Below are 57,671 nucleotides of genomic sequence, written 5' to 3'. Positions count from 1 at the left end.
AAATCACTTAATCGTGCGCTTTCTAATTGATTTAGTAGGTAATTGCTATGGTTTTTTCCATTACTCGGTAACAGTTTTTGTGCTTGCGCCATATTATTAGAGTTAACTGCGTGGCGCACAGGAGCCATTTGATGAGCGTAATGGCTAAAGAGATCATTAAAACCAATGCTACTGCATCCTCCTAAAATGAAACAAAAGCTAAATAAAATACTGCGCTGCACATTGCACTCCTTTTATTAATTCAATATAGATTAGCATAATCTTTTGATTGGTTAATGATAAACAATGTAAGAAATCGTAGTAACTATTTTACATTTACTGCACTAAGCTGAAATAGATCAGCGATGTGAGCGGTCTTGCTGTTTGAACAATTAAATAATCAGAGGAATAAAAAATGAAAAAATTTACTGGAGCAGCAATGGCCGTGATGGTTGCAGGTTTAGTTGGCTGTAATAGCACAGAAGCAGACACCTCAGCAGCATCGGTTGCAAATATGAATTCAACAACAGACTTAGTGCATTGTTACGATGTAAATGTGTGTGGCGGTCACAATGACTGTAAAACGGCAGATAATGCCTGTTCTGGTCAAGCATCGTGCAAAGGCACTGGCTTTGTGGCAATGCCATCGAAAGCCTGTGGTGATGTTGGTGGTGCAATTAAAGATAAATGGGTTGGGACTGTTGCTCAAACGGATTTAGTGCATTGTAATGACGTCAATGTGTGTGGCGGTCATAATGACTGTAAAACAGCTGATAATGCGTGTGCAGGTCAAGCATCATGTAAAGGAACTGGCTTTGTTTCAATGCCCGCTAAATCATGTGGTGATATTGGTGGCTCTGTCGATTCATAAATGGGTTGTAATAATCTAGGTGGTATTACCGCCTAGATATGAAAGGATGTGTATGAAAGAGCAATTTTTAGGTTTTGGTTTGGGTTTGCGGGCACCCCATTTAGAACAAATAATTACAGAGAAACCAGCGGTAGATTGGTTTGAAGTTATTTCTGAAAACTATTTTGTAGCGGGTGGTAAGCCTTGGTATTACTTAAATAAAATTCGTGAAAATTACCCCGTAGTTATGCATGGTGTTTCGATGTCGATAGGCTCAACAAATGCGTTGAACATTGATTACTTGAAATCATTAAAAGAAACAATTGCCCGTGTTGAGCCACAGTGGGTATCTGACCATTTATGTTTTACCCAAGTGGGAGATATTAATAGCCATGACTTATTACCTATGCCCTATACACAAGAATCGCTTGAGCATTTAGCATCGCGGATCCATCAAGTACAAGCGTATTTAGGAACTGAGATGATTTTTGAAAATGTCTCAAGTTATCTTACTTATAAAGAATCTCAAATGACTGAGTGGGATTTTTTAGCAGCTTTACATCATAAAACAGGTTGCCGCTACTTAATGGATGTAAATAATGTTTATGTCAGTGCACGTAATCATCAATTTGATGCGATGACGTATTTAAATGCAATACCAAAAAAAGCGATTGCACAAATCCACTTAGCAGGACACCAAGATTTTGGTAGCCACATTATAGATACGCACGATGAAGATGTGTCACCGCCGGTGTGGGATTTATTTACTCGCTATGCCCAGCAGTTAGGGCCAGTTAGCACCATGATTGAGCGCGATGATAATATCGGCACATTAGAGGCGTTGATTAAAGAGTTGGATCAGGCACGCGAATTAGTGCAGCCTTTTTGGCAAGGTATGGCTAAAAATGAGTGATTTAGCACAATTACAGCAACACTTTATGGCGTTACTTCAAGGGACGAGTGATAAGCTTGCAGATCATATAACCGAGCAAGGTGAATTAAATACCAATCAACGTTTATCTATTTATCAAAATGCTTATAAAATTCGTTTACGTGCAGTGATAGAGCAAGATCATGAACAGTTAGGACGTTATTTAGGAGATGATCTATTTGAATTGATGGTACAAGGCTACCTGCAAACTTTTCCATCTAAATTTACGTCATTAAGAAATTTTTGCGATCAATTACCGCAATTTTTAAGTACCACGGAGCCGTTTATACAGCATCCTATATTGGCTGAAATAGCGACTTTTGAACGAATGCTATTAACTGCATTTGATGCAATGGATGCTGCGCATTTACGTGTTGAAGCACTTGAAAGCATTGCACCTGAAAACTGGCCTAGTTTGCAGTTAGTATTACAGCCTAGTGTACAATTAGTGTGTTTTAATACCAATGCGGTTGAATCATGGCAGGCACTTAAAGAGCAACAGTCACCGCCTGAACCTCAGCATCAATCATCAAAATGTTGGGTTATAGCGCGGGATTTACAGCGCCGTACACAATATGTTTATGTTGATCAACAAGAGTTCCGTTTATTATCGCTGATAAAAAATCAGACACCTTTTGCGCAATTATGCCAATCCTGTTTAAATGAACTAGAGCCATCGCTGATCGCGGGTTTCTTAATTGGAAAAATTAACAGCTGGCTTGAAAGAGGTTGGTTAAAACAATTCTAAAGGGTAATTTTTGAAAGCAATACTTTACACACTGCTAGCTTTAATCGCTTTTGCTGCCAACTCATTGTTGTGCCGAATTGCACTTGCCAATGGGTATATAGATGCGTGGAATTTTACAGCGCTGCGCTTATTAAGTGGTGCGTTGTGTTTGGGAGTCATTCTTTTGTGGCAATCAAAATCATCCTTGCGTTTAGTAAACACTGAATACGCACCAGATAATGGCAGTTGGCGCAGTAGCATTAGTTTAGTTGTGTATGCATTGTGTTTTTCGCTTGCTTATATTGAGTTAGATACAGGTAGTGGGGCGTTAATATTATTCAGTGCTGTCCAATTAACGATGATTGGGTGGGGGATCATAAATAAAGAGCGCTTAAGTGCGATTCAATGGGCTGCATTTATGTGTGCGTTGATGGGATTTATTTATCTCATGCTCCCTTCAGCAACAGTGCCTTCAGTTTTACCTGCTGTTCTTATGTGTACAAGTGGTATTGCATGGGGGGTTTACAGTATTAGAGGTAAAGCATGCAAGTCACCACTGCGTGCTACATCGTATAATTTTTTTAGAAGCGTGTTGATACTGCCCGTATTTTTTATTGTTGGTTTCGCTAGTGTGGCACAATTGAATTGGCAGGGAATTGCGCTTGCATGCGCGTCGGGGGCATTAGCATCTGGCATCGGGTACAGTATTTGGTATATTGCATTGCCACTTTTAAAAAGCACACAAGCTGCAGTTGTACAATTATGTGTGCCAGTGATTGCAGCTATTGCAGGGGCAATATTTTTAGACGAGGTATTATCAGCGCGTTTTATTATTGCCAGCGCCTTTATATTAGGCGCTGTGATGGTATTTTTACTTGCTAAGCAACCGCAGAGCTTACATTCAACACATAGCGCTGATAAAGCATTGGCAGATGAGTCAAAATAGCGTCTTTTCCTAGTAACTCACTGTTATTTATCACATCTCTTAGTGCGGTGATATTTAAATGTTGCATTAGCGTTGTCGAATGTTTTACATGGCTGATGTGCCAAGGCTCAGGCGCAACGCCGCCTAAATCAGATTGATATGGGCGGTAAAAACCATACAGAGCGAGGTTTTTATCAAGCCAACGAGTGAGCGCTGAAAAAGGCCCACCATCTTGATACTCGTGCGCTTCTAGTTGTAATCGGTAATCAACGGGAACGGCTGCTTTATCAAAAATATCGAGATCAGTCCCGAAATGATGCCTACTTGTACCCGGTAGCGCAGAGTAAAGCATAATAGCGTGGCATTTTTCAATGTCGGTTAGACTCGTTAGATCAACGACTTGTTGCTGTTTATTTAATACTGGGCGCTGGCCACTAAATTTTGCATTCCAAATGTGTGCTTGGCGCTCAAAACTTCGAAAACTAGAGACTATCGCAAGCTCAAAGCCAGCTTGCGCAGCGGCTGCTTGTAGTTGGTTAAAATCGACAATAATCTCTTTATGCAGTTTATGAGCGTTATGTTCACTGAGTAACAACTCGCTTTGACCGCAAGCGCAATCGCTGAGCTGCTGAGATGAGAGTTGTTGATAAATCATGTTAATAATTGCTCTAAAATTTGTTCGTAAATATCGGCCAAGGCAATAAGATCGTCAGTGCTTACACACTCGTTTACTTTATGGATAGTGTCATTTCGAGGCCCAAGTTCAATCACTTTTGCGCCCGTTTGCGCTATAAAGCGCCCATCCGATGTACCACCAGTAGTCTCAAGAGCTGTATCTACACCAGTCACTGATTTAATCGCCGCAACTGTGGCATCAATTAGTGGGCCACCTTCAGTGATGAAAGGCTGGCCATTCACAATCCAGTTTAACTCATAGACAAAATCATATTCGTCAAGAATATCAATGACGCGTTGCTGTAATTGTTGATGGGTGACTTCAGTGCTAAAACGAAAATTAAACTGAATCTCTAATTCGCCAGGAATAACATTTCCAGCCCCAGTGCCGCCATTAATATTTGAAATTTGAAAACTAGTGGCAGGGAAAAACTCATTCCCAGTATCCCATACAGTTTGGCTTAACTGAGTAAGTACAGGAGCTGCAATATGGATAGGATTTAACGCCAGTTGCGGGTAGGCCACATGGCCTTGTATTCCTTTTACGGTTAAAAAGCCTGTAAGTGAACCTCGACGGCCATTTTTAACGACATCACCAAGTACATCACGTGATGAAGGTTCACCAACCAAGCACATGTCGATTTTTTCACCACGGGCTTCTAATGTGTCTATAACGCGGGTTGTGCCATTAATAAAAGGGCCTTCTTCATCAGAGGTAATCAAAAATGAAATAGAGCCTTTGTGATCTGGGTGTTTAGTTACAAATCGCTCTGTTGCAACAATCATGGCCGCTAATGAACCTTTCATATCGGCTGCACCACGCCCATGTAACATACCCTCTGTTATCAGGCCTGAAAAGGGAGGGTGCTGCCAGTTTTTTTCCGGGCCCGTGGGGACAACATCAGTGTGGCCAGCAAAGCAAAAATGCGGAGAGCGATCTCCTTTGCGCGCCCAAGTATTAAGGGTGTCTGTAAAAAACAGTGATTCAATATTAAAACCTAGCTTTGCCAGACGTTCATTCATCATCGCTTGGCAATTAGCGTCTTCAGGGGTGACTGAGCGCTTTTGTATAAGATCTTGAGCAAGTTTAATTACGGGATCATTCATAACGCAAAAATCTCATCATATTGAGCCGCTTTATAGCCTAAGTGGTAGTTACTGTTATGGATAAGTACAGGGCGTTTGATCATAGCAGGCTGCTCAACTAAAATAGCCAAAGCGCTTTGCTTATCTAAATTTTCTTTTTGCTCATCAGATAATTGGCGATAAGTCGTGCCGCGCTTATTTACCAGATCTTGCCAATCAATATGTTGTGCAAATTCGCTCACCATTTCATGAGATATTCCGTCTTTACGGTAATCATGGAACTTAAAATCAATGTTGTGATCGGCTAAATGTTTTTTGGCTTTTTTGATGGTGTCGCAGTTGCTAATACCGTAAAGAGTGGTCATATAAATTACTTCTTAGTTATTGTTAATAAAGAGTCTACCCCAGCTGTGACATGAGATAAACCATAGTGTACAGCTCCCAACCTATTACCATTGAGTAAAATCATTGTCGCAAGTAGAGGCGTTTTGAGCTCGCGTAAGTCAAAATAAGCAAGCCGTTCACCTTTGATAATTTTACTGCCGCCTAATTGGGCAATATGGGTATGGGCAATATGGTGTTGATGTGTATCTAAATGCAGTGTTAGTAATACTTTTAAGCCATTATTTGCTTTCAAGATAAATTCACTGCCTGCATTTTTAACTTGTAATAACGTGCCGTTAAATGGTGCTAATATTTTGTGACTTGTAAGTTCAACAATGATGCCCCGCCCAAGAGTGCCGTAACTAAAAAAAGGCTCAGGATGCTCACTTAATGGGCGAACTTTACCACTGAAAGGGCTGCATATTGATATGCTGTTGGGATCTAATTGACGTTGTGGTAAATAGCTAATATCAGAGTATTTCATAGTGCTTAAAGGGATTCGTTGAGTACGTGATAGCCATCTTTTTTTAGTGCTGCAATCGCGTTTTGTATACGCTGTCGTTTAACTAAAACATAATCGGTATCGTAGGTCGATAAAGCAAAAATTGAAATGCTCGCTTTGGCTAAAACACCTGAGATATCAGCCATGATCCCTGTTAATGAAAACCCAAGTGGACCTACGACCTCTAATGCTAACCAATCGTTTTCTGCATCAAGGCTCTCAATCTCAAATGTAGTGGGGCATACGATGGATAATTCGTCGACTGTTTTAGAGATAAAATACATTGATTCTTTAAATAGCGCAGCAGGAATATCACTATTAACATCAAGGCTATGAATCGTAAAGGCTGTACTATGAAGCTGCAATGTTTGCTTTGACATTTTTAAACCCTTTGGCAGTAAGTCACTTATTAATAGTATATACCCAAGCCACCTCAAGATGCGAGCGTCGTTGGAGTTAAAAGCGATAGAGGTAAGTGACAGACTGCGATTCCGAGGTATTCTAGGACTAAAATAACTCATTAACTGCGTTAAAATTAGTTACTGCAAAAAGTAAAGCACCTAATTAAGGTGCTTTACTGATGTCTCACTCGTTATTTTTAACTTGTGATGCTTGAATGGCAGTTAACGCAATTGTGTAAACAATGTCGTCAACCAACGCGCCTCTGCTTAAGTCGTTTACTGGTTTTCTCATACCTTGCAACATCGGGCCAATACTTATTAAGTCAGCGCTTCTTTGCACTGCTTTGTAGGTTGTGTTACCGGTATTTAAATCGGGGAATATAAATACCGTTGCTTTACCTGCGACAGGGCTGTTAGGGGCTTTTTTACGTGCAACGTTTTCCATAATAGCGGCGTCGTATTGTAATGGACCATCGATTATCAGATCGGGGCGTTTTTGCTTTGCAAGTGCGGTGGCTTCACGCACTTTTTCAACATCTGCGCCTGTGCCTGATGTTCCGGTGCTATAACTTATCATGGCTACACGAGGTTCAATGCCAAAAGCCGCGGCGGAGTCAGCAGATTGAATCGCAATATCAGCGAGTTGTTCGGCCGTTGGATCAGGGTTAATTGCACAGTCACCATAAACAAGTACTTGATCAGGTAATAGCATAAAAAATACCGATGAGACCAATGATGATCCCGGTGCAGTCTTAATCAACTGAAGTGCAGGGCGAATAGTATTTGCTGTGGTATTGACCGCGCCAGATACAAGGCCATCAACTTTACCGCGCTCTAACATCATGGTGCCAAGTACAACGTTATCTTGTAGTTGTTCATGTGCTACAACTTCGGTGAGGCCTTTACTTTTTCTGAGTTCAACCATTGGCGCGATATAATCATTGATCACACTATGAGGCTCAATAATTGTTACATTTTCGTTGAGTTCAACACCTTGTTGTATGGCAATGCGTTCGATTTCCTCGCGATCGCCAAGTAAAATTGTTTTTGCAATACCACGTTGACCACAAATAGCGGCAGCTTTGATAGTACGTGGCTCATTACCCTCTGGGAGCACCACGGTTTTAGCAAACTGTCGGGCTTTATCTGTCAGTAAATAGCGAAATGCTGGTGGAGACATTTTACGTGTTTTACCGACACTTTTAGCAAGGGTATCGAGCCAGTCAGAATCGATGTTGCTCGCATTATGATGCTTTACCTTATCGATTCGTTGTTCATCATCACATGGTACTTCCATATTAAAGTTATGTAGTAATAGAGATGTTCGCCAAGTATCGGCGTCAGTGATTAAAATAGGTAAGCCGGTTGCCATTGCTTGTTCGCACAAAGTCATAATACGAGGCTCAGGTCTAAATCCACCAGTGAGTAAAATAGCACCAATTTTAGTGCCGTTCATGGCTGATAAACACGCTGCAACTAATACGTCAGAGCGATCGCCGGGCGTAACTAATAACGCACCTGGCGTAAAGTGGTTGAGAATATTTGACACAGTACGCGCGCAAAAAGTGACACGGCGTAAACGTCGGTGCGCCATATCGCCTTCGTTGATTATTTCAGCTTTTAAATAAGCACATAAATCTTTTACACGAGGAGCGACTAACTCAAAGTCCCACGGTATAGAACCCAATAACATAAATGGGTGTTTTCTAAATATGGGCAGTGAGGCAAGTCTATTGAGTTCATTTTCAAGTTGTTCGGGGTTATGTGTATCCACTAAATCAGCGCGAGCTCGGCCTTCTTCGTCTAAAGGGGCGTTTACTTTATTAAAAATACAGCCCAGTACGCGGGCATGATCAACACCGCCATAGTTGCCTGCAGCAATTTCTAATCGGTCTTCAATTTGATCATTAGTATCGTTGCCTGGTGTAAGCACAAATACGATATCTGCACCTAAAGTTTGGGCAATCTCGCGATTTACTCGCCCTGCATAAGGTTGGCGGCGGGTGGGCACCATACCTTCAATAATAGCGACTTCATCGCTGTTTATCGCATTTTCAAAGCGCTCTACAATCTCTTCAAGTAAGTCATCACCTTTACCATCACCAATCATTTGCTCTGCATACGCAAGCGCAAATGGAGTAGGTGGTGTGATAGGCGAACCTTGAGTAACAATTTGGGTTGACTTTTCTGGGCCAGTTTCACCAGAACGAGGCTGTGCAATGGGTTTAAAAAAGTTAACTTTGACTGCCTTTTGCTCAAGAGCACGAACCAAACCAACAGAGACAGAGGTCAATCCAACGCCTGTTGAAATGGGCACTAACATAATTCGACGAGCCATAATTAGTGCTCCTGCGCAATGGTTGCAGCATCAAGGGCAATAACCCACTCTTCATTCGTAGGCATTACGACCGCTTTGACATTTGCTGCTGTAGAGCTAATAATCCCTTGCTTTGAAAAACGCGCTGCAAGGTTTGCTGTATTGTCACAGTCTAGGCCCAAAAATGAGAGCTGCGCGATTACTTTTGCGCGAATTATATCTGAGTTTTCACCAATGCCACCTGTAAAAATCAAAGCATCTAGGCGTTGTAATGGCACCATAAAAGCTGCAATTTGTTTTGCTAATCGATAACAAAACATGTCGAGTGCGAGAATTGCTTTTTCGTTACCTGCTACAGCAGCTTCTTCGATTGTTCGGCAATCGTTGGAGAGTTCACTAATACCCAGTAAGCCACTTTGCTTATTGAGTAAATCATCGATTTGCTGTGCGCTGTAATCAAGCTGTGTGGTTAAAAAGTTAAATAGGCCAGGGTCAATATCACCACTGCGAGTTCCCATCATTAAGCCTTCGAGTGGGGTAAGTCCCATACTCGTATCGACGCTTTTACCGTTTTTAATTGCGCACACCGAGCAACCATTACCTAAATGTGCACTAATAAAGTTACTATGTTCAATCGATTGATTTAATAATTTAGCTGTTTGTTCAGCAACATAAAAATGGCTTGTACCGTGAAAGCCATAACGCCTAACGCCATAATCTGTATAAAGTTTGTAGGGCAAGGCATAAAGATAAGCTGTTTTTTCCATCGTTTGGTGAAAGGCAGTATCAAAAACGGCAATTTGTGGTAAGCCTTTAAATGATGCCTGAGCCGATGAAATACCTAATAAATTTGCGTGGCCATGTAAAGGAGCAAGTGTTGCCGCTTGGGTAATGCCCTTTATTACATCATCATCAATTAAAACTGATTGGGTAAAATGTTCCCCACCATGAACAACACGATGACCCACAGCAATTAAGTGATCAGCTAAATGATGATCGTTGATCAGCGCAACCAGCGTATCAATTGCAGCGCCGTGAGCTTGGTTTGCCTCAAGTTCAATTTGTTTTTTTACACCTTGATATTTGTACTTAATTAAGGGGGTTGAAGATCCTAAACGCTCGGCAAGACCTGAAATAATTTCTTCAGAGGTTAAAGCATCTAAAATTGCGAATTTTAAACTTGAACTGCCACAGTTAAGAACAAGAACATGGCGAGGTAGAGCTGGTTGAGAAGGCATAACAAGATCCCATTTTTGACAATATCAGTAAGTGAGCATTAAGAGTAAGAATGTAAATTAAAGCAAAGTAGTAATCGGCCGATATATTGCTATGCTTAAGTAAATACTGGCTTGCATTAAAAACGGTTTGTTTAGCTGGTTAAAAAGTAAGTTATTTTCGCTAAAGGCTATTTTTAATGCTAAGTAAATATAAAGTCTAATTGACTTAATGCATGAATATTTTACCTCATTTATTGTTTTAACGTTAGTGATAAGCATGATCAAAAACAAGTTTTAAGGTAAAAAGGTGGAATGGATTTTACACAGGAATGTTACCGCGAGTGTGGTACACTCAAACAGTAAATATTTTTTGATAAACCAGCGATACCTAGGAGCCATGATGCAAAAGAGTGTGATGTCACAAGTTCAAACTGGTCGTGAATATGCAAAAAAATGGCCTCTTCGCAGAGAGCTGGCGCCGCTATTTATCGAATTTAAAGTAATAAAAGCTACCGATCTTGCGATTACGGTAATGCCAATTATCGCTATGCTTACGTTGTTTATGCAGTTGAATTATTTAGGCAGTGATTTTTTGCCTCAAGCAATTGCAATGGCATTATTTTTTCTGTCTTTACCTTTTCAAGGCCTGCTATGGCTAGGAAAACGGGCTCAAACTCAACTTGAACCCGCGATGATGCATTGGTATAAAGAACTACATGGGAAAATGGTAGCAAATGGCTACCAAGGCCAGGTCAATAGCAAAAATCCAAAATACGCTGATTTGGCGCGTTTGCTCAACGATATGTTTGAAAAAATGGATCGTGCCTTTACGAAAGAGAATCTGTAAGGCGCTTAAATTGGCTTACATAAAACGATAAGGTGACAATTTGCTCGCCTTGTTGTTCTAGCTCCAGCCAATGCTCTGGTCTAAATTTCCATGCGAAAGGCGTCATTGTAATTAGATTTTTTACATCTTTAAACGGCAAAGCAATTTGTTGATCTAGTAAACGTTGCTCGACGAGTTCAAACCCTTCAGGTATGTCAATTGGCGTATGTGCATTTACTTCACGGTAAATCTTGTTTTTTAATTCTTTTAAGTGCCAAGGACCTGGACTTGCAACAATAAGTGCTGCTCCTGGTTTTGCTAAACGCGCTAATTCAGTATCAAATAAAGGCGCAAAAATACTGACTAGCACATCAGCCGAATCATCAGCGAAGGGCGCTTGGCTAATTGATGCAACGCTAAAATTACAGTGTTTATAACGTTTGGCCGCGTATTTGATGGCTGATTTTGAAATATCTACACCATACACTTCAATATTACAGGCGTTAGCAATTGCTTGGGTATAAAAACCCTCTCCGCAGCCTAAATCTATGACTGTTTTTGGAACAAGGGTATGGACGTGGTCTGCAATAGTTGATTGTAAAAACTGATAATGCTGCGTGTTTAAAAAATCGCGTCTTGCTTGCACCATATCTAGGTTATCGCCAGGTTGCTTTGAGTTTTTTTGTTGAACGGGTAGTAGGTTTACATAACCTTCTTTGGCGAAATCAAAACTGTGGTTGTTAGTGCATTTAAGCGTGTTTGCGTTCAACTCAAGGGCGTGTTGGCACAGCGGGCATTGATAATTGAGACTCATGAGTCTAAATAATCCTTATCATAAAAAGTTTTTACCCACTGGGGGCGATAGGTGATCAGTAACGTAATAGCCATGCCATTTAGCATCGCTTCAGGAAACCAAATTATGGCACATAAATACAGGTAGTTTTCAGTTAATTCAAACCAGTTATAGCTGAGCGTGAAATAGTAAAAAAGACTAATAGAGAGTATTTTTAAGCACGCGATAATTGCTGCACAGATAAACGCACAGACAAATACGTAGACGAAAAAATGCCGAGGTAGAAGGCTATAACATAGAATAAAAAAAGCATAGCTCAATAATATTGGTAAATAGGCACTGAGTAATAAATGTATGGGTAATTGAGTAACAGTGATTTGCTTAAAAGCCACTAATAGCAAAGTAGCAAGCGAAGCACTCAGTATAGCTTGGCGCCAGCCCAAGATAAGCGTGATAGCAGTGACACCGAGTATATGTAATTCAAGGCCCGGTAATATGCCTGCTTTAATACGCCACAGTAATGCCATTACGACTGTACAAGCAAATAAACCAGTTTGACGCGCAGGTGTTGTCATCAATGCGGTATATTGCGTTTTATTGACGCTGAGTAAAAAAAGGCAGCCAACAATAAACCACGCAATAGATTGCAATTCGAGGCTTATTATTGGCATTATTTTTAGTTCAGTCATTTAGTTATGTGCTAGCTAAACGTTGACCAAATAGGTGCGTGATCTGAGGGCTTTTCAATGCCTCGTAATTCGTAATCAATACCAGCATCGATACAGCGCGCAGCTAAATCCGAGGTTGCTAAAACAACATCAATTCTCAATCCTCGGTTATCATCAAACCCTTTTGAACGGTAATCAAACCATGAATATTGCTCAACAGTGTCAGGATGAAGTTCACGGAACGTGTCTTTGAAGCCCCAATCAAGTAACGTTGCAAGCCATTGACGCTCTTCTGGCTGGAAGGAACATTTGCCTGTTTTTAGCCAACGTTTACGATTTGGCTCGCCAATTCCAATATCTAACTCGGTTGGAGAAATATTGATATCACCCATAACAATGACGTCTTCATCACTGTTGTGGTTTGTATCAAGGTGGGTCATTAAGTCTTGATAAAATTGGCGTTTGTACGGAAATTTAGTTTCATGTGCAATGTTGTCGCCTTGTGGAAAGTAGCCATTCATAACGGTTAAGTCACGGCCATTTTCTTGGCTAACGGTGACGCTAATCATCCGTTTTTGCGATTCATCAGTGTCAGTTGCAAACCCTTTAAATACAGATTTAGGCTCTGCTTTACACAACATAGCAACCCCGTAATGGGCTTTTTGACCATGAAAATAAACGTGGTAACCCATTTTTTGCACGTCTTCTAACGGAAAGGCTTCATCATGAACTTTAATTTCCTGCAAACCAATAATGTCAGGTTGATGTTTATCAATAATTGCTTGTAATTGGTGTAGGCGAGCGCGCAGCCCGTTAATGTTAAATGAAATAACTTTCATAAGATGGCCCTAAATAATTATCTTTTTTTAGATGAGGGCTAAATTCTATCATCAAATAGCGGATGGCACATGCGGTTATTAATAAAAATGAACTGCTGTTTTGTTGAACAAATGATGACCAAGCATTAAGCGTTGTTAATACCATATTAAATAAAAAATTAAATATATAATCCAGTTGATTTGTATGTTTGTGTATATATAATGCGCGCAAACCACCCGTTCATTATTTATTCATTTTAAAGGTACATCATGAAAAAACAACTTTTAGCATTGTTCGTAGCAACTGTTTCTTTCTCACATTCAGTCAGCGCGGCGCAGTATGTTTCAGCGGATCATAAAATTGAGTCTAAGTTATGCTCTATTAGTGCTAATGAAGGTTTTTCTGCAGCCAGAAAAGTGGCAGCGCAACATGGTGTAAACCTATCTCGTTTTTCAAAAAGCATTTTGTGCAATGGTGACGATATTCGTAACATTGCAAAAAAAATCAATGATAATGCTCAACAAGCGAGAGTGATCGAGGTGTTTGCTAAAAATACACAGCAAGAAACTCAGTTATGCATTACAGCTTTAAAGCAAGGACTTGCACCCGTTAAAGAAAAAATTGGTAACTTAAATTCACTAAAATGTAATGGTGAAGTAGTAACAGATTTTGTGAAGCGTTATCAAAACGCCGCAATTTAAGTATTTGCAATGCATGCAATTTTTACATGCTTGTATGAAATGGTTGCAGTGAGGCAGGTTGGTGAATGACCTGCGTTTCATTAATTTATTGATTTTTAAGGTTTTTAAAGTTGGCATTTAACTTGTTTGTATTTGATTGAAATTAATCAATTACAAGGAAATTTCTTATGAAAAAGTTAACTTTAGCATCTACTATTTTAGCTGCTCTGAGCTTATCAGCATGTTCGACATCTTCAATGCCAAAAATCGACAGTAATTTTGGTAGTTTAGATAATGACGATGATGGCTACATCTCAAAAGTAGAGGCTGATGATGACAATATTTGGGAACATTTCTCAAACATTGATACAAATATGGACGAGCAGATCAGCCGTAAAGAATTTAATAGTTATATGCAACTCAATACCGGTAAAGTTGCCAGCGATACAGAGGTTGCTGACTCTGCTTTTAAAGCCGACATTGCCAAATTTGATCCGATTGAAAACGATTTTAGTTCTTTAGATAATGACCGTAATGGTTTTATCTCTATCAGTGAAGCAAACGATGATGACATAGCAAAACACTTCGGTTATATGGATACAAACCAAGACAAACGTATAAGTCAGCAAGAGTTTATAGGTTATATTCAAACTTATGGTAGCGATGTTGCTGAAGATGAAGCACTTGAAATGATCAAAAATAGTTAATTTATTTACGCTTATTAAATCATACCAATGCCAATAGCTTCGTTATTGGCATTTTTTATGTATTTTTAACGATTGTTTTTCCTAGTTTCAGTTAGATCTGTCATAATAATGCGTTACATAAGCTTATTAGATAAAGGGTAGGTATGGCGGGTCGGCGAATTAGTGATGAGCAACTTGTTGAGATCATTGAAGCGGCGATATTTGTTGCTGGAAAACCCCTCACTAAACGGCATATAAAAGACACGGTGTTAATTGATTTAAATATTTCAATGGCACGGATCACTCACGCTGTAGAACAAATACAGCTGCATTATCAAACACGCGGAATTCGTTTGGTAGAAGTTGGGAGTGGTTTTCGATTTCAAGCGTGTGCGAGTCTAGGTCCGTGGTTAAGTAACCTGTGGCAAGAGCGTGCACCAAAATACTCTCGAGCATTATTAGAAACCCTTTCACTTATTGCATATCGACAACCGATCACTCGGGGCGAGATTGAGCAAGTACGAGGTGTGACTGTTGGCTCGGGAATTATTAAAAATCTGCTCGAGCGTGAGTGGATTAAAGTCGTTGGGCATAAAGAAGTACCGGGGCGGCCCGCTTTATATGCAACAACTAAACAATTTTTAGATTATTTTTCGTTAGCGGGTTTAGATAGCTTACCTCCGTTGCCTAAGCAGCAACAAAGCAAAATCGACCAGCTATTGAGTGATCCTTCTGTGAGAGAACTATCCGAATGAGTATACAAGGTGAAAAGTTACAAAAAGTATTGGCAAGAGCAGGTGTTGGCTCTCGTCGTGAAATGGAAAAATACATTGATGCAAATCGCGTGAGTGTAAATGGCAAAGTGGCAAAGTTAGGCGATCGCGTAGAAGAAACCGATTTGATCCGTGTTGACGGCCACACTGTTAAAATTGAAGAAAAAGCAGAACGAATTTGCCGTGTTATTATGTATAACAAGCCTGAGGGCGAATTGTGTACACGTAAAGATCCAGAAGGACGCAGAACAGTATTTGATCGTCTCCCACGTGTTGATGGCGAACGTTGGATTGCTGTGGGCCGCTTAGATATAAACACGGCGGGTTTAATGTTATTCACCAACGACGGTGAATTAGCGAATCGCCTAATGCACCCAAGTTATGAAGTTGAGCGTGAATATTCGGCACGTGTATTTGGTGAGGTAACAGCTGAAACAGTAAAAAACCTAACCAGAGGTGTTGAACTTGAAGATGGTATGGCTAAATTCCTTAATATAAAACCGCTGGGCGGTGAAGGTATTAACCGTTGGTTTAATGTTACGTTAACTGAAGGGCGTAACCGTGAAGTGCGTCGTTTATGGCAATCACAAGATGTCGAAGTATCTCGTCTTATTCGTATTCGTTACGGCAAGCTAGAGCTCGATAAACGCTTACCACAAGGTGGTTGGGCTGAATTAGATTTAGAAACAGTCAATTACTTACGTAAAACGGTAAAACTGGGCCGTGAAACGCAGACTAAATTGTCAGTTATGCCAGAAAAGCGTAAAGATAAGCGCGCCAAAATCAACCAAATTCGTAAAGCGGTTAAAAAACATAATAATCGTGTTAAGCAGACAAAACGTCGCTAATTGTTTTGTTAGCATTAAAAAAGCCGCTTAAATAGCGGCTTTTTCGATCGGGACTATTGTCCGAAGTTTAGGTTATACCAATCGTATTAAGTTACTGACCATTTATAACGCAGTTAGCGCTTTATTTAACTCGCTAGAATAGTTAAATATTTAAGTTGATTGGTATTACTTAGCTTGTGCGTCTAATGATTGGCCATTCACGTCTTTTGAATCATCACTCATTAAATATAAGTACGTTGGCATTAAGTCTTCAGGGCATGCCAGTTTATCTCTGTCTTCGCCCGGATAGACACTAGCACGCATTGCAGTATGAGTAGCACCTGGATTGATACAGTTAATACGAATATTGGTTTTACCTACTTCACACGCCCACGTTTGCATCATACCTTCAACAGCAAATTTAGAGATTGCGTATGCACCCCAAAATTCACGGCCTTGGCGGCCAACACCAGATGAAGTAAAGATAATCGATGCACTTGGTGATTTTCTCAGTACTGGGAACATGTATTTAGTGATCATTGCTTGAGCCGTGACATTAACTTTCATGATGTTGTCAAACGTTGATGAACAAAAATGCTCAAGTGGCCCTAATGAACCAATAATACCGGCATTATTAAGTAAGCCATCAAGTTTACCAAACTGCTGCTCTATCGTGACACCTAAGTCTCTAAAGTTTTGTTTTGTTGCACCTTTTAAATCCATCGGTACAATTGCAGGCTTTGGACCACTTAATGCGATGATTTCATCATAAACGGCTTCAAGCTTGCTGGTGGTTTTACCTAAAAGAATCACTGTTGCGCCATGCTTTGCATAAGTAAGTGCAGCAACTCGGCCGATGCCATCGCCGGCACCAGTAATTAAGATCACTTTGTCTTGCAGGGCATTTTCAGCCGCTTTGTAAGTTTGCATAAGAAAGGTCCAAAAGAATTTATTTCAATGATTTTAACATAGCAAAACACCAAGTTATCGAATTTATTGTAAAATAAGGTGGCGAAATTTGAAACTTTACGTTAACTTTAACTGGTCTAATGTCTTGTTAATAACCTAATTACATTATTTTAACTAATATTTATCTATCACGTTTAAGAATTTAGTAAAACATTAACTACACTTATTTATTTGAACACACTATAAAAATAAGATTTTGTGCGGAGCAAACAACATGAAAAAAATGCTACTCTCACTTGCAATTACAGCTGCTTTAGCTGGTTGCGGCGGCGGTGAAACATTAGAAGACGTTAAAAAAGAGACTCCAGCAGTGATCCCCGCTGCTACAGTGAAATTTGACCCTGCCAATGGGGTGATTTCAGTCCCCAATGACTTATTAATGAGCGGCACTAAAGATGGTACGCTGAATATTCCAGGTGAGCTAGATGCCAATGGCGTATCTATTAGCAGAGCTGCCTATGCAAATCCATCAATGGCATTAGGCGCACTGGATGGCTGGTCAAGCCAAGTACCATTTAAAATCGACTTAGCATTTCCACCAAGTATTAGTCTTGATGCAACCTCAGCCGGAACTCCTGGTGCTGTGCGGATATTTGAAGTTATTATGGGCGCAAGTCTTACCGATGCACAGTGCTCTGTGGCACCTGCTGGCGCAGCATGTAAGCTAGTAGGTGAACTTACCTTTGGTGTTGATTTTGTAACTAAAGGCAGTGGTGATGCAGTTGCCATTATTCCACTTAAACCATTTAAAGCCGGTAGCTCTTACATTAACGTTTTAACGACCAGTTTAAAGGATTCAGAAGGGCGTTCAATTAAGCCTTCATCAACGTATGGTTTAGTAAAACAAGAAACACCCTTAATTACACCGTCTCAACTTGCCTTGCAAGGTGCAGTTAATAGTTACGAAAATGTTGTTACTTCAGGCGGTGCAATTAGTAAAGATGATATTATTTACTCTGCTGCTATGACGATTCAATCAGTAGGGCCTGTTCTTAGCACTATTAAGTCTCTTTTGGCTGCTAGTTTACAAAACCAAGCGTTGCCAAGGCCTGCAGTACAAGTACCAGAACAACCAATGTTAACCGTTGAGCAAGTGTTTGCTGCGAAAAATATTACAGGGCTTTCACCTGCTTTTGCTGGTGTGCAATATCAAAAAGGTAATGTAATGTTACCTATGTATTTATCAACCCCAACGGGTACTGCAATTACTGATTTAGCAGACACCTATTGGCAAGGCATGTGTGATAGTGCAGTAGCTGTACTTGGATATAAAGCGGCTGCAGGTGATGCTTTCCCAGCAGAACCTATAAGTGTTAATGACGGCACATGTGCTGCATTGAGTGAAGGGCGTTTACGTGATTTAGGTTTAGATACAACTAAACATTTAACTAAATATAACTCAATACCTAAAGTACAGAGTATGGCAGATGTGCCAGTGCAAGTTACTAAACCTATTTTACCCGTTATTAATATGATTAGAGCACAAATAGGGATGGGCGAACTAACAATGCCAGCTGAGGGTTGGCCTGTTGTAATTTTACAACACGGTATTACAACACAAAAAGAGTCGATGCTAGCATTGACTGCAAGCTTAGCTGTACAAGGTTTTGCGACAGTAGCAATTGACCACCCAGTGCATGGCGAGCGTGGCATAGATGTTGATGGCGATGGTGAAGATGATTTTAATGCAACCACAGGTTCTGTGCTTGCGTATATGAATCTACAGTCGTTGCTTGTAGCACGTGATAACTTAAGACAATCAGCGGCAGATTTATTGGGCTTACGTTTAGGCTTAAACTTTGTTAATGATGAATCTCTTAACACGCAAGATGTAACATACATTGGTCACTCGTTAGGCTCAATTGTCGCGCCTGCATTTGTTACACAAACAAATACACCATTGGCACCACAAGTAGATCCTTTATTTAAAGTGAACACAGTTGCTTTAGCAAGCGGCGGCGGCGGTATCGCTAGCTTCTTGCTTGAGTCCGCAAGCTTTGGTCCATTTGTACAAGGTTCTGTGTTACTTTCAGCGGATACTGCTGAGTCTGCTGAATTTGCTGCGTACACACAAGGCCCTGCAATTTCAAACTGTGGTGAAGCCGATTATAGTCGTGCATTTACTTCATGTGCATACAAAGAATTTACTGCTGCGTTAACGGTAGCGGGTGAAACGACTAAAATAGCAAATATACAAGGTGTTATGACGCAATTTGCATTTGCTTCACAAACAGCCCTAGATAGTGGTGATCCAACAAACTATGCAAGCTCCATTGCGGCGCTTGGCACACCTATTTACATGAATGTGGTTGTGGGTGATGGCGCGCTTAACAAAGCTGATCAAGTAATTCCACCGATGACTGTGAATAACCCTATTGCAGGTTCGCTTCCTTTAGCGCGTCTAATGGGCTTAACGACGGTCGCTCAGTCGCAGCCACTAACTGAGGCACCTATGAGCTACGTTGTTAAGTTTACTAAAGGGCATCATGGTTCAGTATTGACGCCAGCCCCAGATGTAGGCGCAGGGTCAAATGCACAAGACAGCGCAGCAACAACCACCGAGATGCAGTTACAAATAGCATCTTACTTAGCAACACGCGGAAGAGCGTTATCAATTGCTAATACAGAGATTGTTACTGACTAAGTTTTTGTTGTTAAGTAAACCAAAAGCCACTGAAAAGTGGCTTTTTTGTGTTTGAATGGTAAGTTAGCGCGAGTTCGGTTAAATTGATGCAAATTTTTATTTGGAGAATAGAATTGGAATTTCTTTATGAGTACGGCATTTTTCTTGCCAAAACAGTGACCCTGGTTATCGCAATTGCCGCTGTGGTAATAATTTTTGTGGGGGCTGCAGTAAAACCCAAAGTAAAAAAAGGCGAAATTGATATAGAGGATATATCAGAGCAATTAGAGGATTTAAAACATAGCTTTTTAGAGCACACATTATCGGGTAAAGCGTTAAAAGCATTTCATAAAACGCAAAAAGCCGACGCTAAAAAAGCAGCTGCAAATGAAGAGACCAAGCCTCGATTATACGTAATTGATTTTAATGGCAGTGTTGATGCTAATGAAGTGGATAGTTTGCGTGAAGAAATCACGGCAATCGTTGCTATTGCAGATGCAACTAAAGATAAAGTGCTAATTCGCCTTGAAAGTGGTGGTGGCGTTGTTCATGGTTATGGTTTGGCTGCATCGCAATTACAACGTCTTAAAAATAAAGGCATACACTTAACCGTAGCAATAGATAAAGTGGCAGCCAGTGGCGGTTATATGATGGCATGTGTTGCAGATGAGATAGTTGCAGCACCTTTTGCTATTGTTGGATCTATTGGTGTGATTGCGCAGATCCCAAATTTTAATAAAATATTGAAGAAAAATGATGTTGATTTTGAGCAAATAACAGCAGGCGAATTTAAGCGTACATTGACCTTGTTTGGGGAAAATACGGATAAAGCGCGCGATAAATTTAAAGAGGAAATAGAGCAAACACATGGCTTATTTAAGCAGTTTGTTAGTTCGCAGCGCCCGTCATTGGATATTGATCTTGTTGCAACCGGAGAACATTGGTTTGCAACGCAAGCACTTGATAAAGGCTTGGTAGATACGATTGAAACAAGTGATGATACTTTATTAAAATATCAGGATGAGCGTCAAATTTATAAAGTAAGATACAAAGTTAAAAAGACACTCAGTGATAAACTTGCTATAGGCTTTAGTGGGGGTATTAATAAAGCGGGGGTATCCATTTACTCGCGTTTTAAAAGTTTAAACCCGTAGGTTAACCTAATAAAAAACCCGCAGTTAAGCGGGTTTTTTAGTGTTGAAAGTAAAAGTATTATTCAGCTGATTTATGGTAATCCTCTAAATCTTTAGCTGCGTTAGGGTCATTAAAGATCTTTTCATCTAATTGACCTTCTGATTTAGCAACTACGCACGTCACCATACAATCACCCGTAACATTGACCGCTGTACGTGTCATATCAAGTAATCTATCAACACCAATGATAATAGCGATACCTTCAACAGGTAAGCCAACTTGGTTAAGTACCATTGCAAGCATTATCAAACCAACGCCTGGCACGCCTGCGGTACCTACAGATGCAAGAGTTGCAGTTAGAATAACCATTAGGTAATCAGAAATAGTTAAATCAACACTAAATACCTGTGCAATAAAGACAGTCGCTACACCTTGCATAATGGCTGTGCCGTCCATGTTTATGGTGGCGCCTAACGGGATGGTAAAAGAGGCTACAGAGTTATTTGCTCCTAATTTCTTAGTTGCTGTCTCTAATGTAATTGGCATCGTAGCGCTTGAGCTCGATGTACTAAATGCAAATAAACACGCGTGTTTCATTTTCTTTAAAAAGATAATTGGGTTTAGGCCCGTTAAAAATTTTAATAATAATGTGTAGTTTATAAATGCATGAATAAAAAGCGCTGCAACCACAACACCAAAGTATTTAGCTAAGCTAACGATTAAATTTAGCTCAATTGTGGTAAATAACTTGGCCATTAAACAAAATACACCATACGGGGCGACGTTCATTAATAATGTAACCAACTTTAAAATCACAGTGTTTAGATCTTCAAAAACAGTTGCAACTCGCTTACCCGCCGAACCGCTAAGCGCCATTGCAATACCAAATAACAATGCAAACACAATAACCTGTAGCATATTACCGCTGGCCATGGCATCAATTGGGTTGGTTGGAAACATACCAATGATCACTTGAGCGAGTGTAGGGGCTTCTTTTGCGCTGTAAGTCGCTTCTGAAGGTAAGTTTATTCCTTCACCTGGGTTTACTAATAAAGCCAAGCTAATTGCAACCGTTATTGCAATTGCAGTGGTCAGTAGATAAAGGCCGATAGATTTTCCGCCAAGGCGACCTAGTTTTTTAGGGTCACTTAAGCTGCATGTTCCACAAACGAGAGAGACAAATACTAAGGGGACGACCAACATCTTCAAACTGGCTATAAAAATTTGTCCACCAATATGAAATAAACCATCTACAAAAAAGCCCTTAATTGGCAAAGAGAATAACCCAAGAGGGATTAGATAATCGTCTTCGCCAGCTAAGATAGCCTGAAAAATAAAGCCTACAGCAACCCCCAGCAACATACCAATCATGATGCGGGTGGTTAAACTCATTGAACGGATTTTCGACATAGTAATAATCTATTTGTTATAAATTTTCCATAGCCTACCAGCATGCAAATTTTTATACAGAAAAAATCGATAAATATGAAAAAAAAGTGTGGATCAAAAAAACAACAAAAAAATAATAAAAGTTGTGATTTTAAATCTGAATATAGGTTAACATTGGGTAAATATTTCGAATTTTATAATCAATAACAAACGCTAGGGAGAGGTCAATGCCTTTAATGCGATGGCTCAGTGTTGTGCTATTCAGTTTTCTAATCACGGCTTGTGGTGGAGGTGGTTCACTTGAAAAGGATGGTGGTGATCTTGGTGGTGGTGGAACTACACCAGACACACCAACTTATACCGTTACAGTTCAAGGGTTTAATCAAGCAACGAATGAGCAATCAAACTCAGTAACTAAAGATGTACCGCTTTTTTTGCGTGCAACCGTTTTAAAAGATGGCGAAGTTGTTACGGGTAAACGTGTAACTTTTAGTCTTGCTGATGGAATCGGCTCATTAAAACCAACTTCTGGCAGTGCCTTGACTGATGGTGATGGTGTTGCGCAAATAGCGCTCGAATCCGGTTCAATTGTTGGAGCTGGCCAAGTGACAGCAACTTACATTGAAGACAGTACCTCGCATCAAGGTGTATTTGCTTTTACTTCATCAGGTGGTCAAGGCGATGATAACAGTGAAGAGAAATATACTCTAACAGTAGAGGGTTTTTCAAAATCAACAGCGGCAAAATCAAATTCTGTCACGAACATTGCACCACTAGAGCTACGCGCTACATTGTTAAATGAAGGCGAAGTGGTGAGTGGGCAGCGAGTGACGTTTAGCTTAGCTGATGATATTGGTTTATTAAATCCAACTTCGGGTAGTGCATTAACAGGTTCTGATGGTATTGCAAGAATAGAACTCACAGCAGGCTCAGTCGCTGGTGCTGGTATTGTTACTGCAAATTACTCTGTTGGCAATGTATCATATCAAGGTACTTTTGCTTTTACCTCATCAGGTGGCCAAGGCGATAACACGGGCGTTATAGGCACTGTGGCATTGGTTTTAAAAATAGTTGATCAAAATGGCCAACCTTTTTCGGAAAATAACCCGGTAAGCAAAGATAACAAAGGCGTAGTATCAGCGACATTAACCGATGATGATGTACCGGTTTCAGGGCAGTTAATCAGGTTTGTTTCTAAATATACGGGTAAAATCACCCCAGAATTGGGAACTGCTCTAACAAACTCTGAGGGCGTTGCAAAAGTAACTCTTAGCAGTGGTATTCTTAAAGGCGCCGGACAGGTTATTGCAAGCTATGAATCCGAAGATAATGGAACGGTCACCAAAACAATTGGCTTTGTATCAAGTGGTGATGATGCATCAGTTGATAAAGCAGTCGCGAATGTAGATATTAAATTATTATCAGGTTGTGTTGAAGGGTGGGATACAAATAGAAACACGATATCATTGGATTCAACCTACGCAACTTCTGGTTGTAAAGCTGTTAATAAATTTTCGTCTGATGAGTTAGTCGATATATTAGTAAAAGTGACAGATACAAGTTCTGGTGATGGTTTTGTAGGGATTATTACAGAAGTCACGACGGATTTAGGTCGTTTATTACCAGATTCAGGTAAGGCGCTTACTGATAACTTTGGCTTTGCAATATTAAAGCTTCAACCAGGCGCAAACAGTGGCGCAGGAGAAATAACTGCAACCTCTAAATCTGCGACTAGTCAAAAAGCCTTTGAAATTGCAACGGCAGAGTTAAATATCACGATTGATAACGGCTTATATAACAAGCTAGATGTTGATGGCAACCCAATTGTGGGAGAATTTGTGCCATTAGCTGCTGGGGCTACAACGGTTATTACTGTTGATATTTTTGATGCCAATGGAGCTCGTGTAGTTTCACCATTAGATGTAGAGTTTACATCGGGTTGTGTGCAAGCTGGCAAATCTATAATGGATCAAAAAACAACGAGTATCAGTGGTGTTGCAACAGCTACATATAGAACTGATGGCTGTAATGCGGCGCAAGGTGATACCGTGACAGCAACCGTTCTTACTGGTGGGGCTGCAGTAGTTAAATCGATTAATATCCCTGTATCGACAGCTCCTGTTGAATCTATTGAGTTTATAGATGCTACGCAATCTGTAATTGCACTTAAGGGGACTGGCGGACAAGGGCGCTCTGAGACATCGGAAGTTTCCTTTAAATTACTAGATAAAATTGGGAAAGCAGTACCGAGTAGTCGTATGGACTTTAGGCTAAGTTCAACAAATGGCGGCATTAGCTTATCCCATACTAGTGTATTTACTGATGCTGAAGGCTTAGCAAGAGTACAGGTCAATGCGGGCTTTGTACCAATGGCTGTTCGTGTGCAAGCTTGCTTTATTCCAAGCGATCAAATTCCAGCAAATCAAAATGATAATGTAACTTGTTGGCAAGAAGTTTTTCAAGAATGTGCTAAAGCTGTTGATATCCGAGATCCAAATGTATCATGTCCAATTGGTAATTTATCTTTACTTAGTCTTGATGAACAAGTAATCACAGTCTCTGATTTAGTCTCCATTAGCTCAGGTTTACCAGATGGAAATAGCTTTACCGCAGGTGCTGATACAATCAATATTGAAGCACTTGACTATATTGGAGATATTAATGAAATCTCAGTTTATCTAGCTGATCACTTTAATAATCCAGTACCTGATGGAACTGCCGTATATTTAACAACGGAAGGCGGTGCTGTAGGCACAATTGATGGCACAAGTTTTAATCCGCAGTTAGAGTGTCGTACAACTGATGGTGCATGCAACGCACAATGGCGTAGTCAAAATCCGAAGCCATTTACCGAAGCTAAATGGGGCAATAGAATTAATTCAATTAACCCTAAAACAGGTTCTATTAATTGCGACCCTTACTTTGGTGTTGCAGCGCCTTGTGTTGCCGGAATTTTAAATAACAGAACCAGTCCACTTGGCGTGCCATTGGGCGGACGAGTTACTGTGCTTGCCACAACTAAAGGTCAAGAATCATATATTGATATAAATGGTAATGGTCGTTTCGATACTAACGAATATTACAGTGGCTATGATTTACCAGAAGCATTTGTCGATCACAATGAAAACGGTATTTACGACGGTCTAGCAGCTATTTATGACCCTGTTACGGCACAAACTGTTAAAGATGCAAGTTTTTGTAATGAAGGGGATGTAAACGATCCATGTAGCCCATTAAATACCAACGGCGGACACCTAGAAGAGAGTTTTGATATAGACCTCAATGGTATGCACACGCTTGCTGATGGTAAATATAATGGTTTATTGTGCACTGAAGAAGCAACATCGCCTACTGATGGAGCAACATTTGAAAGTTTATGTACAAAAGATTTAATCGATGTACGTGATTCATTTGTAATCGTTATGTCGGGTAGTGCTGTATATAGCCGTTTTGTAGTTTTAAAAACAGAGTTACAAAACCAGTTTGTTAATGCATTAAACGCAGTTGAAGTAGATGCTGATGGAAATCCAATTCTAGACGGTAATGGCAATACAATTTTAACTTCTAATGCAGTTCAATTAGCGCTAGATATTGAAAGTTGTAATTCAATTTATGGTGAAGCGGGCGATGACACATCAGGTTTAGTCGTTGCTTTAGAGCCTACTGCAAACACAGCATATTGTGACCTTGGTACAATTGATTTATCGCCGAGCGAAAATAATGAATTGGCTGCATTGTCTTTTGAATTGTATTACTCAGATCGTTATAACAACCCGATACCGTCTAAAACGTCTGTTACCATTGGTGCAAATAATGGTAAATACAGTGGTATAGATGGGTTTGAAATGTTAGAAAGTAGCGCAACACGCGCACATGGTGTTGCATTATCGATTAGTCGTGAAACAGAGCCTAATAAAAGCAAAAGCGGCTTCTTAATGGTAGAATTTACCACGCCGAAAGGGGTTGAATCGATTGCAAGTTTGCCAATTCTAGACTTAGGTTAATTGTTTTGTAATGTGATTTAATAATAAATGCCAACCATAAGGTTGGCATTTTTGTTTCTATTCTATATATTCCACTGCAAATAGTTAAAAACACCAAATTGCCTAAATTAAGCACAACAATTGCTTAATTAATCATTAAAAACAGAAAAGTTTGTATTAAAAGCTTGTAACAATTGGTGTTTGTAGATATACCTATAAATATTCGCGCCTGTAAAAGGGCAAAACACATTTTAAATACTTGGTTAGAAATAGGCAACTATGGGCAAATCGCTAGTAATTGTAGAGTCTCCTGCTAAGGCTAAAACAATTAATAAATATTTAGGAAATGATTTTATCGTCAAGTCTAGTATTGGGCATGTACGAGATCTTCCTACCTCAGGTTCTGGCAAAACCAAAACTGCAGCTACAAAAACACCTGCGGAAGTGCGCAAAATGGCGCCTGAAGAAAAGGCCGCGTATAAAAAACAGCGTGATTATACTAACTTAGTTGCTCGAATGGGGATTGACCCTGACAAAGGCTGGCAGCCACATTACGAAGTATTACCGGGTAAAGAAAAAGTTGTTCAAGAATTACAAAAGCTCGCTGAAAATGCTGACCAAATCTATCTCGCAACGGATTTGGATAGAGAAGGGGAAGCAATTGCTTGGCACCTTCAAGAGATTATTGGCGGCGAGCCTGAGAAGTATAAACGTGTAGTATTCAATGAAATAACCAAAAATGCCATTCAGGCAGCCTTTGAGGCACCTGGAGAGCTAAACACCGACATGGTCTACGCCCAACAGACCCGTCGATTTTTAGACCGTGTAGTTGGTTTTATGGTGTCTCCATTGTTGTGGCAGAAAGTTGCTAGAGGCTTATCAGCAGGACGTGTTCAGTCTGTTGCGGTACGTTTACTGGTTGAACGTGAACGCGAAATTAAAGCATTTATCCCAGAAGAGTTCTGGGATATTCATGCAGATGTTAAAAACAGCGAATCAGCATTACGTTTAGAAGTATTTAAACAAGGTGATAAAGCGTTTAAGCCAGTTAGCGAAGCACAGGCGATGGCTGCGACTGCATCGCTAGAAAATGCTGAGTATAAAGTTGTAAGTGTTGAAGAGAAGCCAAGTAAGAGTCGTCCTAGTGCACCACTCATTACCTCAACAATGCAACAAGCTGCGAGCACACGCTTAGGTTATGGCGTTAAAAAGACGATGATGCTTGCACAGCGTTTGTATGAAGCAGGTTATATCACCTATATGCGTACCGATTCGACGAATTTGTCGAAAGATGCAGTAGCAATGTGCCGTGATTACGTAACTGAGCAATTTGGTGATAAATACTTACCAAAAGAAGCAATAAATTACAGTTCTAAAGGCAATGCACAAGAAGCGCATGAGGCTATCCGACCTTCAAGCGTGAGTGTATTATCAGGCCACCTTGATGGTGTCGACCCAGATGCCAAAAAGCTTTATGAATTAATTTGGCGTCAATTTGTTGCTTGCCAAATGGTTCCTGCTGAATATGACTTAACAACATTAACCGTTGCAGCGAATGATTTTCAGCTTAGAGCGAAAGGCCGCGTACTACGCTTTGATGGTTGGACTAAAGTGCAACCTGCTATTCGTAAAAAGAATGAAGAAGATCAATCATTACCTGCGATTAAAGAAGGTGAAGTATTAAGCCTTGTTGAGCTTGATCCTAAGCAACACTTTACTAAGCCGCCAGCGCGTTTTAGTGAAGCGAGCCTAGTTAAAGAGCTTGAAAAGCGTGGCATTGGTCGTCCATCTACTTACGCGTCAATTATTTCAACGATTCAAGATCGTGGATATGTACGAGTTGAGAATCGCCGCTTTTTTGCAGAAAAAATGGGTGAGATTGTCACTGACCGTTTAGTTGAGAATTTTACTGACTTAATGAACTTCGATTTTACCGCGAAAATGGAAGGTCGTTTAGATGATATTGCTGAAGGTGAGCGCATCTGGACACAAGTACTTGATAAGTTTTATGCTGATTTTTCTACCCAACTGACTTTAGCCAGTGGCGAAGAAGATGAAGGTGGAATGCGTAAAAATGAAATGGTCGAAACCGATATTGACTGCCCAACGTGCGGCAGAAAAATGGGTATTCGCACAGCATCTACTGGTGTTTTCCTCGGGTGTACAGGTTATAACTTACCACCAAAAGAACGCTGTACGACCACTATGAACTTAGTGTCGGGTGATGAAGCGGTCGCTGCAGATGTTGAAGATGTTGAAACTGAAACATTAATGCAAATGAAGCGTTGCCCAATTTGTGAAACGGCAATGGATTCATACCTGATTGATGAAACACGCAAATTGCATGTTTGTGGTAATAACCCAGGTTGTAAAGGGCATATAGTCGAGCAGGGAACCTTTAAAATTAAAGGTTATGATGGGCCTATTATTGAGTGCGATAAATGCTCATCTGATATGCAGCTTAAATCAGGACGTTTTGGAAAATATTTTGGTTGTAGTAATGACGAGTGTAAAAACACACGTAAATTACTGCGTAGTGGAGAAGCTGCGCCACCAAAAGAAGATCCCGTACAACTGCCTGAGCTAGAATGTGAAAAATCAGAAGCATACTTTGTACTGCGAGATGGGGCTGCAGGTATTTTCTTAGCGGCAAATACGTTCCCTAAATCGCGAGAAACACGTGCACCAAAGGTCGAAGAGTTACATCGTTTTAGAGATCGTATTTCACCTAAGTTCTATTATCTAGCAGATGCACCAGCAAAAGATCCAGATGGTAACTTAGCTGTTGTACGCTATAGCAGAAAGAATAAAGAACAGTATGTAATGACTGAGGTTGAAGGTAAAGCAACTGGCTGGACTGCACATTATAACGCAGGAAAGTGGGTTGAAGAGGCAAAGAAAAAAGCCGCACCTAAAAAGAAAGCAGCAGCTAAAAAACCAGCCGCCAAAAAAGCGGTTGCAAAAAAAGCACCTGCTAAAGTGAAAAAAGACGCAGAGTAAAATGTATGTAGCGAGTGTTCAAATCAAGTACTCGTTAAACGCAAAAAAACCGGAACGCACCCCCTTGTGCCGATTCCGGTTTTTTTATGTCAAATTAATGTGCAATGGCAATGTGACGATTAAATTTTTACATCAGTGACTTTGTTATAGCCTTCTGCTTCAAGTTCATCATTTACGCATTTTAAAACGTATGGTTTCAGCTCATCATTACTGATATCGTCGTCTTTAGCCCAGTTTAAACACATTTCTGTGTATTCTTTAATTGTTTCGGCTGAAGCGTCAACAGCATCGTCAGCAACAGCAAAAGTTGCAGAAACCGCAAATAATGGCGCTACCATAAGCGCTAGCAATGCTTTTTTCATTCGTTTAATCCTAAAAATGTAGTGACGATTGTTTTTGAACATTCAAAAACAAGAGTTAACCAATCAAGCAGCATGCTGTTGGTAAGTTGATTTTCAAACTAAATGAGAATAAAAGATAACGAAATATTTTTATCGTTAGGATGAAAAAGCTAACACAAAAATCAGCTGCTGATGTAGATAAGTATTTGTATCGAGGTAGAAACTCAGATAGAGTCGGGTTTTTATAAATTGATGAGTACTATGGATAATCCCAACCCAAATAAAATTCCACGCCAAGCAGGTAAAGCTGAACATCTTCTTGAAACGTTGATATTTCGTGGCCGCTGGTTATTGGCTCCATTTTTTGTTGGTTTACTCTTTGCTGTAATTTTATTGCTCATTAAATTTTTCAAATTACTGTATTTAATGGGTGTATCAACATTCACAGCAACAAGCCAAGAATTGTTAGTGGGTATTTTAACCCTAGTTGATACGGCATTATTAGCGGGGTTACTATTGATCATTACCTTTAGTGGTTATGAAAACTTTGTATCGAAGTTAAATATTGAAAACCATGAAGACCGCCCTGCATGGATGGGGAAAGTTGGTTTTTCTGGTTTGAAGATGAAATTAATCAGTGCGATTGTCGCTATTTCAGCTGTTGAGCTCCTTAAAGTTTTTATAATTTCGTCAACCTACACCAGCGAACAACTTATGTTAAAGGTATTAATACATGTGACATTCGTGGTCTCAGGTGTATTGTTTGCTCTGACCGACTATATAAATAGTAAAACTCATAGCCATTAACGAAGAGTATGGTTAGACAGGCTGCTTATTAACAGCCTGTCTAGGGTCTTATGTAGAGTACTGCAAATATCAAAAAGAAAAGTATCAAAAAGAAAAAGTTAAAATAAATTAGACCTTAGATTATTTAAAAATGGCTGACCACATTGCTTTTAAACTAGGTTCTTTACCGTACATATTCATCCCCATTTTGAAAATACGAGCGGCAACTATTCGCAAGTAATAAAAACAGCCAATGCTAAGTACGAGTGAGAGCAAAGGTTGCCACAGTGGTAACTCAACTAGCGACATACGTACAGGCATAACAGCAAAAGCAGTGATTGGTAAATAACTTAATATCACTGTCAGTATGCTATTCGGGGCGTCCATTACAAAAAAGGCGATTACAATAGGTGCAATAGGCAGCATCATTAATGCACTTTTACTACTGTGGTTAGGATCGTCTATCCCAGCGGCAATTGCCGCCATAAAGGCCGCGCAAATAGCAAGACCAGCAATCGCAAAGGCAAAAAACCATGGCAACAACGCCCAATTCACAAAGTGCAGATCAATCGCTTGTTGTTTTATCACCACAGTAAAAAATAGCATTGAAAGTACAATGGATAGCAAAGTGCCGACCATTGTTTTTACGGCTAATAATATTTGCCCTGTTAATTTACCGTCAATCCATGTTTGCGGTGTCATGGTTGCCATAATTTGTTCTGTAACACGGTTCTGTTTTTCACCAGTGATACTCACAAAAAGCTGGCCAAACACACCAAACATCGCTATAAAAAGCAAAATTAATACACCAAACGCAGTGTAAGTTTGACTTTTATCTGCTTGGTTTTTTAGTAATTCATCTAAAACCTGGTGCTCTATAAGTACTTGTGTACGTAAACCTAGTTGTTGCTCTTGAGTTAAATTGAGTTTATTAAATTGCGCATGCTGTAGCTCTGTGCTTAATAAACTGCTTAGTTGTAATTGCCAGCTTGCTTTTTCTGCGGTGATAAGTGAGACCCGCCCATCAGGTGAGTTAAAACGAATAACGGCATCATACTCTTTAGTTTCATTTAAGTTTTTGATCACATCATCAAGATCGTTCACGGGTATAAAGTTAAAGTTGCTCTGTTGGCTATTGCCCGCATTGAGAGTGAAATCGGTATCAGTTGCGATAGTGTAACTTTGTTCAAGTTGCTGATTATTTGCTGCAAAGAAATAAATAACGCCAGCGATGACAAGCATGATCAGTTTTGAAATAATTTCTTGTTTTAATTTAAAAAAGTGCAAAAACTCCCATTTTGCCACGGTCCAAATTTGGGTGCTTTTTAATGACTGTGCTTTCATAGTTGAGCTCCTTGCTTTAACTTTTTATTATGCTCAGAGACGGCATTTAGATAAAGGCTGTGTAATGACTGGGCCTGATTTTTTAATTCAACTATATCGCCGAGTACTAATAACGACGGCAAAAGAGTGTTCAGTGATTGCTCTTCTAAAAGGGTGATTTGCAATTGTTGTGCTTTTATTTGTTCAACACTGTACTTATCTTTTAGTTCATTTACCGCAAATTCATCAAGCGGCTCAGCAAACTGTACTTTTATAACCCTTGCTTGTTGCGTGGTTAAAATGTTGGTTAAATCACCATATAACACGCTTTGGCCTTGGTTGAGTAATAAAACCCGATCCGCAAGCTTTTCAACCATCGCCATTTGATGCGCACTTAAAATAACGGTCATACCTTGTTGCTTTAATTGCGCTAAAAATTCGACCACCAACTCTTGATTGATAGGGTCTAATCCAGAAAATGGTTCATCTAAAATAACCCATTTTGGCTCATGTAAAATAGCGCTGATGAGCTGAACTTTTTGCTGATTACCTTTAGAAAGAGACTTTAATGGATCATTAATACGTGATGATAAGCTAAATTTATCTAACCAATATTCACAGCGTTTATTAAAGTCATTATTTGATACACCATGGAGACTTGCAAAAAATTGTAAATTTTGTTTGAGTGTTTTTTCAGGATAAAGACCGCGATCCTCAGGTAAATAGCCAAGTAGGTGGGCAGGGATTTGACTATAGCTTTGAGAGCCATCAATTAATTTAATACAGCCACTATCAGCGTGTGTAAATCCGACGAGCATTTTTACTAACGATGATTTACCGGCTCCGTTAGGGCCTAACAATGCAAATATTTCACCTTGATTTACCTCAAAGGATAAATTATTTACCGCGGTCACTGTGTGATAGTGTTTGTTAAGTTGTTGAACCTGAAGTGACATATGATCCCTCTATTTTTGTTGTTTTAACTAGTTTAAATGTTTGTACTGGCCGATGTAATTATTTGTTAAATAATTAATGTAACTAAAGATGTAAATTTGCCATAATGCTCGCGATATTTCACGAATTTGGTGTGCAATGATAAAGCAATTTTTAAATGATCCTACATTACTTCTCAATGCGGTAGGTGAAGGCATATATGGTTTTGATCTCAGTGGCAATGCCGTGTTTATAAACCCAGCTGCAGAGAGAATGACAGGCTGGCAAGCCGCTGAGCTACTAGGGAAAAAAATACATCAATATCATCATCACAGCCACGCTGACGGGCGGCCTTACCCCGCGGATGAATGCCAAATATATTGCACCATGTTTGATGGTAAACACCGCCATGTAAAGGATGAAGTTTTTTGGCGTAAAGATGGCAGTAATTTTCCGGTTGAATACACGTCAACACCGGTTTATAAAAATGACCAACTGATTGGTGCGGTCGCGATATTTCGTGATGTATCCAAGCAGCATCAAACCGAACACGCGCTACGTCAAGCGTTAACCCAAGTTAAAGATTTAAGTGAGCAACTTAAAGACGAAAATAATTACTTAATTGCACAGCTTAACGAAGATTGGCAAGATTCTGGATTAGTTGGACACAGTCATATTTTTCAAAACATGCTTGAACAAATTAAACTTGTAGCGCAAACCACTAGTACAGTGCTGATTTTAGGTGAAAATGGCACTGGTAAAGAGCTTGTTGCTCGTAACTTACATCGCCTCAGCGAACGCTCAAACCAGTCGTTTATAAAGGTTAACTGCGCAGCATTTACACCAAGTTTGCTCGAATCAGAGTTATTCGGACATGAAAAAGGGGCTTTTACAGGCGCAAATGAGCGTCGTAAAGGACGATTTGAGTTGGCAGATAAAGGGACTTTATTTTTAGACGAAATAGGGGAGTTACCGCCCGAAGCGCAAAGTAAATTACTGCGCGTATTACAAGAGCATGAATTCGAACGGGTAGGCTCTAGCCATACAATTAAAGTTGATATTCGCATTGTCGCAGCAACCAATCGCGATCTTTGGCAAATGGTACAGCAAGGTGCGTTTAGAATGGATCTTTATTATCGTTTAAATGTATTCCCAATTAAAGTGCCTGCATTAAAAGAGCGCAAAGAAGATATTCCATTATTATGTACCAACTTAATTGCGCAATTGAATAAACGCCTTGGTAAGCAACTGAAGGGGTTAAGTAAAAAAGCTATTAGCCAGCTACAAGCTTATGATTGGCCAGGTAATATTCGTGAGCTACAAAATGTACTCGAACGTGAAGCTATTCTTAGCAAACAGCCTATTTTACATTTAAGTCAACCTTTGAGCATGACACCGAACACGGCATTTAACATCAGCTTAACCCTCGATGAGGCACAAAAGAGTCATATAGTGTCTGTACTTGAACTATCAAATTGGAAGATATCAGGTGCACACGGAGCAGCTACTAAGCTTGGGCTACATGAAAGTACGTTACGATCTAAAATGAGAAAATTGGGAATTGAAAGGGATTCGTGATATTTAACGTTTTTCGTTTTATTTAACGAGTTAAAAACTAGCCATTTAAATTTAAACCAATAATATCATGAGCTTAAATTAAGTTTCAGTTTGGTCTGAAAGTTGCAAATACTTGCTTAGTCACCGTCACCATGAAGTAAGTATTATGAAGTTTGATATTAAAGAAGAAGATATGATCATCAAGCCCTACAAAAATGAAGGGCCAATTTATATTCGTGAGCAAAAAGGGTTTTTCCAACGTATTCGCCGCCACCTTGGCTGGCTGTTGATGCTCACGTTTATTGCTATTCCGTGGATCCCTTACAATGGGCAACAGGCGGTTTTATTCGATGTAGCAACACAAAAGTTTACCATTTTTGGTTTAACGCTCTTACCTCAAGACTTTATGATATTAGCGCTGCTATTTATGGTTGCAGCGTTTGCGTTGTTTTTTGTAACTAATTGGTTAGGAAGAGTCTGGTGTGGTTACACATGCCCGCAAACTATTTGGATGTTGTTATTTTCTTGGGTTGAAGAACGAATTGAAGGCAGCCGAAATCAACGAATTCAGCTTGATAAAGCGCCTTGGGGGATCACTAAAACACGTAAAAAAATAACCAAACACAGCGCATGGTTAGTTATTTCAGTGCTCACAGCAACGTCATTTATGGCTTACTTTATACCAGCAAAAACACTTTACGCTGACATGTTCTTTTTTGAATGGTCAGGTATTACTAGTTTTTGGGTTTTTCTGTTTGCATTTTGCACCTATGGTAATGCAGGCTTTTTACGTGAAAAAATGTGTACAGTTGCGTGCCCTTATTCGCGTTTTCAATCAGTTATGTTTGACAAAGATACACTTGTCGTCACTTATGATAACGAGCGTGGTGAAAGCCGTGGACCGCGCAAACGTAAAGTTGACCCAAAAACTGTTGGCCTAGGAGATTGTGTTGACTGTAACTTATGTGTAGAGGTGTGCCCAGCCGGTATTGATATTCGAAATGGCTTGCAATATGAATGCATTAATTGTGGTTTATGTATTGACGCTTGCGACGATACGATGACTAAATTCGGATATCAAAAAGGTTTGATCAAATACGCCAGCGAGCAACAAATGGCAGGAAAACACACAAATCCATTTAGGTTAAAATTGATAGGTTACGGCGCTTTAACTGCACTGTTAACGCTTGCTATGGTGGCATGGTTAGCGCAAAGAACCCCCATAGAAGCATCGGTATTACGTGATCGTAACGCTTTATACCGAGTTAACTATGAAGGACTGGTTGAAAACCCATACACGCTAACAATTATTAATAAAACACAGCAACCACTTCATTATACAATTGATTTAAAAGGGTTTGATATTGCAAAATTACAAAGCCCTGCGTTGATACTCGTTGAACCAGGCTTACTTAAACGTGTGCCGGTAACTATAATTGCAGATGGCTACGATGTAGATAAAAAAGTTACTAAATTAGAGTTTGTAATTACAGCGAAGGAAGATCCAAGTATTACCATTACAACACCAAGCTTATTTTACCGCAATTAAATATGTGGATTGCTAACGTAGTTGATTTATCAACACGTTAGCAACTTAAATTGTTCATTTATATGTTCTTTAGCCTGATATAAATCAGCAAACAAACGACTTTTAATATCAATCATCAAGCCTGCATTATTCATAATACGTTGCATTTGATTAACCACTAAAGACGAGCCTAAAATATAGGCGCTAGCAATACAGTTACTCTGCATCATTTGTTTTGCTAAATGTGTAAATTGTTCCTCAGCCTCAGGCGTTGCTGCACATGCCGTGTATGAGTTACTGATATACGCCCAAGGTCTTCCTGCAAAAGGTTTAATGTGTTCAAAAATGCTGTTACTAAATTGACAGACTAGGTTTGCGTTAATATTGCCGTGAAAATGTCCGATAATAATGCTGTGATCACGTTCTAAAACGACTCTACCGTATTTGTTTTTAAATTCCATTTACTTCCTTGTAAAAATAAAAGAGCGTGAATTTTAAACAAATATATAATTTAGTCTAGGGCGTGTTGACCTTTCGTGATTGATTTTCCAGCCGTATGTTAGGTATTTAGGCAAGGCTGCGCCTATGGTGTGTGGTCGTTCCCCATAAATAGGCGATAACGCAGTATAAATTCCAAACATGCGCTGCCCAAAGGGTTCTTCCTAGGGGCGATTAACTCTTTGTTACTTACACAGATTTAGGTAAGGGGCGTGAGCAGGGCGCACAAGCTTTGCTCGATTTTTACTTATTCTCACATGGATGTGAGCCAGTAGAATAACGCAGGAGTAGTTATCGAGCCCACTCGATTTCAAACCTCGCGCCGCGATTAAATCGCCCCTAGATTGAACAAATGTCAATCCACAAAGGTCAACACGCCCTAGTAAAAAGCAGACCCGAAACTTATTCAGTAGATGGATCTGCTTTAAATACGATTATTGTTGTGAAGCTATATAATCAAGCGCACCGGCAATCGCAGCAACTTGTGCAAGAATACATTCTTCATCCGTTGCTGTTGGGCTATCTGGGTATACCTCAGTTGTTGTTACAAACTTTGCATCGCTAAAGCCCATGCATAAACCAAGCTCGCGTGCCGCATAGTTGATAACGCCAAATTGCTCTTGCGGCACTCCTATTAATTGGTTATTTTCATCACTGGGTGCAATGTGTGTTATTTTTGTAACGTTTTCAATAATAGCCTTTTGAAATTCTGCCGCAGGTTTCGCTGAATCAGCAACTAAATAAAAACCATCAGGAATATTCCAATTAGTATTAATTTTACCATCGCGCGCAGCAAGTGCAGGGCGAAACTCACTGTTATCGGTGTCGGTTGTTTCGTGTAGATCAATATGTGCAACTAGCTCAACACCAAGCCCAGCAATGTAAGCCATCACATTTGCAGATTCAGGGGCAGGGCTATTAGCATAAAAAGAACGGTTAGGATCTATGGCAGCTGGATTCCAGCGGTTTATTGTTTCATAGCCCCACGGGCTGATACAGGGCGTTACCACAAGGTTAAAATGCTCACTGTAATGTCTACCTAATGTTTTAATAAACCGAATTGCACCATGCACACCGCTGGTTTCATAGCCATGCACACCACCAGTTACTAATACGGTTGGTTTATTGTTTTGCCAATTACGAGATTTAATAGCAAAGAGGGGGTAATTAGCGTCTTGATAAACAAGTTCACCATATTGTTCAACATCACACTCATCTGTAAGTTCATTTATTAATGACACAACATCATTGTGGTAGCTACGCTTAATGTTTTGAGAATCGAACCATTGTTGTTTCTCATCATCATTCCATGAAATGTTAGCTGTTCCAATTGGATAAATAGTATCGCTCATAAAACCTTCATTAGTAACAATAAAAAAGACAGCTTATCGATGGATTCTTCACTTCGCAACTAACTCTAAGCAATAGCGGTATATAAATTTACATATTGTCGTTTATGAACACTAAATAAATAGTCGCGAAGGTGATCTTTCCCTTCATGAATATGAGTTATTTTAGCTGCGATACCTTGCTTATTTTGTCTAACGGGTTCAATGCTAATAATGATGTGTTTTTTATTTGGCAGATAAAACTGCATTCTGTGATGAGTAATTAAAGGCACTTTATTGCTGATTGGTTTTAAAAAGATCCCGGTGCTAGATATTGACTCAATTTTAAACCCATCACTTTGTATATTTAAATTGTCTAATCGCCAACTTCGTTGTGTACCTGTGGTGTCAATAACTTCAGGTGAGCTAAGTATCGGGGTTAACAACCCTGATTCATCAGTTTTAAATTCTAAAGGAAACCACAACTGATAGTGACCGACCTCAGCGAGTAAAGTCAACTTAGCATTAATCAATAGATTCGCTATTTTAGCCGGAATATCACTTTGCACAGTCAGGCGTTTATTTGCAGGTAATTGCTGCTTGGCTTGGCCTTTAAATAAGTTTGATAAAAACTGTTGTTCATCATTAGAAAAGTCCACGCAGTACCTCCTGTACATAAAATAGCAACTTGTTATAAATAACGACTTATTACCTTAATTTAGGCTTTAATAAGTCGGCATGTTTAAAATGTTGTTATATTTTTCAATACAATACGACAGTGTTTAACAGTGCTCGTGTAAGCTTAAAATTCTGCGGGCTAAGTAAACACTGTCACCAAAGCATGTTTAATTAACGGCGTACAAAATAAAAACTTGAATTTTATTTGAAAACATAAAATTATCGGAATAGCTATTATTCACTCTTCATAAAGCAAATTAATGAGGATGCAAAGAATAACGGTGAAATAGAAGTGAGGGGAAATATAATTGGTCGGTATGGAGAGATTCGAACTCTCGACCCCTGCCACCCCATGACAGTGCGCTACCAAGCTGCGCCACATACCGACTTTCCATGCAATATACCCATATTTTATAAAAAATCAATAACCTTTTGTTTGTTTGAACATTTATTGAACTTAGTTAATAGCTGTATAGTGGCAAAAGGTTACTTTTCTAGCCACATTTTGATCGATTTATACATAATGTCACGTAATATAGGTTGTGCAGTTTTGTTAGGGTGTATATTGTCGTTTTGCATCAGCGTAGGATCGCCTGCAACATTGAGTACAAAAAAGTCCATTAAGTGGCTGTCAGTTGCGGTGGCGACTTTTTCAAAACTACCTGTAAACTGACTGGTATAACGTGGGCCGTAATTAGGTGGAATGTGTATTTCCATAATAGCTATATTGGCGTCAGCTTGTTTGCTTAGGTTTACCAATTGGGTGAGGTTTTGCTCAAGCCTTTTTATTGGAAAACCACGTAAGCCGTCGTTACCGCCAAGTTCAATAAGTACGTGACTTGGCTGAAATTCATTTAACAATGAGTCTAAACGTCTTAGTGCACCGCCAGTGGTTTCACCACTGATACTGGCATTGATAAGTTGGATGTTTAGTTGCTCTTTGTCGTACTTATCTTGTAACAATTTAACCCAGCCTTGCTCTTGTTTTAGACCATAAGCGGCGCTTAAACTGTCACCTAAAATTAAAATTGTGTTGTCAGCTGCAGCTGTAAGTGGTTTGATTACAATTAGAAAAACAAATATTAAACGTAGGATTGAATGCATCATATGTCAGCGCTATCTCAAGTAAATATTATTCAAGTTAATGGACTGTCTAAAACGGTAAATACCCTTGAAGGTGAGTTGCCCATCCTCAGCGACATCAGCTTTAATGTCAAGTCTGGTGACTCAGTTGCTGTAGTTGGCACATCAGGTTCAGGGAAATCGACCTTACTTAGTTTATTAGCTGGACTTGATCAATCAACACAGGGTGAAATAATTCTTGATGGTGATGCTTTGCATACACTTGATGAGGAGGCAAGAGCAGCACTGCGAGCACAAAAAGTTGGGTTTGTATTTCAGTCTTTTATGCTTGTACAAAGTTTAACTGCCCTTGAAAATGTAATGCTTCCTGCGGAGTTAGCGGGCAGCGCTAATGCAAAACAACAAGCGTTAGATTTACTTGAAAAAGTAGGGTTAAGCCATCGCATAGAACATTACCCATCACAACTATCAGGCGGAGAGCAGCAGCGTGTAGCCATTGCCCGTGCGTTTATTGGTACGCCTAAAATATTATTTGCCGATGAGCCTTCAGCAAACCTAGACAGTAAAAATGGTAAATTGATTGAGTCTTTACTTTTTGAGCTTAATGAACAACATGGCACAACGCTAATACTGGTGACTCACGATGAGGCACTTGCTGCGAAATGCCAGTATGTTTTGCAAATTGAGGCGGGTAAACTGGTAAAAGATACCAGCGAGGTTCTTGCTGATGTGGGCTAAATTAGCATTAAAACTATTTTTTCGTGAATTTCGCCGTGGTGAACTCACGGTTATTTGTGCTGCCATTGCATTAGCCGTTTTGACTGTACTTACTTTATCTATGGTTACAGACAGAATAGGCCAAAGTATTGCGCAAAAAAGCAGTGCATTTATCGCAGCGGATAGAGTACTTGCCAGCAGTCACGCTTTACCACAATCGTATTTAGAAAAAGCACATTCGCAGAATTTAAAAACAGCCCAGTTAACTTATTTTGATACCATGTTGTTTGCTAATGATGAAATGCAATTAAGCTCTGTTAAAGCTGTATCGCCTGAATACCCGCTCAAAGGTGAGTTAAAAATTAAGGCTCGTTTAGATGCACAGGTTGAAATTGTAAATCAAGGGCCAAGTGCGGGCAATGTGTGGTTTAGTGAATCTGTTTTTTACGCGTTAAATGTAAAAGTGGGCGACACGGTTGAACTCGGCGCAGCGCAATTTACAATTGAAAAAGTATTAGTGGAAGAACCTGATGCACCTTTTAATATTTTTTCAAGCAGTCGCCGTGTTTTGTTAAATAGCGCCGACATTGAGAAAACGCAAGTTGTGCAGCCTGGAAGCCGAGTGTTCTATCGTCAATTATACGCTGGTGAAGAGTCTGATATTAATGCCTTTTATGCTTGGCTTAAGCCACAAATAAAAGAAAATCAGCAATGGTATGGTGTAAAAGACCGTCAATCTCCTATCGCTAATAGCTTAAATCGTGCTGAAAGCTTTTTATTGTTAGCAGGTTTATTAGGCATTATTTTAGCTGCTGTGGCTATTGCAGTTTCTGCTAAGCGTTATTGTGAGCGACAATACGATCCCGTCGCGATGATGAAGACCCTTGGCGGTAGCCGCGACATGATCCGCAAAATTTACTTATTGCATTTATCAATGGTGTGCGCTTTATCTGTGCTTATTGGCTTGCTCATAGGCTTTGGTTTACAAGATATTGCAGCGAACTATTTAGCTAAATCTATGAACAATACATTACCTGCTGCGGGTATTAAACCTTGGATAACGGCAATTAGTACAGGCGTGATTTGTGCTGTGATGTTCTCAATTAAGCCGTTGTTAGACTTATTTGATATACCGCCGCTGCGAGTGTTGCGTCGTAATTTAGGGGATAGATTACTTGTTAGTAAAGTACATTTAGCCATGTCTGCAATGACTGTGTTTTTATTAATGTGGTTATTTAGTAATAACTTAAAAATTACTGCAATTTTGTTTGTTTCAACATTGGTGCTTATTGGTTTACTGTTTTTGGTCTCACGGATCATCTTTGGGGGCGGACGTAAATTAGGTTTACGCCCAGGCAATAGTTGGTCGTTGGCGATTGCATCAATTCAAAAGCGCGCAAATGCAAATTCAGTGCAACTTATTAGCTTTGCATTAGCGATTAAATTACTTTTATTTTTGGTGGTACTTAAAAACGACATGATTGCTGATTGGCAGTCACAATTACCGAATGACGCACCTAATGCATTTTTAGTTAATATTACGGAGTCTGAATTACCCGTAATAACTGACTATTTAGCGCAAAAGAAAATTCAAGTATCAGAGTTTTACCCAACTATTCGCGGGCGTGTTAATGCGGTAAATGGTGAACTTGTAGCGCGTGAAGTATCGTTGCAAGATAATGAGAAAAAAGATGAAGAAGCGCGCTCTGGTATCGGGCGAGAGCTTAATTTAACCTGGTTAACACAATCACCAGCGCAAAATGAGATCATCGATGGCGAGTGGTTTTCTGAAAGTGCGACGGGTGAAGCGTCAATTGAAGAATCAATGCTGGCGCGTTTAGACGTAAAACTCGGTGATACATTAACGTTTTTAATTGGCGCACAATCGTTTGATGCAAAAATAACGAGTGTTCGTAAAGTAAATTGGGCCACCTTAAAGCCAAACTTTTTTATCATTTTGAGTCCGGATGTATTGGCTGATTTTCCTGCGACATATATTTCTTCAGTTCGTATAGAGACGGATCAAAAACGTGACTTTAGTGAATTGTTACGTACTTACCCAACGGTTAATGCTATTGATGTTGATAGTTTTGTTAAACAAATTCAATCGACTATTTCGCAAGTATCATTGGCAATTGGCTTTGTACTTGCCATTGTGGTGCTTTGTGGGGCGCTAGTTTTAATTTCGCAAGTGCAAGCAAGCTTAGGGGAGCGAATGCAAGAAATAGTGATTTTACGCACCCTAGGTGCAAAAGGCCGATTAATAAAAAATGCGACATTATACGAGTTTTTATTACTCGGCAGTGCGGCTGGCTTTGTTGCGGCTCTAGTGAGTGATGTCGCATTATTTATTGTGCAACGAGAAATGTTTGATTTAGCCGGTAAATTACACCCGCATATTTGGATCATCGGTCCTTTAGTAGGGGGCACATTTGTGGCTGTTTTAGGCTACTTTATGATTGCTCGAACAATGCGTAAAAATACGCAAGGTTTACTGCGCTCGCTCGGTTAATATTGCGACTCATTTTATAGTATTAACACAAAAACCCGCAATTGCGGGTTTTTGCATTGACAATGCACTGGTAATTTATACAGTACTCTGGCATTATTACTTTATTAGTAAGTTATATTTATTGGGCAAGAGCTTGGCTATTATTTTAGGGATTGATCCAGGTTCGCGGTTGACGGGCTATGGGGTCATTGCTCATCAAGGTGCAAAATTTACCTATTTAGGCAGTGGATGTATAAAACTGGCGGATCACGAATTTCCTATTCGCTTAAAAATGATCTTTCAAGGTATTAGCCAATTAATAGCGCAATTTTCGCCAGAACAGTTTGCGATTGAAAAAGTATTTATGGCGCATAACCCTGATTCAGCACTTAAACTAGGACAGGCCCGAGGAGCGGCTATTGTCGGAGCTGCTGTGGCTGAATTACCCGTATTTGAATATTCAGCAAGGCAAATTAAACAAGCTGTTGTTGGCCATGGTGGTGCAGATAAATCACAAGTACAACAGATGGTAAAAAATATTTTAAAGCTGCCAGGTACGCCGCAAGCCGATGCAGCGGATGCACTGGCAATTGCTATTTGTCATGCACATTCTAATCAAAACTTAATAAAGCTAGCGGGCAGTGCCAGTAAAACCGTTAGAGGAAGGCTAAGGAAATAATAATGATAGGTCGATTAAACGGTATATTGGTAGAGAAGCAACCACCTGAGATCTTACTTGAAGTCTCTGGAGTAGGTTACGAGGTAAACATGCCAATGACGTGTTTTTATGATTTACCCAATATTGGTGAAACGGCAATTGTTTACACTCATTTTGTGGTGAGAGAAGATGCGCAGCTATTATTTGGTTTTAATAACAAAACAGAACGCGCTTTATTTCGTGAATTACTTAAAGCAAATGGGGTTGGACCAAAATTAGGCTTAGCTATTTTATCAGGAATGTCGGCTAAGCAATTTGTAACCTGTGTGAACAATGAAGACGCAACTAGCTTAGTGAAATTACCGGGTGTTGGCAAAAAAACCGCAGAACGCCTTGTACTTGAAATGAAAGACCGCTTAAAAGATTGGGGTAATGACTTATTCACGCCATTTAGTGATAATGCAGTAATACAGCCCGCATCAGATGCTTTAATTGCGAATAATGCGGCTGATGATGCAATTTCTGCACTCGTTTCATTGGGCTATAAGTTGGCGCAAGCACAAAAAACGGTTAAAGCGATTAGCAAGCCAGATATGTCTACAGAGGTTCTGATCAAAGAGTCTCTTAAATCAATGTTGTGAGTAAACCATGATTGAAGCGGATCGCTTAATAGATGCCACCGAACAAAGTAATGAAGATGTTGTTGATCGTGCAATTAGACCAAAACTTTTAGCCGACTACACAGGTCAGCCACATGTTAAGCAGCAAATGGAAATTTTTATTGAAGCTGCACGAAGCCGAGGTGAAGCCCTTGATCATTTATTAATATTTGGCCCGCCGGGGTTAGGTAAAACAACATTAGCCAATATTGTTGCCAACGAGCTAGGTGTAAGTATTAAAACAACCTCAGGGCCTGTACTTGAAAAAGCTGGCGATTTAGCGGCATTGCTTACAAACCTTGAAGAGGGGGATGTTCTGTTTATTGATGAAATTCATCGCCTCAGTCCACAAGTTGAAGAGATCCTCTATCCAGCGATGGAAGATTACCAGTTAGATTTAATGATAGGTGAAGGCCCAGCTGCTCGCTCAATAAAGCTTGATTTACCTGCATTTACTTTGATAGGCGCTACAACTCGTGCGGGATCGTTAACATCACCGCTGAGAGATCGTTTTGGTATAGTACAGCGTTTAGAGTTTTATTCAGTGGCTGACTTGTCGACGATTGTGGGGCGCTCTGCGCATTATTTAAATTTAGAAATGTGCGATGATGGTGCAATCGAAATAGCTAAACGTTCACGGGGTACTCCGCGAATAGCTAATCGTCTGTTGCGACGAGTGCGTGATTACACGCAAGTTAAATCAGACGGTACAGTTAATGCCGAGGTTGCAGAGCTCGCGCTTAATATGATTGACGTAGATAAAAGCGGCTTCGATTATATGGATCGTAAATATTTACTCGCGATTATTGAGAAGTTTATGGGCGGGCCAGTTGGTCTGGATAATTTAGCCGCAGCCATTGGTGAAGAAAGAGAAACCATTGAAGATGTAATAGAGCCTTACTTAATTCAACAAGGTTTTATACAACGAACCCCAAGAGGGCGCATTGTGTCAGATAATGCATATCACCATTTTGGCTTACAGCCTAAAAAAGAGTAATATTGGTCAACTTTTGTAGCTTTAGCATGCCTGAAGATACACCATATTCCTACCCGTAATCCCATCTTACATAAAGTAATAAATACTGTGCTCTGATTTGAAGCAGGCATAGTATTTGTTTAATTCCTAATAATAAGTTCACTTACAGTTAAGTTTGCCAGCTATATTGTATACCCTCTGAGAAGTGTGAATATTTGCTGTGGAATACTTTAATATCCATATAATTCAAACAAGTAATTATATTCAGTGCATTAAAATTTAGTTACTAGAATGATAATGATAAGGGTAAGGTATTAAGAGTGATTTTATTGCGGGCAAAAAAAAGCCCGCAATAAATGCGGGCAAACAACAAGTTGAAGGAAGTAATCCAGGGAGTAGTTTAAATTCATCAAGTTTTATCAAAATGACTTTAAACTGAGCAATACGAAAAATCAGAATCATATTGCAAAGAACTGGGTGTAATGAAATATTCATTGCAGCGCTAGCTCGGTATGGGAGAATAATAGCGGCTTTATTATTTTTGTTCAAACTAGAAAAATTTAATTTTCAGATTAATAAAACTAATGATTGATTTTTGTTTTTGCATGAAAAGTGGTCGATACTAGTGTTGTTTATTTTTTAAGTGTATGAATTAAATGTTTTTTAATTTTAATTTGAATTAACTTTACATTAGTTTAACTATCCTGCTTCATGTTTTTAAATTGGTTTTGGGTGGTTATTCTTTTATAGTGAATAAAACGTGTGTTTTATGATGTTTTTTATAATAAATACGCAGCAATATATATCATTATGTACTTACTTTTAATTTAATAGAATATTTGATTCATTTGAGGTAAAAACGATCAGTTTGTCTTTTAACGTTTTTTGTTGCTAATTCACAGCAATAGCGTTGTCAGTACCGAATTGAATGGATACACTAGTTGCAACTTTTGGCCATGTTTTTGGTCATACACTGGCGTATAATAAAATGTTTATTTATACAAGAAACCTTAAGTAGGAGTTTAAAGTGGGATCAGGACTTAATTTTTTAGATTTAATTCTAGAAGCAAGTTTTCTTGTGCAATTGGTTATGTTGGCATTAGTGGCTATGTCAGTTATGTCGTGGGCTGTTATTTTCCAGCGCAAAAAAGCTATTTCAGATGCGCTATCAAATGCTAAGCGCTTTGAACAAAAATTTTGGTCAGGTATAGATTTAAGTAAGCTCTATAATGAAATCACATCACGTAGTGGTAACTCTACAGGCGTAGAGGCATTATTTATTGCTGGTTTTAAAGAGTTTGCACGCCATAAAAAAACCACATTCGAAAGTGCAAGCATTGTTATGGAAGGCACACATCGTTCTATGCGCGTTGCTTTATCACGAGAAATAGAAAAACTTGAATCAAGCTTATCATTTTTAGCAACTGTCGGTTCTATCAGCCCGTATATCGGCTTATTTGGAACTGTATGGGGAATAATGAATGCCTTTATTGCATTGGGTGAAGTTAAACAAGCTACGTTACAGATGGTTGCTCCTGGTATTGCAGAAGCATTGATTGCAACTGCTATGGGTTTATTTGCAGCAATCCCTGCCGTTATCGCTTATAACCGTTTTGCAAATAAAGTTGAAAAGCTTGAATCTAATTACATTAATTTTATGGAAGAGTTTGCGAATATTTTACACCGTCAAGCAGCTACACAAATAGAGGCAAAAGCGAATGTACCAACGTAAAAAGCGTCGTCCTGTTGCAGAGATAAACGTGGTCCCATACATTGATGTTATGTTAGTGTTGTTGATCATCTTTATGGCAACAGCACCTTTGATTACACACGGCGTTAAAGTTGATCTTCCTAAAATGGAAGAATCAGATTTAGTTGATACGAAAGATACGCCGCCAATCATTGCCTCGATAGATGCCCAAGGTAAATATTACGTGAGTATTGGCACTAATCCAGAAGAGCCGATGGAGGCACTTGATGTGGCTGCGGTCATCAAATTACAGCTGATGAAAAACCCTGACACGCCAGTGATGATTAAAGGATCAGGCAAAGTGTCATATCAAGAAGTATTACTATTAATGGATTTTTTAAAGAACGCAGGCGTTCCATCGGTTGGTTTAATGACAGAATCATTTGAAGGGACTAAAGGCTAATATGGGTGCTTCAGTAATTAAATCAGTATTATTGCACTTTGCAATAATAGGCGTACTCATAGGCACTGCAAACTTTCATGCGCCAAGTCCCAAAGTAATGGAAGTAACGTTAAACACGTCTATGCCAGAAGCCGAAAACGCTGTTGCAGCTGTGACGGTTGATCAAAAAATGGTTGAACAAAAAATTGCTGAACTAAGGCGTAAAGAAGAGCAGCAAAAGCGAGCCGAAGATAAACGTATCCAAGATCTTGAGCGCAGAGCAACCGATGCACGCAAGCAACGTGAATCTGAAGATCGTCGTATAAAAAAATTAGAGCAAGAGCGAAGAGCAAAAGAGAAAGAAACGGCACAGGCGCAAGCTCAAGCAAAAAAAGCGCGTGAGATAGAGCAAAAAGAACGTGCTAAAGCGCAGCAGGCTGAAAAGCAAAAAGAAGCATCGGAATTAGCTGCACAAGCGGCGGCTGAAAAACGTAAAGCTGAAGAAGATGCATTAAAGAAAGCTGAAGACGATCGTAAACGTGAAGAGTTAGCAGCTAAAAAACGTGCTGAAGCTGCCGAAGAGGCCCGCCAAAAAGCGTTACAAGAGCAAATGTTGCAAGAGCAGCTGGCAACAGAACAAGCTGCTCGTAATAAAGTACGTCAACAGCAGGTTGGCACCGAAGTTGATAAATTTAAAGCGTTAATAATGGCACGTATCCAGCAAAATTTATTAATTGATGAAAAAATGAAAAATCAGCAATGCCGTGTGAATATTCGTTTAGGTTTTAATGGTCTTGTGACTCAAGTCCGCTCTTTAGGCGGGGATAAACTGGTTTGCGAAGCTGCTCTTAGAGCTATTCGTATGGCAGATACGCTTCCTGTATCTAAAGATAAAGATGTTTTTGAGCAATTAAAAAATATTAACTTAACAATTAAGCCACAATTTTAAAGGAATGGTATGTTCACTAAGTTCAAAGCAGTTTGTTTAATTTTAGTTCTGGGCTTTACGAGTGTTGCAAATGGGGCACTTGAAATAGTCATTACAGAAGGAATCGATGGCGCTCGTCCAATTGCTATTGTGCCGTTTAAGTATCAAGGTGTTGGTCCAATCCCACAAAAACTCAGCGAAGTGATTGCCGCAGATTTAATGCGAAGTGGTAAGTTTAAACCGATTAGTACAGAAAATATGCCGCAGTTTCCGAGTAAAGAATCTGATATTGATTACAGTGCGTGGGTTAATAAAGGTGTTGAAGCAGTACTCGTTGGTGAAGTTGCACAACAAACTGATGGTCGTTATTTAGTGAGTTACGAGTTAGTTGATGTGATCCGTGGTCAGATTACTGGCGGTGAAACGCAAATGATGAGTAATGGTAAATTGATTAAAAATCAAGATCATGTTCAAGAAGCGCGCGAAAGTATAATTACTGAAACTGGGTTTAGACGTTACGCTCATCGTATTAGTGATGTTGTTTATGAGAAACTAACGGGCGAACGTGGCGCTTTTTTAACAAAAATAGCGTATGTAATTGTTCGTGATGAAGATCCGAAACCTTATCAGTTAGTAGTGGCTGATTATGATGGTTTTAATGAACAAGTATTATTGCGTTCTAAAGAACCATTAATGTCACCAGCGTGGTCACCAGATGGAACAAAGCTTGCCTATGTAACGTTTGAAAACCGCCAAAGCCAAATATACATGCAAGATTTATACACGGGAAAACGTGAGTTAATTACTAGCCATAAAGGGATTAATGGTGCACCGCAGTTTTCACCTGATGGGAAAAAATTACTTTTAGTACTGTCTAAAGATCGTAACGGTGCAACTGAAGTCTATATGCTGGATTTTGCAACAGGCAAAGAAACACGCCTTACTCGTCATCGCAGTATAGATACTGAACCATCGTGGCATCCTAACGGCCAAGATATTGTGTTTACCTCGGAAAGGGGTGGTAATGCTCAGATTTATAAGTTAAATTTACAAACAGGTAGGTCACAACGAATGACCTTCGATGGTGATATGAACCTAGCGGGCTCAATCACCCCAGATGGCAAAGAATTAGTAATGGTGAACCGTACTAATGGGCAATACCATCTAGCTAAAAAAGAGCTGGCTACTGGCGCGTTTCAAGTTTTAACGCGAACACGCCTTGATGAATCACCGAGCATCGCACCAAATGGCTCTATGATCATCTACAGCACGCTGCATAATAATAAGCAGGTACTTGCGCTCGTATCAATGGACGGTCGCTTTAAAGCACGTTTACCTGTGCTAAACGGACAAGTAAAGGCACCCGCGTGGTCGCCTTATTTACAGTAATATTTGCTGGTTTACTCAAAATAGGAATCTACTCAATGCAACTTAATAAAATACTCAAAGGCCTGCTTATTGCTGTGCCAGTCATGACGCTAGCAGCTTGTAGCTCATCTTCAGATATCGATGAAGGTGCAGCAAATCAATCAAATCAAGCGACAGTTGAACAAAATAACAATAATGATACTGTGGAAGTCACTACACTGACTCCTGAGCAACAAGCGCAAGAGCAACTTCGTGAGAAATACGAAGCACTTCGTCAAGAGCAAGTAATTTACTTTGATTTTGATAAAGCGACGATTGAAGGTCAATACGGCGAGCTATTACGTGCCCATGCTGAGTTTTTAGTAAAAAATCCATCAGTTAAAGTATTAATTGAAGGTCATGCTGATGAACGTGGCACGCCAGAGTACAATATTGCACTAGGTGAAAACCGTGGACAAGCCGTAGAAAAGTACTTACAAAGCTTAGGTGTTTCAGCTAGCCAAATGTCAGTAGTGAGCTATGGTGAAGAAAAACCAATGGTTAAATCACGCACTGAATCAGCTTTCGCTAAAAACCGCCGTGCGGTACTAGTTTACTAAGATTAGAGACATTATGAAGCCGAAAATTATTTTGGCAGCCATGATCTTGAGCGGGAGCACCCAGTTATGGGCTGCTCCCGCTCCTGTTTCAGAAGCTGCAAGTTCACAATCGAGCATAGAAAAACGCCTTGCTGCACTAGAGAACATGATGCAGTCACGAAACTTGCTACAAGTTGAGTTACAGCAACAGCTAAATGTACTTCAAGATGAAGTAAGTCAAGTACGTGGGATAACTGAAGAGCAAAGTTATAAACTTGAAAAAGTATTGCAGCGCCAGCGAGAGCTTTATCAAGAAATAGAGAACCGAGTTAGTCAGGCATACGCACAGCCTAACCAAAGCACTGCTGAAACTTATACCGAACAGGTGCCATCGCAAGCCATTAGCGCAGATTTGTCTGAGAATGAAGCGTATGAGCGTGCAGTGGCGTTAATAATGAAGGATAAGCGTTATGATCAAGCGATCCCTGAGTTTCAAACTTTTTTAAGTACTTACCCAAGTTCAGTCTATGCGTCGAATGCACATTACTGGTTAGGGCAATTACTGACGATAAAAAATGATCCTGTTAAAGCGTCTGAACATTTTAAAGTGGTCGTGAATGAATTTCCAAACTCAAATAAGCGCCCAGATGCAATGTTAAAACTGGGTACTTTGTTAAAAGAGCAAGGATTAGCTGAACAAGCGTTAAAAACCTTTAACGATTTAATCAATCAGTACCCCAGTACAACTGCTGCAAAATTAGCCACTGAACGGCTTGCAAAAATGTAGAATCGCTATGATTAGACTGCTTTTTGTCATAAGCGGTCTAAAATTGGACAGCTAGGCATTAAAACTTAAAAAAAGAGACAATTTCGGTTGCACTCATTTTTTAAATAAGTATTATAAGCGCCCGCAGCAAACGAATGGTTCAACCACTCAAGTTGCGGCAAAAAGAGCGGGTCATTAGCTCAGTTGGTAGAGCAGTTGACTTTTAATCAATTGGTCGATGGTTCAAATCCATCATGACCCACCATTCATTTATTATTAATTGAATGGTCTTTTATCGGCGGATTTACGTATTGATGTTTGGTTGTATTAAGTTGCAACAATAGAGCGGGTCATTAGCTCAGTTGGTAGAGCAGTTGACTTTTAATCAATTGGTCGATGGTTCAAATCCATCATGACCCACCATCTTTTATTCATTATGAATAACAGCATGGCTCATCGGCGGATTTACGCAAGCATTCAGAGCGGGTCATTAGCTCAGTTGGTAGAGCAGTTGACTTTTAATCAATTGGTCGATGGTTCAAATCCATCATGACCCACCATCTTTTATTCATTATGAATAACAGCATGGCTCATCGGCGGATTTACGCAATGTGATTAACAGCAGTAAATGTTAAGTAGGCATATCAGAGCGGGTCATTAGCTCAGTTGGTAGAGCAGTTGACTTTTAATCAATTGGTCGATGGTTCAAATCCATCATGACCCACCATCTTTTATTCATTATGAATAACAGCATGGCTCATCGGCGGATTTACGCAGTGTGATTAACAGCATTAAATGTTAAGTAGGCATATCAGAGCGGGTCATTAGCTCAGTTGGTAGAGCAGTTGACTTTTAATCAATTGGTCGATGGTTCAAATCCATCATGACCCACCATCCTGATATTTTTACTGCGATAAGTTTATTCCCACGCCTCGTTTCAAGATTTTTGTATTTCACACATAAAATGCTTTTCAATCAAAAATTATCTATCTCTTAAATATAAATGCTTTAATCAAATCGGTATTACCGAGCACCACTGTTATTTAGTTTTATATTCTCGTATAATTCACTCTATAAATGCACTGTAGATTAAGTGGTCGAGAAATGAGTTTAGCTCAAACTATTATGCCTGAAGGTTATATCTTTCCTCCTAAGCCAGCTCCATTGAATAATGAAGAGCAAGCGCAATACAAAGCACGTATCAAACAATTGCTGATTGATAAAAATGCGGTATTGGTTGCCCATTATTATACTGATCCTGAAATTCAAGCCCTTGCTGAAGAAACCGGTGGTTGTGTTGCTGATTCGCTAGAAATGGCGCGTTTTGGCGCCAAGCACGATGCCGACATGATCATTGTAGCGGGCGTGCGCTTTATGGGGGAAACAGCAAAAATACTGACACCTAATAAAACCGTTGTTATGCCAACATTGGCTGCCACATGTTCGCTCGATATTGGTTGCCCAATTGATGAGTTTTCAGCGTTTTGTGATCAGCACCCTGATCGAAAAGTTGTTGTGTATGCAAATACCTCTACTGCTGTTAAAGCACGTGCAGATTGGATTGTTACCTCATCGTGTGCACTTGAGATTGTTGAACACCTTGATGAAATGGGTGAGAAAATCATTTGGGGCCCAGATAAACACCTAGGCGCGTATATTCAAAAGAATACTGGTGCAGATATGATCATGTGGAATGGTGCATGTATTGTTCATGATGAGTTCAAAACCAAAGCACTAAAAGACATGAAAGCGCTTTATCCTGATGCAGGCGTATTAGTTCACCCAGAATCTCCGTCCGAAATTGTAGACCTAGCAGATGCTGTTGGCTCAACGAGTCAGCTGATAAAAGCAGCACAAACAATGGATAATAAAAAGTTCATTGTTGCAACAGACCGCGGTATTTTTTATAAAATGCAGCAGTTATGCCCAGATAAAGAATTTGTAGCCGCACCAACAGCAGGTGAGGGCGCAACCTGTAAAAGTTGTGCACATTGCCCATGGATGGCAATGAACGGCCTTAAAGCGATTGAGGAAGCATTACTAGATGCAACAGGTAAAGAAGTATTTGTAGATATGCAGCTACGTGAGGGCGCACTCAAGTCGCTTAATCGTATGCTCGACTTCTCAGCTTCACTACAACGTTAAGCCAAGTTAAACAGAAAAGGCCGCTGATATCACTATTAGCGGCCTTTTTGTTTGTTTACTAGGCAGTTAAAGCACAAATAAGAAAAACACCTTGCACCACTGGACGCTATTTCATACTATTACGCCGCGTTACCAAATGGTAACCTGCGGAGGGATGGCTGAGTGGCTGAAGGCGCACGCCTGGAAAGTGTGTTTAGGTTTATCCCTAACGAGGGTTCGAATCCCTCTTCCTCCGCCATTATTCAATATTAGGACGCCTCATGGCGTCCTTTTTTGTGCCAGTTTAAATGCTTTCGTGGTAAATATGAGTTACAACTTACTGGCTTTAGGGTCAAGCTAGTGAGTTTAAACACTCATTCGGTGCTAAATTTATCCTGTAGGCTTTAAAAGCGCTTAGGATAAATTTCTACCGTAATTATAGGCTGTAGGAATTTAAAACTAATCAATACAGATAACTTGATTACGTCCAGATTCTTTAGCCTTATAAAGAGCGAGAACGGCTTGCTTAACGAGATCCTTATAGTCGCTTTGGTGCTGATATTCAGACACACCTAAAGAGACTGTTACAGTGAGCGTGTGTGTTTTATGAGTAAGCTTAATATCACTTATTGCCAAACGAAGTTTTTCAGCTAAGTGGCTAGCTTGCTGTTTATTCGTTTCAGGTAAGAATATCAAAAACTCTTCTCCTCCCCAACGAGCTACTTTATCCATACTAGAAAGTGTTTTGAGTGTAATTATTGTGTAAAGGCTTTACGAAGAGGTTTATTGAACTGTCATTAATTGAAAAGCAGTAGTATAAATTAATCGTACAAAGCGGCTTGTTGCCGCTTATGTTTATAACGTTAAGAGATTAATAACGTTTTTTAGGTGCTTTTAGCTGTGAGTCAAACTCATCAGGGAATAAGATGGTGCCGTCATCGTCTTCCGTTGGGAATACGGCAATCAACAAATCATCTTCTTCAAGGCCCGGTGTCCAACGAGTACGCCAATCTTGCAGATTAATAGCTTTAGCTGTACAGTTTTCCCATTCGCCTGTTGCCCAAGCTTCAGCATAAATACGTTCCGGCCAAACTGGTACGCAATCATCGTCTTCATTTGCTAACATTACGCAGCCATCGTCGTCGTTTAAAATCCATATTTGCTTGTATTCTTGAACGGTTTCAAACATAAACGCCAGTCGTTTTTTTGCTCCTAGATTCAGGGTCAACTCGAACTTTTCATTTGCAGCGGCGGTTGCATCATTCATATATAAATTCACTTTTGATTGGCTTGGTTATGTATTAAGTATATTGACTAATATGACAACGTGTCGATCAGTCAACATTTTATTTAATGGCATTGAAAATATCATCTGCAAGTAATGCTAATGCATCGGCATCGCGATTAGTTAAAGCATAAGTTCTTAATCCGTATAAACTCATTGCAAAAAAACGTGCAAGTTGTTGAGCGCTTCGCACATTTTGGATCTCATTTTGACTTTTTGCACGAGAAAATTGCTGGGTAAGGGCATTTTCATAAGCATTTAAATTGGCACTAAGTACCTCATTAATTTGTGCATCTTGACCTTCAACTTCGCTAATGCTTTTAGTGAGCAAGCAAACTTTCATGGCATCGCCAGTGATACATTCGCTGACGATAGAGTCTATATAGCATCTTAAATTGGGTAATACCGGTTGGGTAGGGCAAAAAAGCGCGGTAAATTGTTCGTTACGATCGGTTTGGTATTGTTCAATTGCAGCTAAAAAAATGCCTTTTTTATTACCAAACGCAGCATACAATGAGCCCGGGTGCAGTAATGTTACCTGGGTTAACTTTTGCATACTGGTTTTGGCATAGCCAAATTGCATAAACGCAAGCATGGCTTGACGCAATACAAATTCGCGGTCAAATTCGGCGACTCTCATGGCACTCTCATTTACTATTAATGAGCATAGTTTACTTAATCTTGAACAAATATTCAAAAAAGGGTTGAATATTTATGTGTACGCCCTTATCTTGAATGTACACTCAAGATAAGGATTAACAATAATGACGACTGAATTACTGCTTCCGTTTAAACTAAACAGCACAATAGAATTAAAAAACCGTATATTAATGGCGCCACTAACGCGTTGTATGGCAGATGAAAACTTAGTACCAACTCAAGCTATGGTTGAATATTACGCACGCCGTGCCGAAGCTGGTTTGATTATCAGCGAGGCGACTATTATTCGCCCTGACGCACAAGGCTACCCAAATACACCGGGGTTATTTACAAGTGAACAAATTCAAGGTTGGCAAAAAGTAACTGATGCTGTGCATGCAAATGGCGGTAAAATTTTTGCTCAGCTTTGGCATGTTGGCCGTGTGGCACATCCGCATTTTTTTGATGGAGAAGTGCTAGCCCCATCTGCAATTGGTATTGAAGGGTCTGTACCACGAATGCGTGAACTGACGTATCAAACTCCAAAAGCAGCGACGTCTGAAGATATTCAATCATTGATAGCAGATTATGCAAAGGCCGCTGAAAATGCAGTTGAAGCTGGATTTGACGGTGTAGAGATACATGGTGCGAATGGTTATTTGATTGATCAGTTTTTACATTATGCGGCCAATGAGCGTGAAGACGAATACGGTCAAACACCAGAGAATATGTCGCGTTTTGCGCTTGACGTTGTTGATGCAGTTATAAGTGCTATAGGGACAGATAAAACGGCATTACGTTTATCGCCGGGAGCTTACTTTAATATGAGTGAAGATAATCGCGATAAAGCAGTATTTGATTATTTGTTAGCGCAATTAAACACGCGCCAGTTAGCTTATTTACATGGTGGTATTTTCGACGATAGCATGCGTTTTGCAAGTCTTGAAGATATGACAACATCTGAGTACCTTAGAGCTAATTATAGTGGCACATTGGTTGGTGTTGGTAGCTATAGCTTCGAGAGTGCAAAAGATGCGATTGAAGAAAATAGATTTGATCTCATCGCAATCGGGCGTCCGTTTATAGCTAATCCAGACTACGTCAGTAGAATTTCTCAAGGTAAAGAGTTGGTTGCATATGATGATGCAATGCTAGCAGAACTAATATAAACATTTTGGCGTAACGAAGGTTACGCTACCTTAATACAAAATGATGATTTTACACGTGTGAAATCAATCATTCGCCTTTTTTTTATTAAATACTTTATACTCTCTTTAATAACCAGTTTAGAGAACGTAAATTGTTGGCTATAAAGCACATTAATGGCGTATTTACGCAGTTTGCTCATTCACGCTATATATTATCATTGCGCGAAGCGTTTATTGCGTTGCTCCCATATTTTGTGTGTTCTGCATTAGCCATTTTAGTGCTTAATGTTGCGGTAAATTTTTCGTTCATAACATCAGCCGACTTTATCTACAAGACGGTACAGCAAAGCTCTCTCGTTATTTTAACCTTATTTCCTGTTATGGTTGTTATTTCTGTTGGTTACCATCTTTCTAAAAACCTAGGTAACAGCGCCGTTGTTGGTAGTATATTAGGACTGGTCACATTTTCCATTCATAGTGATTTTTTAATTTTTTCAGATGGTATTTTTACGGTAGATGGTACTGGTGCCTCAGCTTATGCGGTGTTGGTTCCTTCATTAAGCAGTTATTTATTGATGCTAGGGCGTAGGTTTATACCTATGTCATTTTTTGATTTACCACTACTGAGTGAGTTTTTAAAAGAAAAACTGTTACTTATTTTACCTTTTGCATTTGCTTTTTTCGCATTATTTTTGATCCTCCCAATCATAGAAAGCGTTGTGCATTTCGTCGTAGTATATTTAGTCCCAGTGGATAGCCAAAGTAGTGTAGCGTTACAACTATTTAACCGAATGCTTATAATACATGGCTTTTGGTTCTTCGGTGTGCATGGTGACAATGTGTATTCTATGATGTTTGAACAAACATTTATTAGCAAAGATATTTTCCCAGGCTTGTCGGCACAAACCTTTTACGATACTTTTGTGTTGATTGGTGGCACTGGAGGTTTTATAGGATTAATTGTTGCCTCGTTCTTTTTGGCCAAGGGGAGTCATGAAAAGAATATAGCGCGCATATCACTCCCTTTTTCATTGTTTAATTTTTGCGAAATAATTTTATTTGCGCTACCAATTTTTTTAAATCCATTGTTACTGATCCCGTTTATTTTAGTCCCTTGTTTTAACTTTGTGGTTAGCTATGCAATGATTTCAGCGGGCGCGGTGGGTTACCAAGATGTCAGTATTAGCTGGATGACACCCACTATAATCAATGGCAGTATGGTCGGTACAGATCTGGTTGCGCCTATTTTACAAGTATTTTTAATTATCTGTAACGCATGTATTTATTACCCATTTTTACGTTTAAGCAGTGAGCGAAATAACTACCAATTAGCGTTTAATAAATTGAGTAGTAAACTTAATATGAGTGAACGCTTTGCGGCTAAATCTGAGCAACGCTTTATAGAGCAGCAACGCCAAAGTAGTGTTTCTTCTGCGCATTTAACACACGTTTTAAATACCATATCACAGTCACGCTTAGCGCTTTATTATCAGCCTCAAATAGATATACAAACAGGTCATGTAAATGGCTACGAAGGATTATTAAGATTAATAAAAAGAGATGGTTCGATCACCGGGCCTTACTTTCTAGATACGCTAGTCGCACATAAACAAACAGACATAATAGACCGTTGGGTGATTGAGCAAGCCCACCGAGATTTAATGCAATGGAGCAATGTTGGGTTTAAACCAACAATTAGTATTAACGTTAATCCAGACGTATTAACGAATAAATCTATGATCAATAAAATATGTGATTTATTTATCGATTTTCCTGATCAACTAAAAATTGAAATCGTTGAATCTAGCTACTTAACTCAGCAAACACTTGTAACAGAACATATTGAAAAGCTGAGGGAAAATAATATAGAAACGGTACTTGATGATTTTGGTACAGGTTATTCAAGCTTATCTATGCTTGCTAATCTTCCTGTGAAGCATGTAAAACTAGATAGGCAATTTTTATTACAATGTGAGCAACCCG

Annotated in this window: 53 protein-coding genes and 7 tRNA genes (2 of these 60 running past the window's edge); 36 read left to right on the top strand and 24 right to left on the bottom strand. The window is 39.6% G+C overall.

All coding sequences use genetic code 11. The features are described 5' to 3' along the window. Window positions 1–221, bottom strand: partial view of a COG3014 family protein gene (locus ACJJVX_RS14490; RefSeq protein ID WP_054455656.1) — the beginning only. The gene continues 1,141 nt to the left of window position 1, outside the view; only the first 221 of its 1,362 coding nucleotides appear in the window; it begins with the start codon at window positions 219–221; its stop codon lies beyond the left edge, outside the window. A 173-nt stretch (window positions 222–394) separates the two neighbouring features. Between ACJJVX_RS14490 and ACJJVX_RS14485 the strand changes: the two genes are divergently transcribed. Genes ACJJVX_RS14485 through ACJJVX_RS14470 form a run of 4 tightly spaced genes read left to right on the top strand, consistent with a single transcriptional unit; the run spans window position 395 to window position 3,433 of the window. Beyond that, window positions 395–850, top strand: coding sequence for a hypothetical protein (locus ACJJVX_RS14485; protein WP_054455658.1), 456 nt, complete (start codon window positions 395–397; stop codon window positions 848–850). Window positions 851–902: 52 nt separating this feature from the next. Next, complete coding sequence (locus ACJJVX_RS14480) at window positions 903–1,742, top strand: DUF692 domain-containing protein (RefSeq protein WP_054206513.1); 840 nt, start codon at window positions 903–905, stop codon at window positions 1,740–1,742. Beyond that, window positions 1,735–2,508: a DNA-binding domain-containing protein gene (locus tag ACJJVX_RS14475; protein WP_342884150.1), complete on the top strand. Its 774-nt coding sequence runs from the start codon at window positions 1,735–1,737 to the stop codon at window positions 2,506–2,508. Before ACJJVX_RS14480 ends, ACJJVX_RS14475 begins: the two co-directional genes overlap by 8 nt. A gap of 10 nt (window positions 2,509–2,518) precedes the next feature. Further along, window positions 2,519–3,433: a DMT family transporter gene (locus ACJJVX_RS14470; protein ID WP_054206515.1), complete on the top strand. Its 915-nt coding sequence runs from the start codon at window positions 2,519–2,521 to the stop codon at window positions 3,431–3,433. On the opposite strand, the gene ACJJVX_RS14465 is transcribed toward ACJJVX_RS14470, so the two are convergent. From ACJJVX_RS14465 to ACJJVX_RS14435, 7 genes are all read right to left on the bottom strand, one after another. After that, window positions 3,366–4,067: a M15 family metallopeptidase gene (locus tag ACJJVX_RS14465; RefSeq protein WP_405632028.1), complete on the bottom strand. Its 702-nt coding sequence runs from the start codon at window positions 4,065–4,067 to the stop codon at window positions 3,366–3,368. The two genes, ACJJVX_RS14470 and ACJJVX_RS14465, sit on opposite strands and share 68 nt — an antisense overlap. Continuing rightward, window positions 4,064–5,194, bottom strand: a complete 1,131-nt coding sequence (dapE, locus tag ACJJVX_RS14460; protein ID WP_054455663.1) for a succinyl-diaminopimelate desuccinylase — start codon at window positions 5,192–5,194, stop codon at window positions 4,064–4,066. The genes ACJJVX_RS14465 and dapE overlap by 4 nt, the downstream gene beginning before the upstream one ends. Beyond that, window positions 5,191–5,538: an ArsC family reductase gene (locus tag ACJJVX_RS14455; protein ID WP_054206518.1), complete on the bottom strand. Its 348-nt coding sequence runs from the start codon at window positions 5,536–5,538 to the stop codon at window positions 5,191–5,193. Before ACJJVX_RS14455 ends, dapE begins: the two co-directional genes overlap by 4 nt. A gap of 5 nt (window positions 5,539–5,543) precedes the next feature. Next, complete coding sequence (locus tag ACJJVX_RS14450) at window positions 5,544–6,041, bottom strand: PTS glucose transporter subunit IIA (RefSeq protein WP_054206519.1); 498 nt, start codon at window positions 6,039–6,041, stop codon at window positions 5,544–5,546. 5 nt (window positions 6,042–6,046) lie between these two features. Then, a complete protein-coding gene (locus ACJJVX_RS14445; protein WP_054206520.1) occupies window positions 6,047–6,439 on the bottom strand; it encodes an ACT domain-containing protein in 393 nt (130 codons plus the stop codon). Window positions 6,440–6,644: 205 nt separating this feature from the next. Next, on the bottom strand, window positions 6,645–8,798 hold the full coding sequence (pta, locus tag ACJJVX_RS14440; protein WP_054455665.1) for a phosphate acetyltransferase: 2,154 nt from the start codon (window positions 8,796–8,798) through the stop codon (window positions 6,645–6,647). A gap of 2 nt (window positions 8,799–8,800) precedes the next feature. After that, window positions 8,801–10,015, bottom strand: a complete 1,215-nt coding sequence (locus ACJJVX_RS14435) for an acetate kinase (protein WP_054455668.1) — start codon at window positions 10,013–10,015, stop codon at window positions 8,801–8,803. A 379-nt stretch (window positions 10,016–10,394) separates the two neighbouring features. Here ACJJVX_RS14435 and yfbV point away from each other — a divergent pair, with 379 nt between their 5' ends. Continuing rightward, a complete protein-coding gene (gene yfbV, locus ACJJVX_RS14430) occupies window positions 10,395–10,841 on the top strand; it encodes a terminus macrodomain insulation protein YfbV (RefSeq protein ID WP_169328292.1) in 447 nt (148 codons plus the stop codon). On the opposite strand, the gene rlmA is transcribed toward yfbV, so the two are convergent. The 3 genes from rlmA to xthA are packed head-to-tail and all read right to left on the bottom strand — an operon-like array spanning window position 10,822 to window position 13,120. Then, complete coding sequence (gene rlmA / locus ACJJVX_RS14425) at window positions 10,822–11,634, bottom strand: 23S rRNA (guanine(745)-N(1))-methyltransferase (RefSeq protein WP_054206524.1); 813 nt, start codon at window positions 11,632–11,634, stop codon at window positions 10,822–10,824. The two genes, yfbV and rlmA, sit on opposite strands and share 20 nt — an antisense overlap. Continuing rightward, complete coding sequence (locus ACJJVX_RS14420) at window positions 11,631–12,278, bottom strand: energy-coupling factor ABC transporter permease (protein ID WP_064435982.1); 648 nt, start codon at window positions 12,276–12,278, stop codon at window positions 11,631–11,633. The genes rlmA and ACJJVX_RS14420 overlap by 4 nt, the downstream gene beginning before the upstream one ends. Window positions 12,279–12,313: 35 nt before the next feature. Then, the gene (gene xthA, locus ACJJVX_RS14415; protein ID WP_054206525.1) at window positions 12,314–13,120 is read right to left on the bottom strand and encodes an exodeoxyribonuclease III; all 807 of its coding nucleotides are present in this window, start codon (window positions 13,118–13,120) and stop codon (window positions 12,314–12,316) included. 249 nt (window positions 13,121–13,369) lie between these two features. Between xthA and ACJJVX_RS14410 the strand changes: the two genes are divergently transcribed. The 4 genes from ACJJVX_RS14410 to rluB all read left to right on the top strand — a co-directional run bounded on the left by ACJJVX_RS14410 (window position 13,370) and on the right by rluB (window position 16,087). Then, window positions 13,370–13,801, top strand: a complete 432-nt coding sequence (locus ACJJVX_RS14410) for a hypothetical protein (protein WP_054206526.1) — start codon at window positions 13,370–13,372, stop codon at window positions 13,799–13,801. 167 nt (window positions 13,802–13,968) lie between these two features. Then, complete coding sequence (locus ACJJVX_RS14405; protein WP_405632025.1) at window positions 13,969–14,487, top strand: EF-hand domain-containing protein; 519 nt, start codon at window positions 13,969–13,971, stop codon at window positions 14,485–14,487. Window positions 14,488–14,630: 143 nt separating this feature from the next. Beyond that, window positions 14,631–15,221 carry an SMC-Scp complex subunit ScpB gene (gene scpB / locus ACJJVX_RS14400; RefSeq protein WP_054206528.1) on the top strand — a complete coding sequence of 197 codons (591 nt, stop codon included), beginning with the start codon at window positions 14,631–14,633 and terminating at the stop codon, window positions 15,219–15,221. After that, window positions 15,218–16,087, top strand: coding sequence for a 23S rRNA pseudouridine(2605) synthase RluB (gene rluB, locus ACJJVX_RS14395; RefSeq protein ID WP_054206529.1), 870 nt, complete (start codon window positions 15,218–15,220; stop codon window positions 16,085–16,087). Before scpB ends, rluB begins: the two co-directional genes overlap by 4 nt. Before the next feature lie 165 nt (window positions 16,088–16,252). Here rluB and ACJJVX_RS14390 read toward each other — a convergent pair whose 3' ends face one another. Beyond that, window positions 16,253–16,996: a YciK family oxidoreductase gene (locus tag ACJJVX_RS14390; protein ID WP_054206530.1), complete on the bottom strand. Its 744-nt coding sequence runs from the start codon at window positions 16,994–16,996 to the stop codon at window positions 16,253–16,255. 253 nt (window positions 16,997–17,249) lie between these two features. Between ACJJVX_RS14390 and ACJJVX_RS14385 the strand changes: the two genes are divergently transcribed. Together ACJJVX_RS14385 and sohB are read left to right on the top strand one after the other, a co-directional pair. After that, complete coding sequence (locus tag ACJJVX_RS14385; RefSeq protein ID WP_054206531.1) at window positions 17,250–19,679, top strand: VolA/Pla-1 family phospholipase; 2,430 nt, start codon at window positions 17,250–17,252, stop codon at window positions 19,677–19,679. A gap of 113 nt (window positions 19,680–19,792) precedes the next feature. Further along, the gene (gene sohB / locus ACJJVX_RS14380) at window positions 19,793–20,812 is read left to right on the top strand and encodes a protease SohB (protein ID WP_170174320.1); all 1,020 of its coding nucleotides are present in this window, start codon (window positions 19,793–19,795) and stop codon (window positions 20,810–20,812) included. Window positions 20,813–20,870: 58 nt separating this feature from the next. Here the strand turns inward: sohB and ACJJVX_RS14375 are convergent, their stop codons facing one another. Further along, window positions 20,871–22,202, bottom strand: coding sequence for a dicarboxylate/amino acid:cation symporter (locus tag ACJJVX_RS14375; RefSeq protein ID WP_054206533.1), 1,332 nt, complete (start codon window positions 22,200–22,202; stop codon window positions 20,871–20,873). Between the two features lie 206 nt (window positions 22,203–22,408). Here ACJJVX_RS14375 and ACJJVX_RS14370 point away from each other — a divergent pair, with 206 nt between their 5' ends. Further along, the gene (locus tag ACJJVX_RS14370) at window positions 22,409–26,185 is read left to right on the top strand and encodes a hypothetical protein (RefSeq protein WP_405632020.1); all 3,777 of its coding nucleotides are present in this window, start codon (window positions 22,409–22,411) and stop codon (window positions 26,183–26,185) included. A gap of 258 nt (window positions 26,186–26,443) precedes the next feature. After that, on the top strand, window positions 26,444–29,164 hold the full coding sequence (gene topA / locus ACJJVX_RS14365) for a type I DNA topoisomerase (protein WP_054455679.1): 2,721 nt from the start codon (window positions 26,444–26,446) through the stop codon (window positions 29,162–29,164). 119 nt (window positions 29,165–29,283) lie between these two features. On the opposite strand, the gene ACJJVX_RS14360 is transcribed toward topA, so the two are convergent. Continuing rightward, a complete protein-coding gene (locus ACJJVX_RS14360) occupies window positions 29,284–29,526 on the bottom strand; it encodes a hypothetical protein (protein WP_054206536.1) in 243 nt (80 codons plus the stop codon). A gap of 240 nt (window positions 29,527–29,766) precedes the next feature. Between ACJJVX_RS14360 and ACJJVX_RS14355 the strand changes: the two genes are divergently transcribed. After that, entirely contained in the window at window positions 29,767–30,312 is a 546-nt protein-coding gene (locus ACJJVX_RS14355; RefSeq protein WP_054206537.1) for a TIGR00645 family protein, read from the top strand. Window positions 30,313–30,432: 120 nt separating this feature from the next. On the opposite strand, the gene ACJJVX_RS14350 is transcribed toward ACJJVX_RS14355, so the two are convergent. Both ACJJVX_RS14350 and ACJJVX_RS14345 read right to left on the bottom strand, forming a co-directional pair. Continuing rightward, window positions 30,433–31,635, bottom strand: a complete 1,203-nt coding sequence (locus ACJJVX_RS14350) for an ABC transporter permease (protein ID WP_405632018.1) — start codon at window positions 31,633–31,635, stop codon at window positions 30,433–30,435. Then, entirely contained in the window at window positions 31,632–32,570 is a 939-nt protein-coding gene (locus ACJJVX_RS14345) for an ABC transporter ATP-binding protein (protein ID WP_405632015.1), read from the bottom strand. The genes ACJJVX_RS14350 and ACJJVX_RS14345 overlap by 4 nt, the downstream gene beginning before the upstream one ends. Window positions 32,571–32,706: 136 nt before the next feature. Between ACJJVX_RS14345 and ACJJVX_RS14340 the strand changes: the two genes are divergently transcribed. Both ACJJVX_RS14340 and ccoG read left to right on the top strand, forming a co-directional pair. Beyond that, entirely contained in the window at window positions 32,707–34,125 is a 1,419-nt protein-coding gene (locus ACJJVX_RS14340) for a sigma-54 interaction domain-containing protein (RefSeq protein WP_405632012.1), read from the top strand. A gap of 145 nt (window positions 34,126–34,270) precedes the next feature. Continuing rightward, the gene (gene ccoG / locus ACJJVX_RS14335) at window positions 34,271–35,653 is read left to right on the top strand and encodes a cytochrome c oxidase accessory protein CcoG (RefSeq protein WP_170174317.1); all 1,383 of its coding nucleotides are present in this window, start codon (window positions 34,271–34,273) and stop codon (window positions 35,651–35,653) included. Between the two features lie 29 nt (window positions 35,654–35,682). Here the strand turns inward: ccoG and ACJJVX_RS14330 are convergent, their stop codons facing one another. From ACJJVX_RS14330 to ACJJVX_RS14310, 5 genes are all read right to left on the bottom strand, one after another. Continuing rightward, window positions 35,683–36,093: a hypothetical protein gene (locus ACJJVX_RS14330; protein ID WP_405632010.1), complete on the bottom strand. Its 411-nt coding sequence runs from the start codon at window positions 36,091–36,093 to the stop codon at window positions 35,683–35,685. 471 nt (window positions 36,094–36,564) lie between these two features. Beyond that, window positions 36,565–37,482 carry a M14 family metallocarboxypeptidase gene (locus ACJJVX_RS14325; protein WP_054206543.1) on the bottom strand — a complete coding sequence of 306 codons (918 nt, stop codon included), beginning with the start codon at window positions 37,480–37,482 and terminating at the stop codon, window positions 36,565–36,567. A gap of 65 nt (window positions 37,483–37,547) precedes the next feature. Continuing rightward, on the bottom strand, window positions 37,548–38,117 hold the full coding sequence (locus tag ACJJVX_RS14320) for a hypothetical protein (protein WP_405632008.1): 570 nt from the start codon (window positions 38,115–38,117) through the stop codon (window positions 37,548–37,550). Window positions 38,118–38,445: 328 nt separating this feature from the next. Then, window positions 38,446–38,522: transfer RNA gene (locus ACJJVX_RS14315), tRNA-Pro, on the bottom strand. Window positions 38,523–38,622: 100 nt separating this feature from the next. Next, window positions 38,623–39,243: an arylesterase gene (locus ACJJVX_RS14310; protein WP_054204791.1), complete on the bottom strand. Its 621-nt coding sequence runs from the start codon at window positions 39,241–39,243 to the stop codon at window positions 38,623–38,625. Here ACJJVX_RS14310 and ACJJVX_RS14305 point away from each other — a divergent pair, their 5' ends adjacent. The 18 genes from ACJJVX_RS14305 to ACJJVX_RS14220 all read left to right on the top strand — a co-directional run bounded on the left by ACJJVX_RS14305 (window position 39,244) and on the right by ACJJVX_RS14220 (window position 52,875). Next, on the top strand, window positions 39,244–39,957 hold the full coding sequence (locus ACJJVX_RS14305) for an ABC transporter ATP-binding protein (RefSeq protein ID WP_054204790.1): 714 nt from the start codon (window positions 39,244–39,246) through the stop codon (window positions 39,955–39,957). After that, complete coding sequence (locus tag ACJJVX_RS14300; protein ID WP_054455690.1) at window positions 39,947–42,448, top strand: ABC transporter permease; 2,502 nt, start codon at window positions 39,947–39,949, stop codon at window positions 42,446–42,448. The genes ACJJVX_RS14305 and ACJJVX_RS14300 overlap by 11 nt, the downstream gene beginning before the upstream one ends. 133 nt (window positions 42,449–42,581) lie before the next feature. Then, complete coding sequence (gene ruvC / locus ACJJVX_RS14295; RefSeq protein WP_054204806.1) at window positions 42,582–43,106, top strand: crossover junction endodeoxyribonuclease RuvC; 525 nt, start codon at window positions 42,582–42,584, stop codon at window positions 43,104–43,106. 2 nt (window positions 43,107–43,108) lie between these two features. Continuing rightward, window positions 43,109–43,726 (top strand): Holliday junction branch migration protein RuvA, encoded by a 618-nt coding sequence (ruvA, locus tag ACJJVX_RS14290; RefSeq protein ID WP_054204788.1) that lies wholly within the window; start codon window positions 43,109–43,111, stop codon window positions 43,724–43,726. 7 nt (window positions 43,727–43,733) lie between these two features. Further along, a complete protein-coding gene (gene ruvB / locus ACJJVX_RS14285) occupies window positions 43,734–44,741 on the top strand; it encodes a Holliday junction branch migration DNA helicase RuvB (protein ID WP_054204787.1) in 1,008 nt (335 codons plus the stop codon). A gap of 1,006 nt (window positions 44,742–45,747) precedes the next feature. Next, the gene (gene tolQ, locus ACJJVX_RS14280; RefSeq protein WP_054204786.1) at window positions 45,748–46,452 is read left to right on the top strand and encodes a protein TolQ; all 705 of its coding nucleotides are present in this window, start codon (window positions 45,748–45,750) and stop codon (window positions 46,450–46,452) included. Beyond that, window positions 46,439–46,873, top strand: a complete 435-nt coding sequence (gene tolR, locus ACJJVX_RS14275) for a protein TolR (protein WP_405632004.1) — start codon at window positions 46,439–46,441, stop codon at window positions 46,871–46,873. Before tolQ ends, tolR begins: the two co-directional genes overlap by 14 nt. Before the next feature lies 1 nt (window position 46,874). After that, entirely contained in the window at window positions 46,875–47,801 is a 927-nt protein-coding gene (gene tolA / locus ACJJVX_RS14270) for a cell envelope integrity protein TolA (RefSeq protein WP_054204784.1), read from the top strand. Between the two features lie 9 nt (window positions 47,802–47,810). Then, a complete protein-coding gene (gene tolB / locus ACJJVX_RS14265; protein WP_054204783.1) occupies window positions 47,811–49,169 on the top strand; it encodes a Tol-Pal system beta propeller repeat protein TolB in 1,359 nt (452 codons plus the stop codon). Between the two features lie 35 nt (window positions 49,170–49,204). Beyond that, on the top strand, window positions 49,205–49,747 hold the full coding sequence (pal, locus tag ACJJVX_RS14260; RefSeq protein ID WP_054204782.1) for a peptidoglycan-associated lipoprotein Pal: 543 nt from the start codon (window positions 49,205–49,207) through the stop codon (window positions 49,745–49,747). 13 nt (window positions 49,748–49,760) lie between these two features. Next, window positions 49,761–50,513 (top strand): tol-pal system protein YbgF, encoded by a 753-nt coding sequence (ybgF, locus tag ACJJVX_RS14255; protein ID WP_054204781.1) that lies wholly within the window; start codon window positions 49,761–49,763, stop codon window positions 50,511–50,513. Window positions 50,514–50,681: 168 nt separating this feature from the next. Beyond that, window positions 50,682–50,757 (top strand) — tRNA-Lys (locus ACJJVX_RS14250). Between the two features lie 82 nt (window positions 50,758–50,839). Then, window positions 50,840–50,915: transfer RNA gene (locus tag ACJJVX_RS14245), tRNA-Lys, on the top strand. Between the two features lie 61 nt (window positions 50,916–50,976). Continuing rightward, window positions 50,977–51,052 (top strand) — tRNA-Lys (locus tag ACJJVX_RS14240). A gap of 91 nt (window positions 51,053–51,143) precedes the next feature. Continuing rightward, window positions 51,144–51,219, top strand: a tRNA-Lys gene (locus tag ACJJVX_RS14235). A gap of 91 nt (window positions 51,220–51,310) precedes the next feature. Continuing rightward, window positions 51,311–51,386, top strand: a tRNA-Lys gene (locus ACJJVX_RS14230). 210 nt (window positions 51,387–51,596) lie between these two features. Beyond that, window positions 51,597–52,637: a quinolinate synthase NadA gene (gene nadA / locus ACJJVX_RS14225; protein WP_054204780.1), complete on the top strand. Its 1,041-nt coding sequence runs from the start codon at window positions 51,597–51,599 to the stop codon at window positions 52,635–52,637. Window positions 52,638–52,785: 148 nt separating this feature from the next. Continuing rightward, window positions 52,786–52,875: transfer RNA gene (locus ACJJVX_RS14220), tRNA-Ser, on the top strand. 200 nt (window positions 52,876–53,075) lie between these two features. Here the strand turns inward: ACJJVX_RS14220 and ACJJVX_RS14215 are convergent. From ACJJVX_RS14215 to ACJJVX_RS14205, 3 genes are all read right to left on the bottom strand, one after another. Further along, window positions 53,076–53,372, bottom strand: a complete 297-nt coding sequence (locus ACJJVX_RS14215) for a GGDEF domain-containing protein (protein ID WP_405632067.1) — start codon at window positions 53,370–53,372, stop codon at window positions 53,076–53,078. Between the two features lie 115 nt (window positions 53,373–53,487). Continuing rightward, the gene (locus tag ACJJVX_RS14210) at window positions 53,488–53,883 is read right to left on the bottom strand and encodes a DUF2750 domain-containing protein (RefSeq protein ID WP_054204778.1); all 396 of its coding nucleotides are present in this window, start codon (window positions 53,881–53,883) and stop codon (window positions 53,488–53,490) included. Window positions 53,884–53,962: 79 nt separating this feature from the next. Continuing rightward, window positions 53,963–54,541 carry a TetR/AcrR family transcriptional regulator gene (locus ACJJVX_RS14205; protein ID WP_054204777.1) on the bottom strand — a complete coding sequence of 193 codons (579 nt, stop codon included), beginning with the start codon at window positions 54,539–54,541 and terminating at the stop codon, window positions 53,963–53,965. Window positions 54,542–54,665: 124 nt separating this feature from the next. On the opposite strand from ACJJVX_RS14205, the gene ACJJVX_RS14200 reads away from it, so the two are divergent. Next, window positions 54,666–55,709: an alkene reductase gene (locus tag ACJJVX_RS14200; RefSeq protein WP_170173951.1), complete on the top strand. Its 1,044-nt coding sequence runs from the start codon at window positions 54,666–54,668 to the stop codon at window positions 55,707–55,709. A gap of 131 nt (window positions 55,710–55,840) precedes the next feature. Further along, window positions 55,841–57,671, top strand: partial view of an EAL domain-containing protein gene (locus tag ACJJVX_RS14195; RefSeq protein ID WP_054453107.1) — the 5' portion only. Its footprint extends 197 nt past the window's final position; only the first 1,831 of its 2,028 coding nucleotides appear in the window; the start codon lies at window positions 55,841–55,843; its stop codon lies beyond the right edge, outside the window.

It is taken from the genome of Pseudoalteromonas sp. Ld20, assembly GCF_045064175.1.
Taxonomy (GTDB): domain Bacteria; phylum Pseudomonadota; class Gammaproteobacteria; order Enterobacterales; family Alteromonadaceae; genus Pseudoalteromonas; species Pseudoalteromonas neustonica.
The sequence above is the reverse complement of the archived record's forward strand: the minus strand, read 5'-3'. Positions and strand labels throughout refer to the sequence as shown.

Bases quoted from the DNA above. Each gene is read 5' to 3' on its own strand.
- ACJJVX_RS14485 (WP_054455658.1), top strand. From the start codon at position 395: ATGAAAAAATTTACTGGAGCAGCAATGGCCGTGATGGTTGCAGGTTTA.
- ACJJVX_RS14480 (WP_054206513.1), top strand. From the start codon at position 903: ATGAAAGAGCAATTTTTAGGTTTTGGTTTGGGTTTGCGGGCACCCCAT.
- ACJJVX_RS14475 (WP_342884150.1), top strand. From the start codon at position 1,735: ATGAGTGATTTAGCACAATTACAGCAACACTTTATGGCGTTACTTCAA.
- ACJJVX_RS14465 (WP_405632028.1), bottom strand. From the start codon at position 4,067: ATGATTTATCAACAACTCTCATCTCAGCAGCTCAGCGATTGCGCTTGC.
- dapE (WP_054455663.1), bottom strand. From the start codon at position 5,194: ATGAATGATCCCGTAATTAAACTTGCTCAAGATCTTATACAAAAGCGC.
- ACJJVX_RS14455 (WP_054206518.1), bottom strand. From the start codon at position 5,538: ATGACCACTCTTTACGGTATTAGCAACTGCGACACCATCAAAAAAGCC.
- ACJJVX_RS14450 (WP_054206519.1), bottom strand. From the start codon at position 6,041: ATGAAATACTCTGATATTAGCTATTTACCACAACGTCAATTAGATCCC.
- ACJJVX_RS14445 (WP_054206520.1), bottom strand. From the start codon at position 6,439: ATGTCAAAGCAAACATTGCAGCTTCATAGTACAGCCTTTACGATTCAT.
- pta (WP_054455665.1), bottom strand. From the start codon at position 8,798: ATGGCTCGTCGAATTATGTTAGTGCCCATTTCAACAGGCGTTGGATTG.
- ACJJVX_RS14435 (WP_054455668.1), bottom strand. From the start codon at position 10,015: ATGCCTTCTCAACCAGCTCTACCTCGCCATGTTCTTGTTCTTAACTGT.
- yfbV (WP_169328292.1), top strand. From the start codon at position 10,395: ATGCAAAAGAGTGTGATGTCACAAGTTCAAACTGGTCGTGAATATGCA.
- rlmA (WP_054206524.1), bottom strand. From the start codon at position 11,634: ATGAGTCTCAATTATCAATGCCCGCTGTGCCAACACGCCCTTGAGTTG.
- xthA (WP_054206525.1), bottom strand. From the start codon at position 13,120: ATGAAAGTTATTTCATTTAACATTAACGGGCTGCGCGCTCGCCTACAC.
- ACJJVX_RS14410 (WP_054206526.1), top strand. From the start codon at position 13,370: ATGAAAAAACAACTTTTAGCATTGTTCGTAGCAACTGTTTCTTTCTCA.
- ACJJVX_RS14405 (WP_405632025.1), top strand. From the start codon at position 13,969: ATGAAAAAGTTAACTTTAGCATCTACTATTTTAGCTGCTCTGAGCTTA.
- scpB (WP_054206528.1), top strand. From the start codon at position 14,631: ATGGCGGGTCGGCGAATTAGTGATGAGCAACTTGTTGAGATCATTGAA.
- rluB (WP_054206529.1), top strand. From the start codon at position 15,218: ATGAGTATACAAGGTGAAAAGTTACAAAAAGTATTGGCAAGAGCAGGT.
- ACJJVX_RS14390 (WP_054206530.1), bottom strand. From the start codon at position 16,996: ATGCAAACTTACAAAGCGGCTGAAAATGCCCTGCAAGACAAAGTGATC.
- ACJJVX_RS14385 (WP_054206531.1), top strand. From the start codon at position 17,250: ATGAAAAAAATGCTACTCTCACTTGCAATTACAGCTGCTTTAGCTGGT.
- ACJJVX_RS14375 (WP_054206533.1), bottom strand. From the start codon at position 22,202: ATGTCGAAAATCCGTTCAATGAGTTTAACCACCCGCATCATGATTGGT.
- ACJJVX_RS14370 (WP_405632020.1), top strand. From the start codon at position 22,409: ATGCCTTTAATGCGATGGCTCAGTGTTGTGCTATTCAGTTTTCTAATC.
- topA (WP_054455679.1), top strand. From the start codon at position 26,444: ATGGGCAAATCGCTAGTAATTGTAGAGTCTCCTGCTAAGGCTAAAACA.
- ACJJVX_RS14360 (WP_054206536.1), bottom strand. From the start codon at position 29,526: ATGAAAAAAGCATTGCTAGCGCTTATGGTAGCGCCATTATTTGCGGTT.
- ACJJVX_RS14355 (WP_054206537.1), top strand. From the start codon at position 29,767: ATGGATAATCCCAACCCAAATAAAATTCCACGCCAAGCAGGTAAAGCT.
- ACJJVX_RS14350 (WP_405632018.1), bottom strand. From the start codon at position 31,635: ATGAAAGCACAGTCATTAAAAAGCACCCAAATTTGGACCGTGGCAAAA.
- ACJJVX_RS14345 (WP_405632015.1), bottom strand. From the start codon at position 32,570: ATGTCACTTCAGGTTCAACAACTTAACAAACACTATCACACAGTGACC.
- ACJJVX_RS14340 (WP_405632012.1), top strand. From the start codon at position 32,707: ATGATAAAGCAATTTTTAAATGATCCTACATTACTTCTCAATGCGGTA.
- ccoG (WP_170174317.1), top strand. From the start codon at position 34,271: ATGAAGTTTGATATTAAAGAAGAAGATATGATCATCAAGCCCTACAAA.
- ACJJVX_RS14330 (WP_405632010.1), bottom strand. From the start codon at position 36,093: ATGGAATTTAAAAACAAATACGGTAGAGTCGTTTTAGAACGTGATCAC.
- ACJJVX_RS14325 (WP_054206543.1), bottom strand. From the start codon at position 37,482: ATGAGCGATACTATTTATCCAATTGGAACAGCTAACATTTCATGGAAT.
- ACJJVX_RS14310 (WP_054204791.1), bottom strand. From the start codon at position 39,243: ATGATGCATTCAATCCTACGTTTAATATTTGTTTTTCTAATTGTAATC.
- ACJJVX_RS14305 (WP_054204790.1), top strand. From the start codon at position 39,244: ATGTCAGCGCTATCTCAAGTAAATATTATTCAAGTTAATGGACTGTCT.
- ACJJVX_RS14300 (WP_054455690.1), top strand. From the start codon at position 39,947: ATGTGGGCTAAATTAGCATTAAAACTATTTTTTCGTGAATTTCGCCGT.
- ruvA (WP_054204788.1), top strand. From the start codon at position 43,109: ATGATAGGTCGATTAAACGGTATATTGGTAGAGAAGCAACCACCTGAG.
- ruvB (WP_054204787.1), top strand. From the start codon at position 43,734: ATGATTGAAGCGGATCGCTTAATAGATGCCACCGAACAAAGTAATGAA.
- tolR (WP_405632004.1), top strand. From the start codon at position 46,439: ATGTACCAACGTAAAAAGCGTCGTCCTGTTGCAGAGATAAACGTGGTC.
- tolA (WP_054204784.1), top strand. From the start codon at position 46,875: ATGGGTGCTTCAGTAATTAAATCAGTATTATTGCACTTTGCAATAATA.
- tolB (WP_054204783.1), top strand. From the start codon at position 47,811: ATGTTCACTAAGTTCAAAGCAGTTTGTTTAATTTTAGTTCTGGGCTTT.
- pal (WP_054204782.1), top strand. From the start codon at position 49,205: ATGCAACTTAATAAAATACTCAAAGGCCTGCTTATTGCTGTGCCAGTC.
- ybgF (WP_054204781.1), top strand. From the start codon at position 49,761: ATGAAGCCGAAAATTATTTTGGCAGCCATGATCTTGAGCGGGAGCACC.
- nadA (WP_054204780.1), top strand. From the start codon at position 51,597: ATGAGTTTAGCTCAAACTATTATGCCTGAAGGTTATATCTTTCCTCCT.
- ACJJVX_RS14210 (WP_054204778.1), bottom strand. From the start codon at position 53,883: ATGAATGATGCAACCGCCGCTGCAAATGAAAAGTTCGAGTTGACCCTG.
- ACJJVX_RS14205 (WP_054204777.1), bottom strand. From the start codon at position 54,541: ATGAGAGTCGCCGAATTTGACCGCGAATTTGTATTGCGTCAAGCCATG.
- ACJJVX_RS14200 (WP_170173951.1), top strand. From the start codon at position 54,666: ATGACGACTGAATTACTGCTTCCGTTTAAACTAAACAGCACAATAGAA.